The sequence below is a fragment of the SAR86 cluster bacterium genome (assembly GCA_023703615.1).
GTDB lineage: Bacteria > Pseudomonadota > Gammaproteobacteria > Magnimaribacterales > D2472 > MED-G85.
In genome coordinates, this window is sequence record CP097971.1 from 461,372 (window position 1) to 519,042 (window position 57,671).

52 protein-coding genes, 2 tRNA genes and 1 riboswitch (2 of these 55 running past the window's edge) are annotated in these 57,671 nt (G+C 30.8%); of the genes, 41 read left to right on the forward strand and 13 right to left on the reverse strand.

Annotated elements, in window-relative coordinates; genetic code table 11:
* The 14 genes from M9C80_02500 to M9C80_02565 form a co-directional block, all read left to right on the forward strand.
* Positions 1 to 1,293, forward strand: partial view of a M64 family metallo-endopeptidase gene (locus tag M9C80_02500; protein ID URQ70044.1) — the 3' portion only. It extends 918 nt beyond the left edge of the window; 1,293 of the gene's 2,211 nt are visible here — the last part of the coding sequence; its start codon lies beyond the left edge, outside the window; the stop codon is at positions 1,291 to 1,293.
* Positions 1,278 to 1,775 carry a hypothetical protein gene (locus M9C80_02505; GenBank protein URQ70045.1) on the forward strand — a complete coding sequence of 166 codons (498 nt, stop codon included), beginning with the start codon at positions 1,278 to 1,280 and terminating at the stop codon, positions 1,773 to 1,775. The genes M9C80_02500 and M9C80_02505 overlap by 16 nt, the downstream gene beginning before the upstream one ends.
* Before the next feature lie 68 nt (positions 1,776 to 1,843).
* Positions 1,844 to 1,919, forward strand: a tRNA-Gly gene (locus M9C80_02510).
* A gap of 26 nt (positions 1,920 to 1,945) precedes the next feature.
* Positions 1,946 to 3,286: an amidase family protein gene (locus M9C80_02515; protein ID URQ70046.1), complete on the forward strand. Its 1,341-nt coding sequence runs from the start codon at positions 1,946 to 1,948 to the stop codon at positions 3,284 to 3,286.
* Between the two features lie 3 nt (positions 3,287 to 3,289).
* A complete protein-coding gene (locus tag M9C80_02520) occupies positions 3,290 to 4,255 on the forward strand; it encodes a prolyl oligopeptidase family serine peptidase (protein URQ70047.1) in 966 nt (321 codons plus the stop codon).
* 7 nt (positions 4,256 to 4,262) lie between these two features.
* Positions 4,263 to 5,408, forward strand: a complete 1,146-nt coding sequence (locus M9C80_02525) for an FAD-dependent monooxygenase (protein ID URQ70048.1) — start codon at positions 4,263 to 4,265, stop codon at positions 5,406 to 5,408.
* Between the two features lie 43 nt (positions 5,409 to 5,451).
* A complete protein-coding gene (locus M9C80_02530) occupies positions 5,452 to 7,650 on the forward strand; it encodes a malate synthase G (protein URQ70049.1) in 2,199 nt (732 codons plus the stop codon).
* A gap of 1 nt (position 7,651) precedes the next feature.
* Positions 7,652 to 7,942, forward strand: a complete 291-nt coding sequence (locus M9C80_02535) for a DUF1330 domain-containing protein (GenBank protein ID URQ70050.1) — start codon at positions 7,652 to 7,654, stop codon at positions 7,940 to 7,942.
* Between the two features lie 38 nt (positions 7,943 to 7,980).
* Positions 7,981 to 8,184 carry a hypothetical protein gene (locus M9C80_02540; GenBank protein ID URQ70051.1) on the forward strand — a complete coding sequence of 68 codons (204 nt, stop codon included), beginning with the start codon at positions 7,981 to 7,983 and terminating at the stop codon, positions 8,182 to 8,184.
* A 97-nt stretch (positions 8,185 to 8,281) separates the two neighbouring features.
* Positions 8,282 to 9,694: a pyruvate kinase gene (gene pyk, locus M9C80_02545; protein URQ70052.1), complete on the forward strand. Its 1,413-nt coding sequence runs from the start codon at positions 8,282 to 8,284 to the stop codon at positions 9,692 to 9,694.
* 73 nt (positions 9,695 to 9,767) lie between these two features.
* Complete coding sequence (locus tag M9C80_02550; protein ID URQ70053.1) at positions 9,768 to 11,345, forward strand: sodium/solute symporter; 1,578 nt, start codon at positions 9,768 to 9,770, stop codon at positions 11,343 to 11,345.
* Between the two features lie 9 nt (positions 11,346 to 11,354).
* On the forward strand, positions 11,355 to 13,838 hold the full coding sequence (locus tag M9C80_02555; GenBank protein ID URQ70054.1) for an exo 1,3/1,4-beta-D-glucan glucohydrolase: 2,484 nt from the start codon (positions 11,355 to 11,357) through the stop codon (positions 13,836 to 13,838).
* Entirely contained in the window at positions 13,835 to 14,746 is a 912-nt protein-coding gene (locus tag M9C80_02560) for a glucokinase (GenBank protein ID URQ70055.1), read from the forward strand. The genes M9C80_02555 and M9C80_02560 overlap by 4 nt, the downstream gene beginning before the upstream one ends.
* Before the next feature lie 49 nt (positions 14,747 to 14,795).
* Positions 14,796 to 14,990 (forward strand): 50S ribosomal protein L33, encoded by a 195-nt coding sequence (locus M9C80_02565; protein URQ70056.1) that lies wholly within the window; start codon positions 14,796 to 14,798, stop codon positions 14,988 to 14,990.
* On the opposite strand, the gene M9C80_02570 is transcribed toward M9C80_02565, so the two are convergent.
* A complete protein-coding gene (locus M9C80_02570) occupies positions 14,987 to 16,093 on the reverse strand; it encodes a cytidylyltransferase (GenBank protein URQ70057.1) in 1,107 nt (368 codons plus the stop codon). The genes M9C80_02565 and M9C80_02570 overlap by 4 nt on opposite strands.
* 68 nt (positions 16,094 to 16,161) lie before the next feature.
* Between M9C80_02570 and M9C80_02575 the strand changes: the two genes are divergently transcribed.
* Positions 16,162 to 16,989, forward strand: coding sequence for a hypothetical protein (locus tag M9C80_02575; GenBank protein ID URQ70058.1), 828 nt, complete (start codon positions 16,162 to 16,164; stop codon positions 16,987 to 16,989).
* On the opposite strand, the gene M9C80_02580 is transcribed toward M9C80_02575, so the two are convergent.
* Together M9C80_02580 and M9C80_02585 are read right to left on the reverse strand one after the other, a co-directional pair.
* A complete protein-coding gene (locus M9C80_02580) occupies positions 16,986 to 18,482 on the reverse strand; it encodes a cryptochrome/photolyase family protein (protein URQ70059.1) in 1,497 nt (498 codons plus the stop codon). The two genes, M9C80_02575 and M9C80_02580, sit on opposite strands and share 4 nt — an antisense overlap.
* 44 nt (positions 18,483 to 18,526) lie before the next feature.
* Positions 18,527 to 19,501 carry an alkaline phosphatase family protein gene (locus M9C80_02585; GenBank protein URQ70060.1) on the reverse strand — a complete coding sequence of 325 codons (975 nt, stop codon included), beginning with the start codon at positions 19,499 to 19,501 and terminating at the stop codon, positions 18,527 to 18,529.
* A 29-nt stretch (positions 19,502 to 19,530) separates the two neighbouring features.
* On the opposite strand from M9C80_02585, the gene M9C80_02590 reads away from it, so the two are divergent.
* From M9C80_02590 to M9C80_02600, 3 genes are all read left to right on the forward strand, one after another.
* Positions 19,531 to 20,265 (forward strand): hypothetical protein, encoded by a 735-nt coding sequence (locus M9C80_02590; protein ID URQ70061.1) that lies wholly within the window; start codon positions 19,531 to 19,533, stop codon positions 20,263 to 20,265.
* Between the two features lie 106 nt (positions 20,266 to 20,371).
* Positions 20,372 to 21,124 carry a hypothetical protein gene (locus tag M9C80_02595; GenBank protein ID URQ70062.1) on the forward strand — a complete coding sequence of 251 codons (753 nt, stop codon included), beginning with the start codon at positions 20,372 to 20,374 and terminating at the stop codon, positions 21,122 to 21,124.
* A gap of 63 nt (positions 21,125 to 21,187) precedes the next feature.
* A tRNA-Gly gene (locus M9C80_02600) sits at positions 21,188 to 21,263 on the forward strand.
* A gap of 1 nt (position 21,264) precedes the next feature.
* On the opposite strand, the gene M9C80_02605 is transcribed toward M9C80_02600, so the two are convergent.
* From M9C80_02605 to ggt, 3 genes are all read right to left on the reverse strand, one after another.
* Positions 21,265 to 21,993: a hypothetical protein gene (locus M9C80_02605; protein URQ70063.1), complete on the reverse strand. Its 729-nt coding sequence runs from the start codon at positions 21,991 to 21,993 to the stop codon at positions 21,265 to 21,267.
* Positions 21,994 to 22,152: 159 nt separating this feature from the next.
* Positions 22,153 to 22,923 carry a prepilin peptidase gene (locus tag M9C80_02610; GenBank protein URQ70064.1) on the reverse strand — a complete coding sequence of 257 codons (771 nt, stop codon included), beginning with the start codon at positions 22,921 to 22,923 and terminating at the stop codon, positions 22,153 to 22,155.
* 81 nt (positions 22,924 to 23,004) lie between these two features.
* Positions 23,005 to 24,786, reverse strand: coding sequence for a gamma-glutamyltransferase (ggt, locus tag M9C80_02615; GenBank protein URQ70065.1), 1,782 nt, complete (start codon positions 24,784 to 24,786; stop codon positions 23,005 to 23,007).
* A 92-nt stretch (positions 24,787 to 24,878) separates the two neighbouring features.
* On the opposite strand from ggt, the gene M9C80_02620 reads away from it, so the two are divergent.
* The 12 genes from M9C80_02620 (at position 24,879) to gspM (ending at position 35,980) form a co-directional block, all read left to right on the forward strand.
* Positions 24,879 to 26,549, forward strand: a complete 1,671-nt coding sequence (locus M9C80_02620; GenBank protein URQ70066.1) for an acyl--CoA ligase — start codon at positions 24,879 to 24,881, stop codon at positions 26,547 to 26,549.
* A gap of 88 nt (positions 26,550 to 26,637) precedes the next feature.
* On the forward strand, positions 26,638 to 27,051 hold the full coding sequence (locus M9C80_02625; protein URQ70067.1) for a hypothetical protein: 414 nt from the start codon (positions 26,638 to 26,640) through the stop codon (positions 27,049 to 27,051).
* On the forward strand, positions 27,048 to 28,895 hold the full coding sequence (gene gspD / locus M9C80_02630; protein URQ70068.1) for a type II secretion system secretin GspD: 1,848 nt from the start codon (positions 27,048 to 27,050) through the stop codon (positions 28,893 to 28,895). The genes M9C80_02625 and gspD overlap by 4 nt, the downstream gene beginning before the upstream one ends.
* A gap of 6 nt (positions 28,896 to 28,901) precedes the next feature.
* Positions 28,902 to 30,401, forward strand: a complete 1,500-nt coding sequence (gene tadA / locus M9C80_02635) for a Flp pilus assembly complex ATPase component TadA (protein URQ70069.1) — start codon at positions 28,902 to 28,904, stop codon at positions 30,399 to 30,401.
* Entirely contained in the window at positions 30,388 to 31,584 is a 1,197-nt protein-coding gene (locus M9C80_02640; GenBank protein ID URQ70070.1) for a type II secretion system F family protein, read from the forward strand. The genes tadA and M9C80_02640 overlap by 14 nt, the downstream gene beginning before the upstream one ends.
* A gap of 2 nt (positions 31,585 to 31,586) precedes the next feature.
* A complete protein-coding gene (gspG, locus tag M9C80_02645) occupies positions 31,587 to 32,024 on the forward strand; it encodes a type II secretion system major pseudopilin GspG (protein URQ70071.1) in 438 nt (145 codons plus the stop codon).
* Positions 31,984 to 32,505 carry a type II secretion system GspH family protein gene (locus M9C80_02650; GenBank protein ID URQ70072.1) on the forward strand — a complete coding sequence of 174 codons (522 nt, stop codon included), beginning with the start codon at positions 31,984 to 31,986 and terminating at the stop codon, positions 32,503 to 32,505. The genes gspG and M9C80_02650 overlap by 41 nt, the downstream gene beginning before the upstream one ends.
* Positions 32,471 to 32,854, forward strand: a complete 384-nt coding sequence (gene gspI, locus M9C80_02655; protein ID URQ70073.1) for a type II secretion system minor pseudopilin GspI — start codon at positions 32,471 to 32,473, stop codon at positions 32,852 to 32,854. Before M9C80_02650 ends, gspI begins: the two co-directional genes overlap by 35 nt.
* Positions 32,847 to 33,440, forward strand: a complete 594-nt coding sequence (locus M9C80_02660) for a prepilin-type N-terminal cleavage/methylation domain-containing protein (GenBank protein URQ70074.1) — start codon at positions 32,847 to 32,849, stop codon at positions 33,438 to 33,440. Before gspI ends, M9C80_02660 begins: the two co-directional genes overlap by 8 nt.
* A 34-nt stretch (positions 33,441 to 33,474) precedes the next feature.
* The gene (locus tag M9C80_02665; GenBank protein URQ70075.1) at positions 33,475 to 34,386 is read left to right on the forward strand and encodes a type II secretion system protein GspK; all 912 of its coding nucleotides are present in this window, start codon (positions 33,475 to 33,477) and stop codon (positions 34,384 to 34,386) included.
* Positions 34,387 to 35,535: a hypothetical protein gene (locus M9C80_02670; GenBank protein URQ70076.1), complete on the forward strand. Its 1,149-nt coding sequence runs from the start codon at positions 34,387 to 34,389 to the stop codon at positions 35,533 to 35,535.
* The gene (gspM, locus tag M9C80_02675; protein ID URQ70077.1) at positions 35,528 to 35,980 is read left to right on the forward strand and encodes a type II secretion system protein GspM; all 453 of its coding nucleotides are present in this window, start codon (positions 35,528 to 35,530) and stop codon (positions 35,978 to 35,980) included. The genes M9C80_02670 and gspM overlap by 8 nt, the downstream gene beginning before the upstream one ends.
* On the opposite strand, the gene M9C80_02680 is transcribed toward gspM, so the two are convergent.
* Entirely contained in the window at positions 35,971 to 36,831 is an 861-nt protein-coding gene (locus M9C80_02680) for a phosphatase (protein ID URQ70078.1), read from the reverse strand. The genes gspM and M9C80_02680 overlap by 10 nt on opposite strands.
* The gene (locus tag M9C80_02685; protein ID URQ70079.1) at positions 36,828 to 37,667 is read right to left on the reverse strand and encodes a polyphosphate kinase; all 840 of its coding nucleotides are present in this window, start codon (positions 37,665 to 37,667) and stop codon (positions 36,828 to 36,830) included. The genes M9C80_02680 and M9C80_02685 overlap by 4 nt, the downstream gene beginning before the upstream one ends.
* 269 nt (positions 37,668 to 37,936) lie before the next feature.
* On the opposite strand from M9C80_02685, the gene M9C80_02690 reads away from it, so the two are divergent.
* From M9C80_02690 to M9C80_02705, 4 genes are all read left to right on the forward strand, one after another.
* Complete coding sequence (locus M9C80_02690; GenBank protein ID URQ70080.1) at positions 37,937 to 38,632, forward strand: response regulator transcription factor; 696 nt, start codon at positions 37,937 to 37,939, stop codon at positions 38,630 to 38,632.
* Between the two features lie 4 nt (positions 38,633 to 38,636).
* Positions 38,637 to 40,406: an ATP-binding protein gene (locus tag M9C80_02695; protein URQ70081.1), complete on the forward strand. Its 1,770-nt coding sequence runs from the start codon at positions 38,637 to 38,639 to the stop codon at positions 40,404 to 40,406.
* A gap of 95 nt (positions 40,407 to 40,501) precedes the next feature.
* Positions 40,502 to 43,516: a hypothetical protein gene (locus tag M9C80_02700; GenBank protein URQ70082.1), complete on the forward strand. Its 3,015-nt coding sequence runs from the start codon at positions 40,502 to 40,504 to the stop codon at positions 43,514 to 43,516.
* Positions 43,517 to 43,555: 39 nt separating this feature from the next.
* Positions 43,556 to 46,189: a TonB-dependent receptor gene (locus M9C80_02705; protein ID URQ70083.1), complete on the forward strand. Its 2,634-nt coding sequence runs from the start codon at positions 43,556 to 43,558 to the stop codon at positions 46,187 to 46,189.
* A gap of 221 nt (positions 46,190 to 46,410) precedes the next feature.
* Here M9C80_02705 and M9C80_02710 read toward each other — a convergent pair whose 3' ends face one another.
* Entirely contained in the window at positions 46,411 to 47,049 is a 639-nt protein-coding gene (locus tag M9C80_02710; GenBank protein ID URQ70084.1) for an aquaporin, read from the reverse strand.
* A gap of 55 nt (positions 47,050 to 47,104) precedes the next feature.
* A complete protein-coding gene (locus M9C80_02715; protein URQ70085.1) occupies positions 47,105 to 47,296 on the reverse strand; it encodes a hypothetical protein in 192 nt (63 codons plus the stop codon).
* Positions 47,297 to 47,382: 86 nt separating this feature from the next.
* On the opposite strand from M9C80_02715, the gene M9C80_02720 reads away from it, so the two are divergent.
* Positions 47,383 to 48,630 (forward strand): inorganic phosphate transporter, encoded by a 1,248-nt coding sequence (locus M9C80_02720; GenBank protein ID URQ70086.1) that lies wholly within the window; start codon positions 47,383 to 47,385, stop codon positions 48,628 to 48,630.
* A 56-nt stretch (positions 48,631 to 48,686) separates the two neighbouring features.
* On the opposite strand, the gene M9C80_02725 is transcribed toward M9C80_02720, so the two are convergent.
* Together M9C80_02725 and M9C80_02730 are read right to left on the reverse strand one after the other, a co-directional pair.
* Positions 48,687 to 49,115, reverse strand: a complete 429-nt coding sequence (locus M9C80_02725) for a hypothetical protein (protein ID URQ70087.1) — start codon at positions 49,113 to 49,115, stop codon at positions 48,687 to 48,689.
* A 205-nt stretch (positions 49,116 to 49,320) separates the two neighbouring features.
* Complete coding sequence (locus tag M9C80_02730) at positions 49,321 to 49,914, reverse strand: hypothetical protein (GenBank protein URQ70088.1); 594 nt, start codon at positions 49,912 to 49,914, stop codon at positions 49,321 to 49,323.
* Between the two features lie 131 nt (positions 49,915 to 50,045).
* Between M9C80_02730 and M9C80_02735 the strand changes: the two genes are divergently transcribed.
* Both M9C80_02735 and M9C80_02740 read left to right on the forward strand, forming a co-directional pair.
* Positions 50,046 to 52,571 (forward strand): TonB-dependent receptor, encoded by a 2,526-nt coding sequence (locus M9C80_02735; GenBank protein ID URQ70089.1) that lies wholly within the window; start codon positions 50,046 to 50,048, stop codon positions 52,569 to 52,571.
* 56 nt (positions 52,572 to 52,627) lie between these two features.
* Positions 52,628 to 53,713 carry a phytase gene (locus M9C80_02740; protein ID URQ70090.1) on the forward strand — a complete coding sequence of 362 codons (1,086 nt, stop codon included), beginning with the start codon at positions 52,628 to 52,630 and terminating at the stop codon, positions 53,711 to 53,713.
* On the opposite strand, the gene M9C80_02745 is transcribed toward M9C80_02740, so the two are convergent.
* On the reverse strand, positions 53,702 to 54,823 hold the full coding sequence (locus tag M9C80_02745) for an epoxide hydrolase (protein URQ70091.1): 1,122 nt from the start codon (positions 54,821 to 54,823) through the stop codon (positions 53,702 to 53,704). The genes M9C80_02740 and M9C80_02745 overlap by 12 nt on opposite strands.
* Before the next feature lie 74 nt (positions 54,824 to 54,897).
* On the opposite strand from M9C80_02745, the gene M9C80_02750 reads away from it, so the two are divergent.
* The 4 genes from M9C80_02750 (at position 54,898) to M9C80_02765 (ending at position 57,571) form a co-directional block, all read left to right on the forward strand.
* Complete coding sequence (locus tag M9C80_02750; GenBank protein ID URQ70092.1) at positions 54,898 to 55,401, forward strand: DedA family protein; 504 nt, start codon at positions 54,898 to 54,900, stop codon at positions 55,399 to 55,401.
* A 198-nt stretch (positions 55,402 to 55,599) separates the two neighbouring features.
* A complete protein-coding gene (locus M9C80_02755; GenBank protein ID URQ70093.1) occupies positions 55,600 to 55,941 on the forward strand; it encodes a histidine triad nucleotide-binding protein in 342 nt (113 codons plus the stop codon).
* 192 nt (positions 55,942 to 56,133) lie between these two features.
* Positions 56,134 to 57,396, forward strand: a complete 1,263-nt coding sequence (locus M9C80_02760) for an MFS transporter (protein URQ70094.1) — start codon at positions 56,134 to 56,136, stop codon at positions 57,394 to 57,396.
* On the forward strand, positions 57,383 to 57,571 hold the full coding sequence (locus tag M9C80_02765; protein ID URQ70095.1) for a hypothetical protein: 189 nt from the start codon (positions 57,383 to 57,385) through the stop codon (positions 57,569 to 57,571). Before M9C80_02760 ends, M9C80_02765 begins: the two co-directional genes overlap by 14 nt.
* Before the next feature lie 73 nt (positions 57,572 to 57,644).
* Positions 57,645 to 57,671, forward strand: a riboswitch (Glutamine riboswitch) (it continues 116 nt past the right edge of the window).

Consider the following 57,671-nt stretch of genomic DNA (forward strand, 5'->3'; position numbering starts at 1 on the left):
ATTCAATCAGAAATTCAATTATCATTATTTAAAAAGAAGTTACTAGATTCAATAAATGCAATATATGAATCAGATGCGCAACCTTTTTTTACTGATTATTTTAGTCTTGCCTTTGTTGTTCCTCAGAATATGGATGGATCCTCCTCCGCTGGAATAAGAACAGATTGTTATGACTGGTCTCCCACAGCGTATTGTATTGGAGATGGTGATATTAATATGTCGGTTTTTGACGACTTTTTACCTGACAATGATTTAGTCTCAGTCCTAACTGGAACGCCTGGAAGAGGAGTTGCTTTAGGAAAAACTAATATTCAACAGCTTAGAGAGGACGATGAAAATACCTGGGGAACAGAATTTACGCTTGTTCATGAGTTAGGTCATTCACATGCCTATGCAGGTGATGAATATTTAGAGGAACATGGAAGAGATGTTGCACGTTTTGCAGATTTAAATATTAATACCACAACTCAAAGTGACCCTAATCAAGTTAAATGGAAGCATTGGATTAGTGACATGAGCTATGTTCCTGGTCTCCAATCAAAAGTATGCGCGGTATGGGCTAGTAGTGGTGGTTATTATAATGATAGTGATGATCCTTATGATGATGACAATAATGCAGATTCATGTACTTGTACTTATTATATTTGGGACGACTTAGTAAATAAAACTTTGCCAGATTGCTTTAAAAGTGTTGGATTATTTCAAGGTACTTATTACTCTTATGATGAAAATGATAATTATGATCAATATCATTATAGACCCTATGACTGGTCAATTATGGAATGTTGTTATTTAGAATATGGCAAAGTTAATGCTGAAGGTTTTGCAATAGCCTCTATTGAAAATCAAGGATTTTTAGATGATACGGTTGAATTAGTTACTGGTGCAGATACCTCAGTTAATACCGGATTTAAAATTACCATTGCTGCTGTTTATGACGATACTAAACTTACACTTAAATGGTATGAAGATGGAATTGAAGTACCTGCCTTTGAAAATGACTTAGTTGTAACATTTCAACGTCCTACAGATGGAAGTATAAAAAAATATACATGGAGAGTTTATGATAATACAGGAATTGTAATTGCTCCTGATGATGTTACAAATATCAATGATTTCTATGAGGGCTTATTTAATACAAATTTTTGGTGGAACTCCTGTTCTGATACAGCAGGTGGAACTCCTCAAACAGGTGATTGGACAACTAATCCTGTATATGAAAATGAATGTAGTTATGGTTATGTAAATGGACCACTTGGCGGAACTTGGGGAATAAATTGGAACGTATATTAAAATTTAATTTTTTCTTTGTAATATTTGCTTTTTGTATAAATATGCATGCAGCAAATGTAGATAAAATTATTACTGAAGATTTAGATTTTGAAAAATTACATATTTCTACAAAAACTAAAGTTGCAAAAATATATAAGATTAAGATTAATAATTCAACAGCAGCTCTTCAAGATTTCGCATTAAACAAACCTTCTAAACATCATATTAAAAAACATCATTTAATCACAAAAAGAGATACCTACGCTATAAAAATATTAAATGACAAAGATAAAGAGGTATATATGATTGGAATAGGTAATCCTTTTTTTATTAGAGCTCAACATATTGGATATGAAAATGAACCGGTTTCTGGAGGCTATAGAGATAATGCAATATTTGATTTTGCTGTCCCTAGTCATATTACTCCCAAGACAATTATTGTTTCCAAAAGAGATTCCTATGAAGACTTTCAAGAGATTCACAGAATTGATTTAAAAGATTAATTTTTAAAATAGCTTGAAATTTAATATTCTTGAAAGCCTATCTCATTAAAGTTATATTACACAACCTAGCGGCACTAGCTCAGTTGGTAGAGCGTCTGCTTGCCAAGCAGAAGGCCGCCGGTTCGAGACCGGCGTGCCGCACCATTATTTTCATCTGATAAAATATTTAAATGAAATTAATTTTAATTACCATATTATTTTTAGTCTTAAGCATTGATTGTTATTCAGACAAATTCAATTCTTTTATAGCAATTAAGACTGATTTGGAAAATGTTGATAATAAGACTGAAATTGCTATTAAAGATAATATAGATGTTGTTGGATTTGCAACAACAGCTGGATCACTAGCTCTTAAAAATAATTTTCCAACCAAAGATGCTTTTATTATTCAAAAACTAAAAAAAAATAATTTTATCATTTATGGTAAAACAAATTTATCAGAATGGGCTAACTTCAGATCTACTAAGTCAATTAGTGGTTGGTCAAGCATTGGTGGACAAACTTTTAATACGCATGGAAAAAACAATAATCCATGTGGTTCAAGTTCTGGTTCAGCTGTTGCAGTTTCCTCTGGAATCTTGAATATATCTATTGGCACTGAAACTAACGGATCAATTAGCTGCCCTGCATCTGTTAACGGAATAGTAGGAATGAAACCAACAGTTGGACTCGTGAGCAGATCAGGAATAATTCCAATTTCTTATTCTCAAGATACTGCAGGGCCCATGGGAAAAGATGTTAAATCTGTTGCAGAAGTGCTTGAAATTATTTCTGGCAGAGACGAAAAAGATTTTTTGACACATAAAATACCCATTTCTTTTAATTTTAATTTCACTAAAGATTTAAATAAAAATTCACTACAAGGAAAAAGATTTGGCCTTTTAAAATCTGGATATGATGATATTGCGGGTAAAAGATTAATAGACGACCTTATCAAAATTATTGAAAAAGAAGGCGGAATCATTTTTGAAATAGACGATACAAGAAAATATCCAGGAGAGTATTCATATTTTCTGCTTCTATATGAATTCAAAACTGGTATTGAAAATTATTTAATCAATTCAAATAGTGAGTATTCTAAACTTAAGGATATTATTGATTTTAACGAAAAAAATAAGGAAAAAGTCATGACCTATTTTGATCAGGATATATTTTATGAGAGTAATAAAGCATCAAAAAATCCAAATAAATATATTCAATCTATCAAAGAAATTAATCAAATAAACAAACAAACATATAATCTGTTTAATAAATTTAAATTAGATGCAATGATAGGTCTTACAAGAAATCCTGCCTGGAAAATAGATTATAAAAATGGTGATGACGGAGCAATGAGTAAACAAAGAAGGTGGGGTAACGGACATTTTGCAGCAATTGCAGGTTTGCCTCATATAACAGTTCCTTTCAGAAAAATTGATGGCTTGCCTGTAGGCGTAAGTTTTATTGGTTCACTTTGGTCGGACAAAGAAATTATTGAAATGGCATATAGTTTTGAGCAGGTAATTAAATAATAAATGCTAAAAAATTTGTTTTTTATATTTTTATTATTTATTGTGTCATCATGTGGTGGAGGTGGTGGTGATTCGTCCCCCACTAATAATATAAATAACATATTGTCAAATGCCACCACTGAAAGTGGGACTAGCGCACCTATTTCTGGAGAATCCTGTTCTCTATATCAAACTAATATCCATAGATGTAACCTTATTCATGATGGTATAAATAGATATTATTTTTCTTATGTACCACCTAATTTAGATACTACCAAAAGCATACCTGTATTATTTGCTCTTCATGGATATGGATCGTATGCATCGAGGCATCTTGATTATACAAATTATATGCCGCTGGCTGATGAAAATAATTTTATTGTTATCTATCCTCAGGGTGCTACAACAAGTACCTTATCTACTCATTGGAATATTGGAGGTTGGACATCAAAGAGCACTATAAATGACTTAAATTACATAGAAACTATTATTAATTTAGTGAAAGACAAAATTCAAATAGATGAAACAAGGATATACTCTTCTGGAATGTCCAATGGTGGATACATGAGTTATCATTTAGCATGCAATCTTAGCGATAAATTTGCTGCTGTTGCTTCGGTAACTGGCTCAATGTCTTTTGATACGTTTAATGATTGTAACCCATCACATCCAACAGCTGTTCTACAAATTCACGGCTTGCTGGATTTTGTTGTTCCGTATAATGGAAATTCAGGATCAAAAAGCATACCTGATGTAGTTGATTATTGGGTAAACTATAATTCCTGCAATTTAGAGCCAAATAGAGTTATAAATGACAACTTTATTGTCTTTGATACGTATGAAAATTGTTTAAACAACTTAAATGTAAAGCTAATAGTTCATCCTGAAATGGGACATGATTGGCCATCGATATATTCTTATGGTGTTAGTGCTTCTATTGAAATATGGAATTTTTTATCAAAATACAATATTCATGGCCGAATAAATTAGAGAAAGCATGAAAAATACCAGGAATAATTTTTCAGATCACATAGCAATAATAGGAGCCGGTATTGCTGGCCTTTGTTTAGGTTGTTTTTTAAAAAAATCAGGTTTGCCTGTTGTTATTTTTGAAAAATCATCCTCTGTTAGTAATTATGGCGCTGGAATTACAATCTCACCTAATGGTATAAATATTCTCAAATATCTTGATATTGATAATCAATTTATAAGTAATTCCTTTTCACCTTCACAAACAATAATTAATGATACAAGTAAAGATATTCTAAAAATTTCTTCGAACGTAATAACATCCTCAAGAAAAACATTATATTCGTCCCTTAAAGATAAATATTTATCATTAGGCGGAGAAATTTCTTTTGATCATGAATTAACCAATGTAGATCTCAAACAAACTAAGTTAATTTTTAAAAATTTTAAAGAATATAAATTTGCACACATTGTTGGATGTGATGGTATAAAGTCTGTATGCAGAAAATATCTTCTAAATAAAAATTTTTACCCAACATATAGCGGATATTCAGCATGGAGATCTATCATTCCTGCAAAACAGGAAAATATTCAATTATTTATTGCACCTAATCAACATATAGTTACCTATCCAATTAATTCAAATGAAGTAAGCTTTGTTGGAATTGTAAAAACACCAAATACATTAGATTCATCATGGAAAAGGAAAGGAGCATATAGTGAAGTATTAAAAGAATTTTCACCTTTTAAAAATTTACCAAGTTCTATCATTAACAAAAAAAATGATTATTATAAATGGGGTATTTATATATCGCCTGATTCAAAGAATTTTTGTTCAAAAAATCTTACTTTACTTGGTGATGCAGCTCACCCAATATTGCCTTTCTTAGGTCAGGGCGCTTGCATGTCATTAGAAGATGCTCATATATTTGCACAATTGTTAATTAAAAATATTAAAAACATTAAAAAAGCTCAAAGAGAATACGAAAATATAAGAATTCCAAGAATAAAAAAAATCCAAGAATTTTCCAAGACACAAGGTTTTTTAAATCACATATCAAATCCAGTTTTTATAAGTATAAGAAACTTTATTATGCGAACTTTTCCTTCGCTAATTAACTATCGTCTCAGTGATATATGGAGTTACAAGTCTATTTTAGAATCAAAAAATTGATAATTTACTCTAGCGAACATTCTTTAGTTGTTATAATTTAAACATGTCAAGATTAATCTCATCAATTAAAGAATTATTTCTTAATATTTTTAAATCGCCAGCAATGCAAGTCGATGAGGATTTAAAAAACTTTGTCAATGATGAATTATTAAATGGTTTAGATATTACGTCTGATTTTTTTTGGCAAACGCTTGAGAATCTTATTTATGTTTATGGGCCACTAAATAAAAGTTTATTAGAAAAAAGAAAATTATTGCAAGACAAAATAGATGAATGGCACATAAATAATAAAGATAAAAACTTTAACTTTGATAATTATAAAAATTTTTTATATGAAATTGGTTATATCGTTCCTGAATCTGATGATTTTTCAATATCTACTAAAAATGTTGATCCTGAAATAAGCTCAATTGCTGGTCCTCAATTAGTTGTTCCTGTAATGAATGCTAGATTTGCTTTAAATGCAGCAAATGCAAGATGGGGAAGCTTGTATGACGCTTTATATGGAACTAATATTATTTCAGAGGAGGACGGAGCTTCCCGTGTGGGATCCTATAATCCAGCAAGAGGCGAGAAAGTCATTGCTTTTGCAAAAGAGTTTTTAGATAAAACCATCCCTTTAGAATTAGGCTCATTTAAAAATGTTACAAAATTTAACTTTAAAGATGGCTTCCTATCAATGATCTTGAATGATGGAAAAAATACAATGCTAAAAGATGCCAAGCAATATCTTGGTTATTCTAGATATGAAAATGATTCTTTTGGACTTCTATTCAGAAATAATAATTTGCATTTTGAGATTCAGATAGACAAAGCCCATCCTGTTGGTAGATCGGATGTGGGGGGCATTAAAGATATTTATATGGAATCAGCAGTAACTACTATTCAAGATTGTGAGGATTCGGTTGCAGCAGTTGATGGCAAAGATAAAGTTATAGTTTACCGAAATTGGCTTGGCTTAATGAAAGGAGACTTACAAGAAACATTTATTAAGGATGGGCAACAAATGATTAGAAGATTAAATAAGGATAGAAAGTATATTTCACCTAAAGGCGAAAAATTCTATCTTCCAGGAAGAAGTTTAATGCTTGTAAGAAATGTTGGTCATTTAATGACGAATCCAGCAGTTATTGATAAGAAAGGAGAGGAAGTACCAGAGGGGATTCTTGATGCATTATTTACTATTTGTATTGCAAAACATGACTTACTAAATAATGGTAAATTTAACAATTCCCGTAAGGGAAGTATTTATATTGTTAAACCCAAAATGCATGGTCCTGAAGAAGTAAAATTTTCTTGTGATCTTTTTGAAGCAATTGAAAAGGCATTGGATATAGAACCAAATACTGTAAAGATTGGGATTATGGATGAAGAAAGACGCACAACAGTAAATTTAAAAGAATGTATAAAAGTTGCAAAAAACAGAGTTATTTTTATTAATACAGGCTTCTTAGACAGAACTGGTGATGAGATACATACTAGTATGGAGGCAGGACCAATGGTAAGAAAACATGATATGAAAAAAGAGCCATGGATTAAAGCTTATGAAAACTGGAACGTTGATATTGGTCTAGAATCAGGTTTTAAAGGCAATGCTCAAATTGGAAAAGGGATGTGGCCTATGCCTGATGAAATGTTACAAATGTATGAAACAAAAACAATGCATCCAAAAGCTGGTGCAAACTGTGCATGGGTTCCATCACCAACAGCTGCTTCTATTCATGCAATGCATTATCATGAAATATTTGTAGAGAAAGAACAAAATAAAATTTTATCTAGAGACAGAGCTGAAATCGATGATATTTTAAACATTCCAATTATTCATGACTTTAATCTCTCTAAAGATGATATAAATGATGAAATTGAAAACAACTGTCAGGGCATATTGGGATATGTCGTAAGATGGATTGATCAAGGCATTGGTTGTTCAAAAGTTCCAGATATTAATAATATAGGTTTAATGGAAGATAGAGCAACCTGCAGAATTTCTAGTCAACACATTGCTAACTGGCTTCATCATGGTATTTGTAATAAGAATGATGTTATAAATGCAATGAAGAAGATGGCGCTTGTAGTTGATGAACAAAATTCAAATGATTCATCATATATCCCAATGTCTCCATCGTTTGATGGAATAGCATTTCAAGCTGCATGTGATTTAGCCATTAAAGGCAGATCGCAACCCAGTGGCTATACTGAACCAATACTTCATGAGATGAGATTGAATTTTAAAATAAAATAAAATGGCAAAAGGTTACTGGTTAGTAAGAGGCAATATATTAAATCTTGAAGAATATTCCAAATATATCGATCTTGCTGGGCCAATTATAAAAAAATATGATGGAATCTTTTTAGCAAGAGGTGGTCAACAAGAGGAATTTGAAATTACTGGTTACGAAAGGTCGGTTTTAATTGAGTTCAAGTCATATGATGCAGCATTAAAATGTTATAAATCTGAGGAATATCAAACCGCTCTACAGCATGTCAAAAACTCATCAAAACGGTTAGTTTCTATAGTTGAGGGCATAATTTAATTTTTTTGAAAAAAAAAGTGTTTTTTTAAAAAAAAGTATTGACCATAGAAAAAAAAAGAGTATTATTATTAGTACCGAACGAAACCGACCAGCAAGCAACTGCAGACGGGAGCTGGGGAGAATCAGGAGGAAGAGACCGAAGGGCGAAAGCATCACTAAGAGTCGACGATAAAAAAGAGCTTAGTGAACCACCAAGAGGAAAAGAGAGAATCCTCAAGGAGCTAAAGAGAATCTCACTTTAGACCCCTTCGAAACTCGTTTGAGAAACAGAGCCTAGCTCTGTTTTTTTTTGCCTATCTTTTCTATATAATCCTCGTTTAGTATTTAAACAGCAATTTAATGACATTTTCAAGAACAAAAATAATCTGCACGATAGGACCTGCAACAAAAGATTTAAAAACACTAAAAAATTTGTATAACAATGGCATGAATGTTGCGCGCATAAATATGTCACATGCTGATCATAGATCTGCCAAGTCAATTATAGACAGAATACACAAGATAAATGCTGACCCTAAATCAAGGTTTGGACCAATTGGTATTTTATTAGATACTCAGGGGCCAGAAATTAGAACTGGTGATACAAATATTACGCAAGATTTAAAAGTCGGAGATGAAGTAACTTTAACAGTGAGAGATCAAGTTGATGTTGAAACTTCGTCTATCAAAATAAATTATAAAGATCTAATTGAAAGTGTTAATCCAGGATCTAAAATTTCTGTAGACAATGGCTTGATAAATTTTAAAGTGCTTAAAAAAGAATCTGAAACTTTGTTATGTAAAGTTTTAGATGGAGGAAAATTAGGATCTAAAAGACACGTAAATCTTCCTGGAGTAAGAATTAATCTACCCTCAATCACATCTAAAGACATGGATGACATTAATTTTGGAATTAAAAATAAAGTAGATTTTATAGCGCTTTCATTTGTAAGGGATAAAGAGGATTTAAAAAAGCTCCAACAAATTTTAGATAAAAAGAAATCGTATGCAAAAATCATAGCTAAAATTGAAAATCAAGATGGACTTGATAATATTAATGATATATGTAAATTTTCCTGGGGTGTTATGGTTGCGCGAGGAGATTTAGGTATTGAAACTAGCTTAACGGATTTGCCAAATATACAAAGAAAAATTATGCATGCTTGTGCAAAATGGGGCAGAAGGTCAATAGTTGCAACCCATTTACTTGAATCTATGATTTCAAATCCTACACCAACCAGAGCAGAGGTTAGTGATATTGCAAACGCTATTTATGAAGGTGCAGATGCAATAATGCTCTCTGGTGAAACTAGTATTGGTAAATATCCTAAAGAATGCGTTCAATTTTTGAAATCTATTGCAATAAAAACTGAAAAGTTTCCAACTTTAGGCTATGAAAAAAACTTAATCTCAACTACTGATTGGGAACACATTGGTGTCGCGGCAAAAAATTTAGCAGAAGCAACTAATGCAGATGGAATTATAGCAATCACAAGAACTGGAAACACTGCAACATACGTCGCAAATGCAAAACCTAATGGAATTCCGATATATACATTTACAAATAACCAAGATACTTATAAGAAATTGTCTTTAGTAGGATCCTCTTATTCGTACATGATAGGAAGCTTAAAGGATCATGATAAGACGCTGAATAAAGTTATTAAAATTTTAAAAAATAAATACGATAAAAAAACTAAATTAAAATTTATTTTGGCATCGGGTATTTTTTCTGAGGAACATTCAGAAGCCATACAAATAATTAATATTTAAAAGTTTGTCTAAATAAATTTCTTAATTTTTTTTAGGTAATCGTTGATACAATAATCATATATAAAGGGGAAATATGTTTAATAATTTAGATTGGTTCATTGTGGCACTTTATGCCATTAGTTTAATTTCTCTTGCATATTATGTATCAAGAAAACCTTCTGGAGAATCTAGGAGTACTGAAGATTATTTCTTGGCTGGCCGTTCTTTACCTTGGTGGGCAATAGGAGCTTCTTTAATAGCAGCAAACATATCAGCTGAACAAATTATTGGAATGTCAGGACAAGGTTTTGTTGTTGGCATGGCAATAGCTGTATGGGAGTTAACGGCGGCAATTGCTCTAATAATTATGGCTAAATTCTTTCTTCCTATCTATCTAAATAAGCAAATTTACACAATGCCTCAATTTTTAGAACAGAGATTTGATAGCAGAGTAAGCTTAGTTTTATCTTTTTTTTGGTTAATTGTTTATATATTTATAAATCTTACAAGTGTTTTATGGTTGGGTTCAATGGCAATAAATACCCTTACGGGTCTTGATACTATATACGGTTTAATAGTCTTAGCTTTATTTTCATTAGCTTATTCATTATCTGGTGGTCTTAAAGCGGTAGCTATGACCGACATAGTTCAAGTTGTTTTGTTAATTTTTGGAGGTCTAGCTGTTTCATATATTGCATTAAATATTATTTCAGGACCAGAAGCGGGCATAATTAGTGGATTCTCAATTGTATTCAATGAGTTACCTGATAAATTTGATATGATTTTGTCACCTGATCATCCATCTTATTCAGATCTTCCTGGAATATGGATACTCTTAGGCTTAGGGGTATGGATTGGACACATCTCATATTGGGGATTTAGTCAATATATTACACAAAGAGCTTTAGGGGCAAAATCGATTAAAGAAGCACAAAAAGGAGTTATGTTTGCAGCATACTTAAAATTATTAATGCCGTTTGTAATTGTATTACCTGGAATATGTGCCGCTTTATTATTTCCAACGCTTTCTGTTCAGAACTCTGATACAGCATATCCGAAAATGATGCTTGAACTTCTTCCTAATGGTTTATTGGGACTAACATTTGCTGCTTTAATAGCAGCTATTGTTTCCTCATTAGCCTCTATGACAAATAGCATCAGTACTATTTTTACGATGGATATTTATAGGAAATTCTCAAAAAATTCATCTGACCAATTATTATTAGTTTCTGTTGGAAGATATGCCGTCGTAATTTCTTTATTAATTGCGGTTTCAATAGCAAAACCTTTATTAGGAAGTTTTGATTCTATATTTCAATTTATTCAAAATTTTACAGGTTTATTTACTCCTGGAATTGTAGTTATTTTTTTAGTGGCTTTGTTTTGGAAAAAAGCAACTGCATTGTCAGTTCTTGTTGCTGCTATTGGCTCTGTTAGCTTGTCAATTTTGATAAACGTAATTTATCCAGATTTACCATTTATACATAGAATGACTATTGTTTTTTGTGCATCAGCGCTTGCATGTTTTCTTACAGCCATTGCGCAAGGTAATAATGATCAAGAAAATGCCATTAATTTAAATGATATAAATTTTTCAACTTCAAAATCTTTTAACACTAATGTTTCTGTAATAGTAATAATTTTATTGACAACTTATATTGCTCTTGGTTAATAACTTAAGATGAAGCGATTTTTAATTTTTTTATTTGCACTCAATATAAGTGCTTCTGACAATTGGTCTCATAAAAATTCATGTTCCATAAATTCTTATGATAAAAAACTTATTAAATCATTAGTGAAAAATATGACTCTTGAGCAGAAAGTTGGTCAAATCATAATGCCAGACATTGATGAGGTTACACCAGCTGAAGCAAAAAAATATCAATTAGGAACTTTCTTAAATGGTGGTGGAAAATTTCCAAATAAGAACAAAAATAGTTCTATAGATGATTGGAAAAATATTAGTAAAGCTTTTTATGATGCATCCCCTGAAGTAAATGGAATTAAAATTCCAATTTTATGGGGTACTGATGCAGTTCATGGCCATAATAATGTTATTGGAGCAACTATTTTTCCCCATAATATAGGATTAGGAGCATCAATGAATCCTGGTCTAGTTAAAGAAATTGGGGAGGCTGTCGCAAAAGAATTACTTTCAACTGGCATATCTTGGACTTTTGCACCAACTATTGCTGTACCTAGAGATGATCGATGGGGAAGAACATATGAAGGGTACTCAGAAAATCCAAATCTTGTAGCAGAATTAGGACAAGCTATGATCCTTGGACTTCAGGGTATTGATGAAAATTATCTTGATAATAATCATGTACTTTCAACTGCTAAACATTTTATTGGTGATGGCGGTACTTCTGAGGGTATAGATCAAGGCAATACTCAAATTAGTGAAAAAGAGTTAAGGGATGTTCATGGACTTCCATATTATTTTGCAATCGATTCATGTATTCAAGTGATCATGGCAAGTTTTAATTCATGGAACGGAAAAAAACTACATGGATATGAATATTTACTAAAAGATGTTTTAAAGAATCAAATGAATTTTGATGGCCTAATTGTTGGAGACTGGAATGGCCACGGCCAATTACCAAATTGCACAAATTCCAATTGTGCTCAATCCTTTAATGCAGGTGTTGATATATTCATGGCTCCAGATGAATGGAAGGCTTTATATATAAATACATTAAAGCAAGTTAAAAACGGTGAGATATCAAGTGAAAGACTTGATGATGCTATTTATAGAATTTTGAGAGTAAAAGCAATTCTTGGTTTATTTGATGAAAAAAAACCACATATGTTTCCAAAAAATTTCGTTGGAAACGATGATCACAAAAAATTAGCAAGAAAAGCTGTTCGGCAATCAATCGTGCTATTAAAAAATAATGATTCTGTGTTACCTCTTAATCCTAAGAAACATTATTTAGTTGTCGGTAAAAGCGCTATAGATATAAAAAATCAAATGGGTGGGTGGACTATATCTTGGCAAGGAAGAGATAATTTAAATAATGAATTTCCTGGTACAAAAAATATATTTACTGCAATCAAAACTCATATTGAAAAAGATGGAGGTACTGTTGAGTACTCTTCAGATGGCTCTTACAAACAAAAACCAGATGCGGCTATTATGGTTTATGGAGAAGAGCCTTATGCCGAAGGTGATGGCGATTTAAAATCAATTATCTTTAATAATCCTGATACTAATTATTATTCAGTAATGAAAAAAATTTCAAATCAAAATATTGATATTATATCTTTATTCATATCTGGTAGACCATTGGTTGTTAACCGTGAACTTAATATTTCGAAAGCTTTTGTAGAGTTATGGTTGCCAGGAAGTGCAGTTGAGGGTATTAGTGACATTATTTTTAGTACTGAACAAGGAGAGGTAAAGTACGATTTTCATGGAAAATTACCATATTCATGGCCTCGTAATTCTGCGCAAACTAGCATAAATATGGATGATGAAGATTATGATCCTTTATTTGCCTATGGTTATGGTCTTTCATACAAGGATACCGTAAATCTACCCAATTATGCTGAAGAAAAGCCATTCATTCAATTAGATAAAATAATGTTTTTTGCTGGCTCTGCATTACCACCTAACAACGAATTTATAATCGAAGACAAAAAATATTCAAAAGTTAACGCAGATTTTTATAAGAGCCCTAATAGTAAAGTATTACTTCAAAAAATTGATTATCAAAAACAAGACGATGCAAAAAATATTAAATTTTATTCAACAAGCAACATAAACGAGTGGGGGATCGAAAATCAATATTTATATGATCTTTCATATACCTCAAATGCAATATTCGAATTAGTCTTTAGAAAGAATAAATTTGAATCAAAAGATAACAAAGTATTCATTTCTTTTAAATGTACTAAAAATGACTATGATATTCATGTAACTGGTAACGATAAGTGTTCTGCAACTTTTGATATTACTGATATTCTTAAAGAATCAAAAAATAAAGATTGGAAAACTCTTAAAATTCCATTTAAATGTCTTACAGAAAAAGACTTTGATCTTTCATCGATTAGCTCGGTCTTTTCTATAAAAACCAGTGCTAGTTTAGATATAGATATTCATTCTTTAAAAATGATAAATATGTACGAAAATGAAAAGAATATTAAATGTGATTCACTGTGAATAAAATTCTGTTAATTGACATTGGTGGAACAAATATAAGATATGCATATGCCAATCCTGGTGATAGTGTGATCGAGGATTCCCAGAAAACATCTTTAAAAAAAATGCTTGAATTTGATTTATTTTTTGAAGGATTATTAAAAAATAATACTATTAAAAATGTAGTTCTATCTGTTGCAGGGCCAAAAATAGATGAATCAATAACAATGACAAATAGAAATTTTAAAATTAGTGCAGCACATCTTAAAGAAACCTATTCATTAGATACCTGTTATCTTTTAAATGATTGGGAAGCAATTGGTTACAGTTTTGCGTCAATAAATCTAAATGAGATTGAATTCATAAAAGAAGGTATGCCATTTAATGGAAATTCTCTTTTTATTGGCCCTGGTACTGGTCTTGGAGCAGCTCTTGTTATTGATGAACAATATGTAATACCTTCTGAAATTGGCCATATTTCAGGATTTAATAAACAATTGTCTGAGAATTATAAGTTAGAAAATTTTGAGGAAGATCTTTGTCTTGAAGATTTTATCTCAGGCTCTGCCATTGGCGATATTTACTCTAAATTAATCAAAGCTAAAACAACTCCGGAAGAGGTTGTAAATCTATCTATTAAAAATGACAAAACTGCAAATCAGGTCATAGAAGGATTTACAATTTCCTTAGGTCAAATTTTGTCTGATCTAGCGTTAGGATATCTAACAGGTAAAGGTATTTATATAGCTGGAGGTCTTATGAGAGATTTACAAAATATTATAGATAAAGATTTGTTTATTCAAAGTTTTTATTCTAATAAAAAAAATATTCATAAAGATATGCTTAAAAGAATATCAATTGGAGTAATAAAAAAACACCACACACCACTTTTTGGTAACTTAAATTTTTTTAATTTGAAAGAAAGTTAAGAATAAATTGATATCTTTTTTATAAGAAATTTGTATAATTGCTTGCACAATGGCTGATAAAAAACAAACCAAGGTATATTTAATACCAGAAAACGAAACTAGGGATAGTCATACTTATCATTACACTGCTATCAAAACTAGAAAGTTTACGCTTGAAAACAAAAAGATGCGTTTAAAAAAGTTCAATCCTGTCAAGCGTATTCACGAATGGTTTGTTGAAGCAAAGCTCCCGCCTCATAACTAAGTTTCCTCCATTCTTATAATTGTCGATGAAATATCTTCTCTGAAGTTTTCTTCGTCTATTCCAGTGCATCTTGATTGAAGAATATCTGGAATATCTAATTCCTTTAAAGTAATGAATTTATCATTAATTTTTCTTCCAAATACTAAAAAATTTGCATCATAATCAACAAAATTTTGAAAATTCTTTTCCATATCTTTTTCAGAAGAGTAGTAGTTTAGATCAAAAATTCTAAGTAATGTATCAACACCAACTACAAAAATACAATTAGGGAAAATTTTAGCTTTTTCTGAAAATTTGCCTTTATTGGTAATAACTAAACTCTCATTTTCTTGAAATTGATTGATAGTATTTTTTAGCTCATAAAAACTAAGAGGTGGCTTATCTTCGTTATTAATACATATTTCATATGATAGATCTTTACCTAATCTTTTTTCAGCTAGCTCTTTAATCTTAATGTGACCTTCATGCAGAGGATTAAACGAACCTGAGAATATTATTTTAGGATCTTTATTACCTATAAAAACAGTTTTTATTTTTTCATTGTATAGTTTTATCCAAGCATCTTCTGCCTTGATAGTTACAATATCAACAACTTCATTATGCTCAGGAGTTTCATATTTAACGTTGCAAGCATAAGCAATTAGGTACAAAGCGTATTCAGAGATCAATTCTTCTTCTTCTTCTCGAGACCTCTTATTTTTTTCAAGAACACAGCTTATACATTTAGTATAACTATTTGTCTGAATAACTATAAAAAATTTATGCTCGCCTATTTTTTTGTAAGATGTTGCCAAACTCGCAACTATACTTAGACCAATTAAATGCTTATTTTTTGTTTCTTCTTTTAGTATAGATGACTTTCTATATGCTTTAGACGCAATATTAAGTGCTGTAGGTAAAGAACAATATTTTTCAGGAGAGGCTTTCAAAAAAATATCAATGGATTTTCTTGAATAAGGTACATACGATTCAAGAATTGTATTACTGGCACCAGAAATACTTAACAAGTCTGCTATAAAATTAGCCCCACCTCCAGTTGCAACAATAGAGGCTTTAAACTTTGATTCATGAATTTTACGAATTGTATTTTTTTTATTGCTCATTAAAACGTAAGAATTTTTTATATTTTAACCTAAGTATCATTGATCATTGGTAGAATTAACAAATGAAAATGAAATTCATTTTAACATTAGGTCTACTTTTTTCGCTTGAATCATTTTCATCGAATCATCAAGTTACTTTTGCATTTTGGAACAAACCAGATGTTAATCTTTATTATTCTCTTCCTGCAGAAATAGATAAGACGACTAAAGTGCTTTTTATTATTCATGGTGGAAGCAGAAATGCTGAAGAGTACCTAGAAGCTTGGAAGAAATATGCAATTGATAAAAACATAATTCTTGTTGCTCCAGAATTTACGAAAGAAGATTATAAATTTTATTATATTCTTGAAAGAGCATCTGATACTGGAAAAATAAATAAAAATACTGATGATTATTTAGATCAATCAATTGATATTTTTTTTAGTTTCATAAAATCAAAATATGATCTTAGTGTTGATAAATACAAAATTTATGGTCATTCAGGTGGAGGTATGTTTGTCCAAAGGATTCTATTATTTAATAACTCTGACAGAGTCTCAGAGGCAGTAATTGCTAATCCAACATGGTATACATCAATTACTAACAATAAATTTCCTTATGGAATTAAAAATTCTAATTTATCTAGTGAGCATATTAAAAGATATTTTTCAAAAAAGGTTTATCTTTTAATTGGCGAACAAGATCGTGGTTTTTCAAACACAAAAATTAAAGGCATTCTTAATCAAGGAGACAACAGATTCGAAAGGGCTAATAATTTTATGAACAACTTAATATCTATTTCTGATCAATTTGATATTCCATTAAGATGGACGTTTAAAGTTGTTCAAGGGGTAGGCCATCAAAATAAAAAAATGGTTATAGAAGCATCTAAAATATTATTAAGCGATGTTAATTAATGAGTATTGTTTTTAATAAAATTCTCTGCTTTTTCAAAAATCATTTTTTTTCTTTCTCTATCAATTTTTTCTAAAGCTCGAGTCATTAACGATAACCTTGGATTAGTTTCAAAAAATTTAATGTTATTGTTAATAAATCTCCAATATAAACCATCAACTATGTCACACCATTCTCCTCTAGAATAATTTGACATTCTTAAAAGATAACTTGAGCCACAAATATATGGTTTTGTAGAAAAGATTCCACCATCAGCAAAAGATCCCATACCATAAACATTTGGTACCATTACCCAGTCATAAGCATCAATATACATTTCCATGAACCATTTATACATATTATCTGGATGAACTCCCACTAAATTCATTATATTTGCTATAACCATTAATCTATTGATGTGATGAGTGTAGCCAAAATTTACTGATTCTTTAATTGCGTCGTCTAATGGTGGAATCCCTGTATTTCCTTCATACCAACTATCATTTAATTTTAGTTTATGTTCCCAAAAATTATAGTTTTTATATTGGGGCATATTATCCCAATAAACTCCCTTAATAAATTCTCTCCAACCTAATATTTGTCTGATAAAACCTTCTACGGAATTGATTGGTATTTTTCCTTTTGATTCATCATATTTTTTTATAGCAGATTCAATACATTGCATTGGATCTAATAATCCAGAATTTAAATAGGGAGACAGCAAGGAATGAAATAAAAAAGAATCATCTTTGCTAATTGCATCTTGAAATGATCCATAATTTTCTAAGAATCTATCTAAAAAATCTTCTAAGAGAGTTTCAGCTTCGTCATGGGTCGTTACCCAATGAAAGTTTTCAAGATCACCAATAGAAGAGGGGAAGCATTCTTGAACATCCACCATAACATCAATTGTTATTTTATTCGGCTTAAATTTTTTTCTTGAAGGAATAGCAACTTTAATTTTTTTTGCACCTTGTCTATTATCTTTATCATAATTCCAAATTCCACTTATTGGCTTATTAGATTCATCCATAAATACGTTATATTTCTTTCTCAGCCATCTATAATAAAATTCCTGAACTGTAGTTTTTTTATCTTTTGACCATTCAATAAAATCATCATCATTTGATATAAACTTTTTGTCTTCAAGCATTTCAATTTTTATATTGTTTGATTGTGAAAAAAACAGCAAATCTTTATAAGTTTTAAAATCTGTTGGTTTATTTACATACAAAGATGAAAAATTATTTTCTATTTGAATTTGTTTTAAACAAGATAAAAAGGTTGTGTTGTTTCCCCTAGAAATTTTTACGTGAATTAATTTTTTATGGTTTATCGATTTTATTAAGTTTCTAAAAGAAGAAATTAAAAATACAAGCTTATGCTTGTGTTGCGATATCTCATAAAAATTATCTAAAGGTTCGTAAAATAAAAGAGTATCACTAGCATCAAACTCTTGAAGTAGTGGATTTTCTTTAGATAATTGATCTGGAAATATTACTTTTAAAGCACTCATAGCGAAATAATATCATGATAAAAAGGCAACTTATCTTCGTTTTTTTATAAACTTATTTTTTTTTCTATTTGTTTTTGACCATTAATATCTTTGATACTCAAATTAACTTCTCTTGTTAATGAGTTAATTTCAATTAATCCATAGTTTTCTTTGTTATATGTACTACCTAGCAAAAGTGGATCAGTTTCAAAACTATATTTACTTAAAGGTATTGGCTTATTTAATGACGATGAAGTTATTTCAAATATATTATCCTTCTGATAAATTCCAGCTTTATGTCTATCTCCGGATAACACAATTATTTGATCTTTTTTTTGTGTAAGCATATTTATTAATTTAGTTTTTTCTTTTGGAAATAAGCTCCATTTTTCAAATCTATGATTTTCGGCAAGAACCTGTATAGAAGATAAAATTATAGTTAAATCTGCTTCCTTCTCTAATTCATTTGCTAACCAATTCCATTGATCATTACCTAAAATTGAAGATGTATCATCATCACTCGTCCTATAAAAAAACTTTGAGCCCTTTAAGTCTGATCTAAAAAATCTTGTATCTAATCCAATGATATTAATAGTTAAACCACTAATTTTAATATTATCTTGAAAATATATTCCATCTCTCTGCCATCTTTCATCATATTTAGGTATTTTCCAAAATTCTAAAAAAAATTCTTGTGAAGTTTGTTTAAATTGAAAGCTTTCACCACCATCATTATCTCCATAATCGTGATCATCCCAGATAGCATAAATATTCTTACTATAAATCCAGCTTGGAATTTTTTCAGATTGTTTTTTATAGGCTTTTTTTAAGTTCGAGATAATATTTTTATCTTCAACAGGATATATATTATCTCCTAAAAAAATAAATGAATCTATTTCATCTTTCTCAATTGATCTAAAAATATCTTGATCTGCATCTTGATCAAGACATGATCCAAAAGCTATTACGTAATCATTTGAATACAACGGTGATATAGAGATGGCAATAAAAAAAATAATTTTAAAGGTATATAATTTCATAATTCATTGTATCTTCAGAAATATTAGAAATGATAAAAAGTATAAAATATTTAATCTTAATCTCAATAATTGTCTCTTGTGATAGAAATAACAATGAACCAGAATCTTTAACGTCATTGTTGAGACCTAATTTTGAATTTTCACAAGATTTATTTGATTGTAATTTAAATGAGAATATCTCATCGTTAAGACTAGAAACGTTTTTTTCCAATTTTTTGACTAATACTGATTTTAATTCTCAAAGTATAGATTTAAAGATATTATTTCCTATAAATTCTGACGAGATTAATAATTTTATTTTAATGTTTTCATCTGATAAAAAAGCTGTGGATGTAGCTAATTTTATTAGTTCACTTCAATCTTCAAATTTTAATAATCTTGCATATTGCAAATATGCTATTAATCAAAACGATGGAATAAATGCAGTCAGTAATTTGGATTTTGATGATTATGATTCATTAATTGTTGAGATTTTGAAATGTTCATATGCAGAAGGATATAATTTTGGATCATTTAAGATTTCTCTGGAGAGATTTTTTTCAGAAATCAGGAATCTAAAAATAAAATACTCAGCTCAATTGGTAGAGGATACATTCAATAAATCAAATTTTATATGGATTAATTATTTTGCAGATGAAAATTATAAAGACAATATAAGTCAAGTTTGGACAGAGTCGATGTTGTCTTTAGATATTCAAAAAGAATTTCAAGCCAATGCTTTATGTTTTGAATCAAGATCTTATAAAGCATTTACATTGATATAAAAATTATTTTTTCTAGCAATAGCTATTTTTTATAATTAACTTATATACTTTTAATTAAATTTTAATATGTTATGTTAATTTTTTTACAAATCTAATAGGAGATAATATGTCAAAATTAAAAATAAGCTTTTTGCTGCTTATGGTTGTAGGAATTCAAGCTCAAGATGAGGTTGAATACAAATATGAACCTGAGGGCAATTCAGCTGAATACTATATTGGTACTTATAACAAAGGTAAAGACTTCAGTGATATGGTTGATTGGTATAGTAAATTTGATTCATGGACAAAAACACAAGCTAGTACCTATGATGAAATGAGTGTAGGCTTGCTCACACCATATTTTCATAGTGATATGAATAGCGTTGATGTTATATGGGTTAATAATTGGTCTACACCTACAAAACAGTTTGAAGGACTTGATGCTTGGATGAAAGGCGGTGGAAAACTTTTAGAAACTCTTCCGGCTACAAATTCACAACAAATAAATGCTTATCAGTGGGTTATTTCTGAAAATAGCGCTTCAAAAGTTGGAGATATGTTTACAGCAACATACTCAGATTGCATGTTGGATGAAGGATATAACTTAAGACAGGTTTATGACTTATATATGGATTTTGCAAAATACGCTCAATCTCAAGGTGATACTATTGGGAGAAAATTTATTGTTCCTTCGTCAGGCTACACTGGAGATGCAGATTTTGTAAGATTATTATCATCATCTCCAATATCTGCAGCAGGTGTTAATCAAGAAATATACCTGGATAAAATTAATGGCTCAGAAGCTGATGTAAATTTGACTGGCTTTTCATGTTCAGATCCTCGAACTTACATGGGGGTTATAATGAGAATGCCTAAGTAGTTCTTATAATTATAAAAAAAGGGAGCTTATTGCTCCCTTTTTTATTATAATCCTACAACTTTAGCGGGTGTGGTGTTAACGGCTAGCACAATAGCCTTCCAAGCTATTGGTACGGGTTCGAATCCCGTCACCCGCTCCAATTAACTTCTTATAACAGTTCCGGCAAAATCTACATACTGACAGGAAAACATTTCTTCAGACATGGAAGTTAATGATTCATTTTGAAGATATATGTTATATGCTTTATCTTTATCTTCTAGGCTTGCCCATAAATCTAACCATACAAAATCTGGTTTTGCTTCAGGTTCAAATTGAGGTTCTAAAAGAACATTCCAATAGCTATCAGTAAAATATACAGACCTGATAGAGTCACTAAATTCTTCAAGAGAAGATTCAGAATGACCTTCATTATAATTACAAAAATTAAATCTATTCGTAAAACTACCAGAGGTATTTTGAACTTTTGGCATGTAGTTAGGTTTTATTTGAAATAAGTATGCATTTTCACCATCAAAATCCATTATTCCAGAGATATTTTTTCTCCAGTCAGCATCATAATTTGCCATCCAATCTGACCAACATGCATCTCTTGAATCTTTTGAAGGCCAGAGCAAAACCCAAATAAAATCATAATCAGGACTTGCTTCTAGTGGAGTAAGGATATTTGCACCATCCATGTCACATCCTGAGGAAGTGATAATTGAATTCCAGTCACTAATTAGCTTAGCAAGATTATCAGAAGAAAAATCTGGACCAGCTGTATGCCAAACGTATTCAACAAAAGAACTTGTAGATGATTCGGATTCAGAGTTTTGTGAGCATCCTTGGATTATAAATATAGTAAGTAAAGATAATAGTATTTTTTTCATTTTTTAAAAAAGTTATTTAATACTGATAATTTATATCATTTTCTATAGGCTTCCAAGCATTTAATAAAAAAAAGCAGAACAAGTCTGCTTTTTTATTGACCTGGGGATTAACTTAAGAGGGATTAGTTGCAGGTCCTTACTATATATGACAGTAGAATTTTAAAAAAGTTCAATAATATTAAAAAATGTATAAGTTAAAAATCCAAAAATTAAACATGAGCCAAGTGGCATTTGTTTTGAAAACATTTTTGGCTTAGAAACATATAAAAACAAACTTGAAATTGTTCCAATTAACAAAATAGGTGCTAAAGAAAGAATACCTGATATAGACCCAATACCAGCAAAAAGTACAAAGTCACCTCCACCAATTCCATCTTTACCTTTTATTTTTTTAAAGCAAAAATTTATTATCCATAGTGATAAATAACCTAATACTGCTCCATAAAAATATGAGTGAGATATAAATTGTAATTCAATAAATACCTCTTCAAATGTATTAAAAATACCATTGGAGGTCAAACCTAGAATTAACAATAAAATATTGATATTAAAAGGTAGATAAAAGAACTTAAAATCTAATATAAAAAGTATATAAAAACAAAAAAAAATTAAATATGAAAATAAAAAAATTAAAGATAAGCCAAAATAAAAATAGAGAGCTAATCCAATTAATAAGTGAATTAATTCGTTTATTAGATAGAAAGAACTAATTTTATTATTACAAAATTTACATTTACCTTTTTGAAGCATAAACCCGAATATTGGTATAAGGAAATAAAAAGGAATAGTTTTCTTGCAAAAAACGCAATGAGATCTTGGTGTAAATAAATTAATTTTTTTATTTGATTCCATCAAAGGCAATCTATGAATTAATACAGACGAAAAACTACCAATAGATAAAAAAATTAAAGATATAAAAAAAACGGTCACACTTATTTTTTTTTTGTTATCCAGAAACAAAAAAACAATAGAGATAAAGCAGGTATAGCATAGGCTAAAATAATCATAAGTTTATCTATCATATATGTTTCCTGATGCTAATGAATCTGGTCTTCGATAATCTCCATAACCATAAAAAATATTATTTTCATACATTATAGTCTGGATATTTGTCACCGGAGGCATAGATTTTATTCTATATTTATAACTCAATAATTCATTTATTGTTCCACTCTTAAGTTTATGAGATTCATCTATATCATCTAACTTAAATGCATGCTCAATTTCTAAAATATCAGGTTGCCACTGATGATGAACTCTCGTAGCAGATGTTGCCTCTTCAAGGTTCATTCCAAAATCAACAATATTTAAAATAGACTGCAGAACTGCTGAAATAATTCTCGATCCACCTGGAGAACCTGTAGTAAAAAAAAGAGAATCGTTTTTTAGTACTATTGTTGGCGTCATTGAACTTAACGGTCTTTTATTTGGTGCTATTTCATTAGCTTCAGATCCTAATAAGCCATATATATTTGGAACACCAGGTGCAGAAGAGAAATCATCCATTTCATTATTCATTAAAATACCTGTTCCTTTTATAACAACACCAGATCCAAAACTTGAATTTAAAGTTGTGGTTGAAGAAACTACATTAAGATTTTTATCAACGACTGAAAAATGTGTTGTTTCAAAACTTTCATTTTTAGCAAACATACCAGGAAAAATATCCTCTGATTTTAAGGACGAACCTAAAGATATTTTTTGATTTATTCGTTTCGCATAACTATCACTCGTTAGCATTTCAATTGGAACATCATAAAAATCCGAGTCACCAAGATATTTTGATCTATCTGCGTATGCAAACTTCATAACTTCAGCAAGAAGATTTATATATTTTGAAGAATTATGGCCTAGTTCATTAAGATTACTCTGTTTCAAAACATTTAGCATTTGAATAACATGAACACCCCCGGAGGATGGTGGGCCCATGGTAAAAATCTCTACGTCTCTGTACTTTTGCTTTAGTGGTTCTCTCCATATAGGAGAATAATTTTTTAAATCATCCATAGAAATTATTCCACCATTAGCTTTCATATCCATTGATATCTTTTTAGCTATGGAACCTCTATAAAAGGCATCCTTGCCTTCATTTGCAATTAGTTTTAAAGTTTGTGCTAGATCTTTTTGAATTAATAAATTATTTTCAAATTTTGGATAAAATGATTGAAAGATGACTTTAGATGACTCAAACTCAGAAAGCTTTTTGTTATTTCGAAGTAACATTTCTGCCATGTAAGGAGAAATTCTAAATCCATTTTCAGCGAGTTTAATAGCAGGCTGGATTAAGTCATTCCATGGCATCGAACCAAATTTTTTATGGACTTCCCATAAACCTGCAACAGTTCCAGGAACACCACTTGCTAGGTATCCTCTTGTTGCTTTTTTTCTATCATATAAACCATCTTTTTGAAGATACATATCTCTTGATGCTTTTGATGGTGCTTTTTCTCTATAATCAAGTGAATAACTTTTGCTATTCTGAGAATCATACAACACCATAAATCCACCTCCGCCAATATTACCAGCTCGAGGCAAAACAACAGCTAAGGCAAAGCTAACAGCAACAGATGCGTCATAAGCATTACCACCAAGATTTAATATTTCCTCACCTACTTCAGTTGCTAAGTAATGCTGAGTAGAAACCATTCCATTTTTACCTTTAGCGATTTGCTTTTGTGCCGGCTCATAGCTTTTACCAATTTCAATTGTCGTAATGGGTTGTATATCTTGTGATATTAGTACAGTAGAATTAAGTAGAAATACTAAAAGTGCTATATTTTTTTTAAATGCCATTTTGTAATTAATTTTAAGGCCATTAACTTAATGCAATAGACTATAATAAGTATTCTAATAGAAAATTTTCCAAAAAAAATATTTAACTAACTATGAATGATTTATATAAAAAAATACTCAGTGAAAAAACTGCCAAGGGAGAAATGTTTGAGACAAAAAAAATGGTCAATTCAAAGGGTATTGAATATACCGAATATGTAAATTTTCCTGACAGTTTAAAAGGGTACTTTGAGTTTGGTCTTATGCATGCAGATAAAGATTGGCTTGTATACGAAAACGAAAGATACACATTTAAAGAGGTATTTAATAAGGCAGCCCAAGTAGCCAATGCATTATCTGCAACAGGTATTAAAAAAGGCGACAAAGTTGCAATATGCATGCAAAACAATCCTGAATATATTTTTGCTTATATGGGAATTGTTGGCATGGGTGCAGTTTGTGTTCCACTAAATTCATGGTGGGTCCCAACAGAGGTCATTTATGGTTTAGAACATTCGGACGCTAAATTGGTTTTTGGTGATTCAAAACGATTACAGGGACTTCAATCAGTCAAAAGCGTAAAAAAAATAATAACTAGTTACACACCAGATAAAAACTTTCAGTCATTTAAAGAATTTATTGACAATCACTCATCTTCTTGGCCAGATGTAAGCATTGATAGAAATGATGATGCAACAATTTACTACACATCTGGATCAACAGGAAAACCAAAAGGCGTATTGAGTTCTCATAAAGCAGTAATTGCAACTATGTTCAGCTGGGCGTGTTATTCATCAATTTTTAGTGAAATATCAAGTATGAGCGAAACCAATACTAGTCCTTTACTGAGTGAGGATCTAGCAATTTTACTTTGTATCCCACTTTTTCATGTTACTGGAAGCCATGCAGGTCTATTTATGTCAATTTTGGTTGGAAGAAAAATCGTTATGATGAAAAAATGGGATGCTGAAGATGCTCTGCAATTAATAGATCAAGAAAAAATAAGTGATGTAACTGGGGTTCCTACTCAAACATGGGAATTATTAAATCATCCTAATAGAAACAAATACAACTTATCGTCATTAAAAACTCTAGGTGCTGGTGGGGCGCCAAGACCACCAGAACATGTAAAACTATTAGATGAAGGCTTTGAAGCCAAACCTGGCATTGGTTATGGATTATCGGAAACAAATGCTTTAGGCACTTTATGCAATGGAGAAGAGTATATTAACAATCCTTCCTCAGCAGGACGAGTTGTTCCTCCTTTAACTGAAATTAAAATAATTGATGAAAAATGGAATACCTTACCAGAAGGTAATATTGGAGAAGTAGCTATTAAGTCACTTGGCAATATGACTTGTTATTGGAAAAATCCTGAAGCTACATCTGAATGTATGAATGATGATGGGTGGATTAAAACCGGAGACCTTGGCAAATTTGATGGTCCTTTATTGTATATTGTTGACAGAGTTAAAGACATGGTTATAAGGGGTGGCGAAAATATTGCTTGTCCTGAAGTTGAAGCTGCAATTTATGAACATCCAGATGTCCTTGAAAATTGTGTATTTGGTATCCCTGATGAAAGACTAGGTGAAATACCATACGCTGTGGTCGTTTTAAGAGATGATTCTAGCTTAACTAAAGATGGCATTATTAGTTTTCTTCAAACAAGATTAGCTGCTTTTAAAATTCCAAATGAAATTACTTTAACTAAAGAAAAATTACCTAAGCTAGCATCAGGTAAATTTGACAAAGTTTCACTGAGAAAGAATTATCAACGGTAATCATTTTCTAAATGTTGAAAAAGTATTAAGCCAACATATAATTCATGAAAAATATTTAAAATAAGCTAAACTATTAGCTCAATTTTTTATGATAAATTTTAATTATATAAAATACACACTGTTAGGGCTTTTAATAGTTCCAGCTATACTTTTAAGTGTTTTACTTTTTTTTACATCAATAAATTCTCCTAAAATTGAAGTTTTCGATTTTCCTGAAGCAGGAGAGGTAATAAATAACACAAATATAGTTACCGAAACTCCAAGAAATGTTGAAAATGTGTTGGAAGCCTCTAATTTCGAGTATAAATTAATTGGTTATAGGATTGGTGAAACTGATTCATCTGTTATAGTAAAAAAAGGTAATAAAGAGTTTGTTGTTTTTATTGGAGAGGATTTAGAAGGTCTTTATACATTAATTGATGTAAATCAAAAGGAAATTGTGTTTCGAAATGAGGATAAATTATATAAAATTACCAACCTTGTTGGAAAAAGTAAAAAATGAATAAATATCTAATAACTTTAATTTTTGGGTTGTTGCTCGTAATACCAAATATTCAATCCCAAGAAAGCTTTATACTTAATTACGAAGATGTTGATATTAAGAAAGTTACCCAGGACATAGCGCAGTTTGCAAAAAAAACCATAATTTTAGATCCCAGAGTTAAAGGGAAGATCACTATTTACTCTAATGCACAATTAAATAGAAATCAGGTATGGGATGTATATCTTAGAACAATACAAGTTAATGGCTTTAGTGCCATTACAGATAGTGGTTTTGTTAGAATTGTTCCTGAAAATGAAGCCACTAGAGATAATAATAAGTCAGCTTTAAGTGGTGATTACGAAACGGCTGTAATTCCTTTAAAAAATAGATCAACCGAAGAAATACTACCTATGATAAAACCAATTACTGGGAGACAGTCTCATTTATCGAGCATACCTTCTATAAATTCAATTTTATTGGTTGATAAGGTGAGTAATGTTTCAAGAATTAAAGATTTACTGGTAGATCTTGATAAAAATAATACTGCAAAAATTTCTATCTTTAAATTAGAAAATTTGTCTTCAATTGAGGCGGTTAGGATATTAGATAAACTCAAGGCTCAAAATAATCCAACTATAAATAAATTTGTTGCAATTCCATTTACTCCATCGAATTCTGTAATTATTTCTGCTAATGAATTGATTACAAATAATATATCTTCAACATTAAAATCGCTAGACGCAGATATAACATTGAATGATTCTCTTGACGTTATCTACTTAAAATATGCCCAAGCTGAGGATATTTCATCAATATTGAACTCAGTATCAGGAACTTTTGTATCAGATACCGAAGGTAAAAAAACAGTTATAACTCATCATGAAAAAACTAACTCTATAATAATTTCGTCTGCTGAAGAAAATATTAACTCTATAAGAAATATTGTAAATAAATTAGATATAAGAAGAGCTCAAGTACTCGTAGAGGCAATTGTTGTAGATCTTTCCGAGACAGCTGCAAAACGGTTAGGTGTTGAGTCTGTTTATACTGGTGATGATACCGAGAGTATACCAATTGGAATAACAAGATTTTCTGGTTCTGGACCTGATTTGCTTGCAATTACTGGTGCTGCAGCAGACGAGCAAGATGTAACTCTAACTACAACTGCAATTTCATCTCTTTTGAATACTCAAGGTCTAGTTGCTGGTTTTGGAGATTTAACAAATGGTAAAGATAATTTTGTTGGTATTCTAAATGCAATAGCAGACGATACAAATTCAAATATTTTATCTACACCATCTATTCTTGCAATGGACAATGAACCTGCAAGACTTTTTATAGGACAAGAAATACCAATTACGACTGGCGAAAGTTTGGGTACAAATAATTCAAACCCCTTTAGAACAACATCACGTCAAGAAGTGGGAATTGAACTTGAAATTACTCCTCAAATTAATGAAGGAAGTTCAGTGATATTAAATATAAAACAAGGCGTTTCAGGTGTTGCAGGGGTGGCTGCAAGTGGACTAGACCTTGTAACAAACAAAAGAGAAATAGAAACAACTGTTCTTGTTGATAATAATCAAATAATTGTTCTTGGTGGTTTAATAGATGAAGATAGTCAGGAAGTAATTTCAAAGGTCCCAATTTTGGGTTCAATACCATTATTAGGTAGATTATTCCAATCTTCCTCCACGACTAATCAAAAAAAGAATTTAATGGTTTTTTTAAAACCAACTATATTGATTGATTCGGAATCATCTCAAGATATTTCGACTGAAAAATATAATTATATTAAAGCCCAGCGATTAATTAATGATAGCTCTCGCGAAATAATTGATTTATCAAATCCAGATAATTAACTTACCATGGAAGAAGTTTCTGAATTAAATAATACATTAAAGTCACTACCCTATGATTTTGTAAGAGAAAACGAAATTATCATTGTGAATGAAGATGGTAATTATAAAGTTATAACTCCAAAAAACATAAGTCTGCCTCTGTATCATGAAATAAAAAGGTATTTAATTAATCCATTTAATATTGAGATATGCTCACCTGACGAATTTAATGAACTATTAACATCTACTTTTAGTAATGATAGTTCAAATTCTGACATCTCAGAAGAATTATCAGATGAATTTGATCTTGAATCCTTTGCTGGCAGCATATCTGCAACTGAAGATCTCTTGAGTGGAAATAATGACACCCCAATCATTAAATTAATTAATGGAATAATAAGTCAGGCAATAAAAAAAAGAGCATCTGACATTCACTTCGAGCCATATGAATCAGAAATTGTAGTTAGGTTTCGTATAGATGGAATACTTAAAGAAGTGCTTAAACAAGATAGTAAGATAGCTTCAGTATTAATTTCTAGAATAAAAATAATATCAGGACTTGATATATCTGAAAGAAGATTACCTCAAGATGGAAGAGTTTCATTATCTTTAGGAGACAAAAATGTAGATGTTAGAGTATCTACCTTACCATCATCATATGGAGAGAGAATTGTTTTAAGGTTATTAGATAAGCAATCTGCGCAGATAAATATCCAAGATCTTGGATTGCCTGATGTTATTTTAAAAAACTATAAATCATCGCTTAAAAATTCTGAAGGAATAATATTGTTTACAGGACCTACGGGCTCTGGAAAGACCACAACTTTATATGCTGGATTAAGATACTTAAGCGATTCCTCACAAAACATTCTTACAGTAGAGGATCCGATTGAATATACTTTAAATGGAATTGGTCAAACTCAAGTAAATTCAAAGACAGGCTATACTTTTGCAAAAGGATTAAGAGCAATTTTGAGACAAGATCCTGACGTGGTAATGGTTGGAGAGATGAGAGATGTTGAGACTGCTCAAATTGGTATTCAAGCAAGCTTAACTGGACATCTTGTTTTATCAACAGTTCATACAAATAGCGCTATCGCTGCAATAACAAGACTGCGTGATATGGGCATTGAATCTTTTCTTTTGGCATCATCTTTAAGAACAATAATTTCTCAAAGGCTAGTTAGAAGAATTTGTACAAACTGTAGGACAGAAGTTACGCCATCTTCTGAGGCTATTAAACTGTTAAATTTAGATCCTAAACAAAAAACATATACTTCACTTGGATGTGAGTCCTGTTCTCATACAGGATATCAAGGAAGAATAGCAATCGCAGAGTGTATTCAAATAGATAAAAAAATAAAAGATATGATCCATGAAAATGCATCAGAAAATGAAATATCTGATTATGTTTTTAAAGACAATCCATCAATTGATGATGCTTCAAAAAATCTTGTTGTAAATGGAATTACATCATGCGAGGAACTTATAAGAATAAATAATTTAAAAGAAGATGCCGACATATAACTATACAGCGCTTGATAACGATGGAAAAAAAAAGAAAGGGATATTAAGCGCAACATCAGAAAGAGAGGCCAGAAAGCTAGTCAAGGGTTTAAATTTAACACCTCTTAATATCTTTGAACCTACAAATTTTTTTAATAAATCAACTAAAATAAAATCAAAAGATATCGTTATAATGACGCGTCAATTGGCAACATTATTAGAAGCAAGTACGCCCATTATTGATGCGATTAAAATTACTGCAGATCAGATAAATAATAAAAAACTTGCTACTATTATGTATTCACTTCGTGAAGATATAATTCAGGGAAAAAGACTAGGGCAATGTATGTCAAAATATCCATTAGTTTTTTCAGATACATATATTTCCCTTGTCTCAGCTGGCGATGCATCTGGCAACTTAGATATTATCTTTAATAATCTTGCAGATTATCTAGAAGAGTCTGCAAAAATTAAACAAAAAGTTTTCTCTGCATTAACATATCCAATTGTATTAATCGGATTTTCTATTGTTGTGATTATTTCTTTATTAGTCTTTGTTTTGCCACAGGTTGTAGGTCAATTTGTTAAAGCTGGCGCTGAACTACCTTTAATAACAAAAATATTACTATCTCTATCAAATAACATTTTTTTTATAGTAATTGGATTACTAATAATAATATTTGTAGCTACTTTTGCTTACAAAAAATATGTATCAAATATGAAAAACCTATTGAAAGTGCATAAGTTTTTAGTAGAAATCCCAGTTGCTGGTAAGTTTTTTTTAATATCTGAACTTGAGAGATTTTCTAGCACAATGTCTTTATTATTAGAATCTGGAACAAATTTAGATAAAGCTCTAGGCGAGGCATCAAAAATATTTTCTAATAAATATTTATCTTCATTAATCATAAATGCAAAAAATGATGTTGTAGAAGGTAAAGATTTTATTTTTTCGTTAAAGAGCACAAATATATTTCCTGATATTTTTATACAACTTGTATCGAGTGGTTATAAATCAGGTAATCTAATAAAAATGTTTGATAAAGTATCTAATTTTTTTAAAAATGAAATCGATTCAAAAAGGTCGATATTCCTGTCATTATTAGAACCAGTTGTTATTATTTTTATGGGTGGATTTATTATGTTAATAGTTCTAGCTATACTAATACCAATAATGCAAATGAATACTTTAGCCTTAGGATAAAAATGAATAGAACTAAAAATAAAGGTTTTACGTTAATTGAACTCATGGCTGTTTTAGTTATATTGGGAATTTTAGCCACCATTGTTGTTGTAAATGTATCACCAGTTTTTCAAAGAGCTAATCTTGAAAAAATTAAAGCTGATATGGCTCAGACATCTAAAGCTCTAGAATTGTATAAATTTAACGAATTAACATATCCTTCCACCTCCCAAGGCTTAGATGCTCTTGTTATGCCTCATAATGAATTAAATAATCCTTTTTTATACCCTGAGGGTGGTTACATATCATCCATTCCAAGTGATCCGTGGGGTAGAGAATATATTTATGAATATCCTCCAAGGCGTTCATTAAAGTTTGATTTATATACACTAGGAGCAGATGGTCAAGAAGGAGGTACTGGTGAGAATTCAGACATTGGCAATTGGATGCAAGAAAACTAAAAATGGCTTTACTTTATTAGAGCTACTTGTAGTTTTAATGATAATAGGAATATCAACAACTCTAATAGTAATAAATTCAGACCTATCAAGTACTTTCATAAAAAAAAATTCGACCTACGAAAGAACATTTAATTATCTTAGTGAAGAAAGCATATTGACCGGTAAGATTATTGGTTGGTATATAAATGAAAATGATGAGTGGTCAAATTATATTAACTTTGATGGCACAAGTGACAATAAAAGCAGAATCACAAAAATGCCAAGTACCAATACAATTAGCACAAACTATAAAAAAACATTTAAATATTTTGATGGTATAGAAATCGATATTAGCAAAGATTCAGGACAAATACCTTTGATAATTTTTTATCCTTCAGGAGAGAATTCTGGTGGCATTTTAAAAATATTTAAAAGTGAATTAATTGAAGAAATAATAATTAAAAAAAATGGAACAATTGAAACAAGAATCTCAGAATACTAAAGGTTTTAGTCTAATAGAAATTGTTGTAGCTCTAGTAATATTGAGTACTTCAATTATTGTTATATACCAAGTAATTTTATCCACTAGTATTTCTGTATACAGTATAGAAGATAAATATCTTGCTAAAGAAGTTACCAACAATAGGGTGGCCCTTATGAATACCTTAGAGAAACCACTAAGACCTCAAACAAGGGATGGAAAAATGATTATGGGTGGGAAGGAATGGATATGGGAAGAAGAATATATTCTTAGCGCTTCTAAAGAATTTTTAGAATTTACGATTATGGTAAAAAGAGAAGATTCAGAAAGTTACGCTTACAAGTTTTCAGGATATATAGTGAATGAATAAAGGTTTTACAATTATTGAAGTTTTAGTGTCATTGGTAATTTTGGCAGCTATCGCTGTCATATCATCAAATATTTTACAATCAGCAATTGATACAGAACAAAAATCTACGAGCCAACTTAATAGCATAAAAGAGTTAAATTTAGCATCCTCAATTTTAAGAAGAGATATTAGACAAATTATAAATGTTCCCTCAAGAGATTTTTTTGGAGAATCTGAAAACGGAACATTTATATCCAATAATAATTCCAATAAATTTAGTTTTAATACTAGGATCAGTTCTTTATCTAATGAAATATCTCCGATTAAAAAAGTAGATTATGTTTATGAAGACAATATGCTCATAAGAAGACAATTTTATTCATCAAATCCTTATAATGCTGATGATTTCAATGAGTATGTTTTGCTTAAAGATATTTCTGAGATGGAAATGAGTTTTTTGTATGGCAATAGATGGTACCGATTGTGGCCAATTGATGTAATTTCTAGTAGAAAAATTCCAAAATTAATAAGATTAGAATTTAAAATAAGTGGTAAAGAATATTCTTGGTTAATTGAACCAAACATAACATATGCATTTCAAGGATAAAGGTATAATCTTAATATCATGTTTGCTAATAGTAATGCTATTATCATCAGTTGCAGCCTTAATGGGCAACAACTTGCTGATCTCATTAAAAAGAGCGGCATATCTAGAATTTCAAACTAGTTCATTAAATTTATTTAGAAATATAGAATCAATAGCTTTAAAAAGAATTAAAACCGAACTCAATTTCAATAAAGTTTTATTGAGTAAGCAAAACACATTATTTAGAGAAAAAATATTCTTTGAAAATGATCTTGGATTAGTTGATGCAGAAATTAAAGATTTTTCTAATTGTTTTAATATAAATTCCCTAGTAACCAAAACAACTAAAGACTTTGTTCCAAACAAGAATTCTGTAAATGCTCTAAAAAGATATCTTTTTTTGATGGAAGTCGACAACAATGTAATCGAAGAGATTATAGATCAAGTAATTGATTGGATTGATACTAATTCAAATCCACGTGCGTTTGGTCGGGAGGACTATTATTATACAGGGCCGTTAAATAATCCAAAAGAATATACGTCCAGACGAATTTTTTACTCAATCGATGAAATAAAAATGCTACCCGCATTAAAAAATGTAGATTGGAGTATTTTTAGTAATTTTTGTGCACTCCCATATTATAAAAGTTTAAAAATTAATATTAATACTCTTGAGCCAGAAGACACCTTTCTTTTGAGCTCAATCATGCCAAACATTGCATTAAGCGAAGCTGAATATATTATTTCGTCAATTCCCGACGAGGGTATTAGGAGTCTTGAGGAGTTAAGTCAATTATTTCCAGATAAGAATTTTTCAGATCCGCTAGGTGAGATTTCTTTTTTCTCCAATATATTTAATTTAGAAACTAAAGTTACTTATAAAGATTACACATCTTTATCGAATAGTATAATTTTTTATAATAAAAATAATGGGTATATAATCTCACGAATCTATGATGGTATTTAAATGAAAACTATATTAATAAACCAATTGAGTGATTCTTTTGATAAATTTTTAATAGTTACTCAAAATAATGGTGATATTAAAAAAAATACAGTCTCAGATGTATCAAGCTTATATGAACAGAAAGATATTGAAAAAATTTTTTATTCAATACCGTCCAATTATATTACTGCCTATCCTTTTAACTTTAATGAAAAAATTTCAAAACAAATAAATATTGCTAATTTTGTTACCGAAATCGATTCTTTTGTTATAGAAGACATTTCTAATTGTGAATTTTTATTCTTCAACTCTATTGGCTTTGTTATTGATAAATCTATTTTAAATAAAATTAATAATCTTTTATCTAAGTTTTCATCAGATATTCAGTTATTACCTGAATTTTTCTTATCTCCTTATCAAGGAAAAGATGCAATCATTGAATTTGAAGAAAAATATATCTTCACTTTTGCAGATGGAACGGGGTCGGCTGCTGATGAAAAGTCCTTAGATCAATATTTAGATATAATACTAAACAATAATCCAGGTTTTAATCCTCTTATATGTTCTGATAAGAAACTTTTGAAAAATAGATTTGAATCTGAGAACTTAAAATCTTTATATAACATAGAAAATTTTTTTAAGTTCAACTCATCTTCCTTGCCTAATTTTTTTAAATTACAACTATCATTTGAACTTGTAAAAGAGAAGTTAAACTTTACCAAAAATCAACTAATAGTTGCCACTTTATCTCTTCTTATTACACTATCAATACCTAGCGCTATTATTGCTATTAGTAATAACTATGCCAAAACTTATAATGAAGAAACTTTCAATATTTTTAAATCTTTGGACAAAAATGTTAAACGCGTAGTTAATCCTAAAGGACAAATTGATGAGCTCATCGGCAATATAAATACAAAACCTGTTGGTGAATATGAAATTCCTAATTTGAATATTATTGACAGATTGGGATCTCAATTTATAGATGAAATTGAAATAAACATAATAGAATCAAATGCAAAAATACAAATTAACGCTATGGCATATCTACAATTTGAAGCATTAAAAAATACATCTCCAAGATTGGGTATTTTTATTTTAGAAGATAATACAACGATTCAAAATAATAAAGTTTCTGGTTCTATTAAAGTGAGTTTTTCAAATGATTGATTTTATAAATAATCTTAATAGTAGAGAAAAAAAATTATTACTTGCAGTTTCAGCATTAATATTTTTTATTATATTTTGGATGATTATTAGTAACTTGTTTGGTGAATTTAAAATTTCAAAACAGAATCTTAATAAATCTAAAAGCGACTATGAGTATGTTTATAAAAAAGCAAATATGTTGAAAAAAACTTATCTAAGCAATAACCTTGAACTAGATCTATTTTTACAAAGTTTAAATAAGGATGCTGAAATATTTGATATTAAAAACCTTGCAATAAAAGAAATAGAGAATGGGTTAAGTTTGCAGTTTCAGGCCGAAAATAGAAATAGGGCAATTGAGTATGTAGTCTTTGTTACAAATAATAATTACCTCCAACCTTCAAAATTAAATATTAAAAAGGGCAATGATATTTATAATGTCGTTTTTGAAATAATTCAGTCCTGATAAATAGTTATTTTCTTCGAGTAAAGTTCATGAAAAGTTTTTACTGCAATTGAATCAGACACTCCCCATTTTGTTGCTCTAATTTTCTTAATACCTAATTTATTTACAATTAATTTATAGATTTCAAGAGCATAATCTATTACATCTGCTCTATCCATTGCAAAATTATATAAATCTATCTTTTCTTGAAAATCTTTTAACTTTAACTGATTAAGGTTTTCGATAAATTGTTTAGATGACATCTTTTTTGTGTTATTAATATTTAAAAATGTTCTTATATTTCCACCTAAGCCCATTAAAGTTGTTATATTTTTTTGATTCACTAGCCATTTTGATAATCGATCCCATTCTTCTTTTGTATCACTTCTGGTCATATTTCTTACTGCACCAAGTTGGAAAGATTGGATAATATGTTTTTTGTTTTGGAAAATATATAACTCAGTGCTCCCACCTCCAACATCAACGTAAATTCTATTTTTACTATCTTGCGCCCTTGGATGAAAGCGTATTAATTTTGCTTCTTCAAGGCCAGATATAATTCTTATTGGATGATTAATTTTATTCTCAACATACCTTCTTGCTTTTTCTGAATTTTCAGAATCTCTAAATGCACTCGTTGCAACAATTTCATACATTTTTATATCATTTTTTTCAAATTCTTTCTGATAGTTCAAAAGAGCATTAACTAGTTCTTCAAGAATAGTCTCTGAGAGATGCCCATCTTTGAATACATCTGATCCTAATCTAATCGGGGTTCTAACTCCGTCAATAAATTCTATGGAAGTTGGACTTGTATTAAAAATTTTAGATTTAATCGCATTGGTGCCTATATCAATTGAAGCAATTTTCATGAATCATCACTATATTTACTTATAACCATGAATTGGTCATATGAAAGATTATCAAATCTTATACCTTCTAAATTTGTAGAATAATTATTGAGCGATTTTGACCATTTTGTTGGTTTAAGTATTTTTTTGCCTTCATAATCTGTTTTAATCAACAGATATCTGAGTGATGTTAATCTAGCTATCATTTTGTTATTTGAGTTGATAGAGACCCAAGGATTATTTTCAGTACCCGTCTTATCAAACATTTGTTCTTTGTAAAGCGTGAATGCATTCCATTTAGTAATAATCTTTTCATCATTTTTTGAGAGTTTCCAGTATTTTAGTTCCGAGTTCTTTCTTGCCTTCATTCTTATTTCTTGTTGATTTTTTGATAAAGAAAAATAAAATTTTGTTAATTCAACACCATTCTTCAATTGTTTCTCTTCCCAATTATTAACCTTTTTCATAAATGATCTATATTGATGTTCATTACAATAACCCATTATTGGTTCTGTAATTGCGCGTGTATACCAAGAACGATCCAGGAATGAAATTTCACCTTTTTCAGGCAACGCTTTTTCCCATCTTTGGAACCAATGAGAAGATTCCCATTTGGTTGGAATACCAAGCTGAACATAGTTAAAATGCTGTGGTCTTAAATATTCAGAAAAAAATCTAATTGCAGTGCTCTTACCAGCTGTATCTCTCCCTTCAAAAATAATACATATCTTCCTATTATTTTTAATAACATCTTCTTGTAGCTTCAACAATTCAATTCTTAATCTTCTTTTTTCACGATCATAGGCTTTAGCATCTAACCTTTTGTATTCACTTTGGTCCAAAGAGATAAGAGTCATAATTTAATATTTAATAATTGGTAAAGCATATATTTTACTACTCTATAACAAAATATTACTATAAAGTCTCAATTAAATATGAAAGGGTACTGGAGAAATGAATCTGCAACTAAAGATATAATAAATGATTAGAGTAGATTCAATTCTGGTGATCTAAAAAATCTGATAAACCAACACTTAGAAAAATATTTACTTATAATAAATATTTACTTTCAAAAAGATAAAAAAAGAGTGAAAATATATATATATTTTAATTTTAATTTTTTTATATGAGCAATCACATTCTTGTTATAGAAGATGAGCCAGACATTCTTAAAAACCTTGAATATAATTTAAGCCGTGAGGGATTTAAAGTATCTTCTGCGTCTTCTTTGTCTGATGCCGAAAAAAAATTACAGAATAATAATGATTTCTCTTTATTACTTTTAGATTTAATGTTGCCTGATGGATCTGGTTTAGATTTATGTAAAAAAATAAAAGGAAATCCTAAAACAGAATCAATCCCAATTATCATATTAACTGCAAAAGATGATGAGGTTGATAGGGTTGTTGGCTTTGAACTAGGTGCTGATGATTATGTAACTAAGCCTTTTAGTGTAAGAGAATTAATTCTAAGAGTTAAAGCAGTTCTAAAACGTGGCAGTAAAAAAAGTGACGTGGTTGAAGTGGAAAGACAATTCGGCGAATTAAAAATTGATGTTGAATCTCACGAAGTTGAAGTTAATAATGATCAAATAGATTTAACAGCTTTAGAGTTTAGATTGTTGAGACAACTTGTTGATAGAAGAGGAAGAGTTCAATCTAGAGATCAGTTGCTTAGTGACGTTTGGGGTTACAGCTCTGAAGTTACAACAAGGACTGTTGATACTCACATAAAAAGATTAAGAGAGAAGCTTGGCTCAATGGGTAAATATGTTCAAACAATTAGAGGCGTCGGCTATAAATTTTCAAGATCACCGGACTAGATAAATGGGAATAGGATCCCGATTATTTTTAATTATCTTTATATCCCTAGGATTAGGTATTTTTGTTTCATATATTATTGCCGAAAGAGATATCACTGATACATTCCAAAAGCACATTATTAATGAGTTACAAAATCAGGCCTCGCTTCTTGTAGAAGTTGTTGATGAAGTTGATTCTATTGGGGATCTTAATGAAGCTGACTCTTTAGCTGACAGATTGGGAAGTGCATCAAATTCTAGAGTAACACTGATATTATCTGATGGAAATGTAATTGGTGACTCAGACGTTGACACTCAAAATATTAATGACATGGATAATCATGCTAATAGACCTGAGGTTCAAGACGCTTTTTTAAAAGGAAGAGGCTGGTCAATTCGTTATAGCGATACCGTAAAACAACAGCAGATGTATTACGCTATTTTGGATAATAATAACGTGAGTCCAAATGTTATTAGAATAGCAGTTCCCTATGTGAATGTTAATTCTGTAATAGGAAGTTTAAATCTTTCTATAATTTTAATTGCTTTAGTTGCTTTTATTGTTACATCAATAGCATCTGGTATAGCCGCAAACTATGCCTATAGAAGTATTGCAGATTTAGCTTATGCAACTTCAAAAATTGCAGATGGTGATGGAAAGGCAAAAAAGAAAGATTTAAAAGCACTTCCTACTGAGAGGACTGATGAATTTGGCAACGTTGCCCAAAGTGTTTCACAAATCTCAGAAGAGCTTAAATCTAAAATAAATTTAATCGCCAAACAAAGAGACCAGTTTGGCTCAGTCTTAGATGATTTAGGAGAGGGTATTATAGTTGCTGATATAGATGGCAAAATCACATATGAAAATGAACAAGTGTCATTGATATTAAATAAAAATGAATCAGTTGGAAAAAAAATTACTGACCTTAATATCAAATCACTTAATTATTTATTTAAAAGGGCAAAAAAGAAAAAAAGAGCCGATATTGAATTTGAAATCGAGCTAAAGGATAGGAGTACTAGGTGGGTCCTTGCAACAATAAATCAATCTAAAACTACAAAAGAATTTATTTTGGTTGTTCACGATATTACTCAACTTAGAAGATTTAGCTCTATGAGAAGAGATTTTATATCAAATGTGTCTCATGAATTAAGAACGCCTGTAAGTGTTATCATGGCAAATTCTGAAACTCTCGTCGATGGAGCTCTTGAAGACAAAAAACAGGCAAAAGTCTTTGCAAAAGCTATTTTGCATAACTCTGAAAGACTTAGCGATATGGTATCTTCTTTACTTGATTTATCTAGAATTGATTATGGAGAGCTAAAATTTAATATTGAAGAACTTCTCATAAACGAACATATTGATAAAGCTATAAATTCTCTTAAAAATCTTGGTAAAAGAAAAAATATATCTATCAAGTGCTCTTGTTCTAAAGGAAAAATAGTTTTAGCAGATAAAAATGCTCTTGAAAGAATCTTAAACAACTTAATTGAAAATGCGTTTAAGTATTCTGAATCTGAATCAACAATTCATGTCTCTACAAAAAAAATTAAAGATCATTTAGAAATAAGTGTAAAAGATAGCGGAAGAGGTATTCCTGAACAAGAGCATGATTTTATATTTGATAGGTTTTATAGAACAGCTGAAGCCAGAGCAATTGAGGAAAAAGGAAGTGGTCTCGGTCTTGCTATTGTAAAAAATCTTGTAAATAATTTAAATGGTGAGGTTGGTATAAGAAATGTAAAACCTCAGGGGTCAAACTTTTGGTTTACCTTACCTTTGACAACTTCATAACTTTGTAACAAACTTGAAATATTTTGTAACAAACTTGTTTGTTTAATTTACATTAAGTTCAATCTACAGTAACCCAAATAGATTTAAATATAAACATGAAATCCTGGGAGGGACTTATTATGTTTTTTAATTCTTTCAAAAAAACTACTTTAATTTTATCAACATTTATACTCGTATCTTGTGGAGGTGGCGGAGATACGTCTATTGCTTCACCTGGAGAGTTAGGTTCATTAAGTGATCCAACAGGTGGAACTTCTGGAACAGGAGGTGTAGGTAGCACTGTGCTTACAGGCTCATGTCCCGAATCATCTTTTATTTCAAATGGTACACCTGTAGCAGGTAATACCGTTTGTGCAATTACAGGTCCTATAACAGGAGAGCTAACACTAACAAATGATGTAATGTACAGAATGCTCAATAAAGTTGATGTTGGTATAGATATGGGTGGTGATGGCACTAAATCTGGTGGTGCATCTGGAACATTAACTATTCCAGCTGGCGTTGTAATAATGGGTAGAACATCAAACGATTATTTAGTTGTTAATAGAGGATCAAAAATTATTGCTAACGGTACACGTTCAAATCCGATTAGATTTACCCACAATTCTGCTATAGAAGGAACAGTTGGTCAAAATGAAAGAGGTTTATGGGGTGGTATTGTAATTCTTGGAAAAGCTCCAATTAACAAGTGTTCAAATGTTCTTAGAGGAACAGCTGGTTGCGAAAGAGTTGTAGAAGGCTCAAATGCGCTAATGGGTGGAGCAACTTCTGATGACAATTCTGGGAAGTTAAATTTTGTTAGAGTTGAATATGCTGGATATGAGATTTTTCCAGGTAATGAGCTTAATGGTATAACTTTTGGTGGTGTAGGTTCAGGAACTGAAGTTGATTATATTCAAGTACATAACAATCAAGATGATTGTGTTGAGTTCTTTGGCGGTACAGTTAATGCTAAGCATTTAATCTGTACAGGTGCTGGTGATGATAACCTAGATATTGACTGGGGTTACCAAGGTAAAATGCAATTTGTTGTTGTCAAGCAATCAAGTAATGTAGGTGATCATATTGTTGAATCAGATAATACTAATTCAGATTCTTCTGTTGGTTATTTAACAGAACCAAGGTCAAGACCAATGGTAGCTAACTTTACGTTTATTTCTCAAGGAATTGATGAGCCATTAAAATATAAAGAAGGTGTTTCTGGTGTATATATTAACGGTATTGTAGTTAATCTGAATTCGGCAAACTTAGTCGAGGCAACAAATCAAGAAACTATTCAAGATGGCGCTCTGACTCCTAAACTACAGCATCATAGTGTCTTTATGGATTCTGCTGGTGACACATCTCCATTTAAATATTCAGAACCTCCACTTAAAGATGGAACCGAAGTTGCCGCTACAGCTACAGCTGCAGAAGTAGAAGCATCTTTAACATCTAGAGCTACTGATCTTGTGCTAGGTACAAATACTTTAGTATCTGGAATGTTTTTAGGTGATGCAGAGTCAGCTGTTGTTTCTGCTTTTAATGGGTCAAAAACTCCTGGAATGTGTGAGGTAGGTGTTCACACAAAAGGTACAGCTACAACATTGTGTCCAAGTGTAGATGGTCCTGATGATAAGGGTAACTATGCTTATGCAGTCGATACATGGTTTTCTGCTACAGATTATATAGGTGCATTTTCACCAGGTTCTGATACTGAGAACAGCTGGGCATCTGGCTGGACTATAGGTGTATTTGAAGCGCCTGAATGTCCTGAAGGTACCCTTGAATCAGAAGTAATGTTAGGTAAAAAAGTATGTAGTTTATCTGGAGCAGTTACATCAAACTTAACTCTTGTAGCTGGAAACTACTATAAATTAGATGGAAAAGTTGCAGTTGGAAAAGATATGGGTGCAGACGGAACAGCATCTGGTGGTGTTAGTGCTACATTAACGATAGAGCCAGGTGTAACAGTTTTTGGTGAGTCAGGAAACGACTATTTAGTTGTTATGAGAGGCTCAGATATCCACGCTGTTGGAACTTCTTCAGCTCCAATTATTATGACTGGTCGTCAAGATATTCTTGGCGAAGCAGATATAATTAATACAAGAGGTTTATGGGGCGGATTGGTAATTTTAGGCCAATCACCTATAAACAAATGTTCTTTCTCAACCGCAGGTTCAGCAACTTCAGCTGGTACAAGAGTTAGTCCTTGTGAAAAAGAAGTTGAAGGTTCAGCTGGTGATATTATGGGTGGTGAAAGTCCAAATGACAGCAGTGGATCACTAAAATATGTCAGGGTTCAATATGCTGGATATGAAGTATTTCCAGGAAATGAGCTTAATGGAATTACCTTTGGTGGAGTTGGTAACGGCACACTAGTTGATTACATCCAAGTCCATAATAACCAAGATGACTGTGTTGAGTTCTTTGGTGGCACAGTTGACGTGAAACGTTTAATTTGTACAGGTGCCGGAGACGATAATCTAGATATTGACTGGGGTTATCAAGGCAGATTACAGTACGTTTTAGTTCAACAAACTGACGGAGTTGGTGATCACATAGTTGAATCTGATAACACTAATGCTGATAAAGCAGTCGGATACTTAACAGAACCTAGATCTAACCCTATTGTTTCAAACTTCACATTCTTAAGTAGTGGTAAAGATGATGTCTTCAAATTAAAAGAAGGTGTTTCTGGTCAATACTATAATGGTGTGGCTGTTGTAAAAGACGGATCTACAAATTGTATTGAAACCACTTATGCTGAAACTGCTGACGACGGTGCAGTTACTCCGCATTTTTCCATGAACTCTGTTGCAATGCAGTGTAATGGTTTTGTTAAAACTGATGCATCTGAAGGTGGAGCTACTGTAGCTGAAATTGAAGCTATTGTGAGAGAAGGCACTAACAACTTATACGGTGCAAATTCTGGAGGTGGTTCTTATACAAATACACTCAGTGGTCCGGTAAATGGCTCAGCAGAAACTGCTGCCACTGTTACTGCGATTCCTGATATTTACAATGCAGATACTTTCTTTGACACTACTGATTATATTGGTGCTGTCAAAAATTCTACAGATAATTGGTATAAAAACTGGACAATTTCTGGAACTATAGACGTCCAATAAATAAGAGTGATAACAATTAAATTTTTATTGGAGAAACAAATGATAGTAACAATAGAGCAACTTAATAAAGCAAAATATAAAGTTGCTATTAGTTTATTACTAATAGCACCTTTTATGATTGGTCAAGAAATTGAGGAAGTTGTAGTAAGTGGTTCTTTTATTCCTGATGAAAAAAGAGATACATCTGAAATATCAGCAATCTTAGATTCATCTGAAATAGAAAGAACTGGTGATGACAACATAGCGGTTGCTTTAACACGACTTACAGGTTTAAGTTTGGTTAGAGGCAAGTACGTATATGTTAGAGGTCTTGGTGAGAGATATTCTGCTGCAACTTTAAATGGTTCAGGTCTTCCAAGCCCAGAACCCCTTAAAAGAGTAGTTCCCTTAGATTTGTTTCCAACCCAGATTATTGAATCATCAATTGTTCAAAAGACCTACTCGGCAGATATGCCAGGAGAATTTGGAGGCGGTATCATAGAGATTAATACTAAAGCTGTTCCTTCAGAGAGAATTTTAGATTTTTCATTTTCTTCAGGATACAATTCTGAAACATCTTTATCGGATGGTCTTTTATACGATGGTGGTAGTGATGATGATCTTGGATATGATGATGGTACAAGAGATTTTCCGTCATTTATTCAAAGAGCAATTAATGCTAATCAAAAGCTCGATAGGTCGAATTTCCAAACTTATGAACTTGCAAATGCAGGTCGAGAGTTTGTTAATTCAGAACTTTGGGTTATTCAAGAAGGTGATGTGCCATTAGATAACTCAATAAGCTTCACCTATGGAGATGAGCTAGATATAGGCATTGATGAAATTCTCGATAATGATTCTGCAACTATCGGTGTTCTTCTTACAGCTGGCATAAAAAGCTCTTGGGAAACTCAAGAGGGAATCAGACAAACTGGTGATATTCAAGGTCAAGGAGATGGTACTTCCATAGTTATACGAGCTAATGATAAGACATTTAAATCAACCTCAAATAATGTAACTTCATATCTTATGGCTGTTGCAGGCATTGAAACAGATACAGCAGAACTTAAGTATACGGGCATGTATATTCATAAAGGTACAAAAGAGGCAAGAACTCTTCAAGGCTATGATAGCTCTGATGCAGGGAATGTAAGAGAAGATTTCACTGAGTTTTTTGAAAGAGAGCTTACAAATCACCAACTTAACTATAATTATCTTTTTCAAAATAATATGGAGCTTGACATAAGACTTGCTGATGGCGAAGCCTCAAGATATGCACCATATGAAAGAGTTGTCTTCTACGAAGATACTGATGATAGAGGTTACTACCAATATGATGTAAATACTGGCAGAAATCAAACACAGTTTAGTTACGTAGATGATACCAATGAGAATTTTGGTATGGATTTAACATTCCCACTTCAATTTGGTGAGCAGGAAGTGACTGTAAAGACAGGATTTGATCAAACAAATAATTATCGTGATGCACAGGTCAGAAGTTATAGATTTTTAGCTGAGGGTGGACCAATACCAACCGATGGATTAGACAACAGAATTGATTATATATTTGAAGATAATAATTTTGATCCATCTAGATTAATTGTAATTGAAAATACTGCAGCTTCATCGCCAGCAGGCTACCAGGGTGATTTAGAAATATCCTCTATGTATATCACCTTAGATGCTTATTTAAATGAAAACTTTAGATTGGCAGCTGGTATAAGAAATGAAGATGGTGAGCAAATGGTAAATACTTATGATGTATTCCAAATGGTTGACAACAATATAGAGAAAGTCATTGATGAAGATTACACTTTACCTTCGTTCACATTAACTTACTTACCTGACTTTGATGAAAACCTTCAAATTAGACTTGGTCTTTCCCAAACTATTGCGAGGCCAACATTTAGAGAGCTATCTCCAACATTATTTATAGATGTTGATACTGATAGGGTTATATCAGGTTCCCTATATTTAGAAAACTCTGAAATTGATAATATTGATTTAAGAGTTGAGTATTATTGGGGATTTAATCAGTTCTTAACAGCAGGCTTATTCTTTAAAGATATTTCAAAACCAATTGAAGAAGTTGTAAATGAATCTGGTGACTTAATTATTACTTCTTATCAAAACGTACCTTCAGCTGAAGTGACTGGTTTTGAAATTGAGTATGAAAGAATTTATGAAGATCTACTCCCTGATTCAAAATGGGGCAGCACAAAGGAATTTATTTTCAAAATGAATTTTACTGCTACTGATTCTGAAGTAATTTACAGTGATACAGATACTTATATAAATACACAAGGAAGTGAAATTAATGCTGCCAGCTTGTTTGCAAATGGAAGAGATACAAGACTTCAGGGTCAATCTGAAGAAATTGCGAACCTTCAACTTGGGTGGGACGATTTACAAAATGCCACTCAAGGAACACTTATAGTTAATTATGTAAGCGATAGAGTTAGAGCAAGAGGTATTGATGTTCTTCCAGATATATATGAGGAGCCTCCACTTTTGGTTGATTTTGTTTATTCCAAAACAATATCATATGCGAGCAATGATTCTGATCTTAAGATATCACTTGAGTTAAGAAATATTCTTGATGAAGAATATTATGCTGCTATGGCAGATACTGTAATATATGATCAATACAATCTTGGCACTTCAGTATCACTGGGCTTTAAATATAGTTTTTAATTTATTTTTTTTTACAAAATGAGCTACACTAGGTAGCTCATTTGTATGTTACGGATTTTATAAAAAGTAATTGTTGAAGAAGAGAATTCTCTGATAGTTTTTTTGGAACAAATAATTTAAAAGAATCAATTTCAATTTCAGACGAAATAGCTTTTAGATTGGGAAGGGAGCTGAGCAAAATATCTTATTCAAATAACGAAAACTCTATAACGAAACTTTTTTTAATAAGTCTTGAAGAAATATCTATAAATTAAGAAAGCCAAAATGCCTCCAAATATTTGTGCAATACAAAAATAAAGTACGTTTTCTGGATTTATGCCAGCAAAGCTATTTGAAAACATTCTTCCAATCGTTCCTGCAGGATTTGCAAAAGAAGTTGAGGATGTGAACCAATATGCAGCTCCTATATAAGATGCAACGACTAATGCTATTTTTGCTTTGTTCGATATCAGTATAAAAAATACCAATCCAAAACTAGCAATAATTTCAGATAGAAAAATATTTGATCCAAATCTATTTTTTTCAGAAAATTCAATAATATTCATGTCAAACATAATATTAGCAATCATAACTCCAGTAATTGCTCCAAATGTTTGAAGCAAAGAAAAAATACAGAATATTTTCAAAGAAATCTCTTTATTTAAAAAAAGAACAAATGAAACAACAGGATTAAATTGATTACTAAAGGACTCAAACGCAGTAATTAAAAAATATAGTGCAAAAAAAGTGACAATCGCATTTATGAGTAAAATAATAGAATTATCATTACTTAAGTTTTCTGCCATTATTCCAGATCCAACTACGGCGCAGAATAAAAATGCAGTACCTAAAAATTCTGATATGTATTTACTTATCTTCATAAATTGATATCTTTGCTGAGTAAATTTCATGAAAAGTTTTTACAGCAATAGAATCTTAAACCCCCCATTTAGTTTGTTGAATAGTCTTAATATCTAGTTGCTTAATTATTTTTTCATAAATTCGCATAGCAAACCCAATAACATCTGTACGATCTGTCGCAAATCTATACTTTTCAATCTTTTCTAGATCAAAAGATTTAGGAGCAAGTTTTTTATACTCAGTTTGATCTAAATTTATAATTTTCATTTTTTTTGAAACTAGATGTTGCCTAATAGTTTTATATTGTTAACACAAATGATAACATTTGAAGCGTAAAATAGTCATTCATAAATATGGAAACTTTGTTCTTAAGTCCTCTAACTATAATAATTATAGCATCTATAGTTGGCTTCTTTATGGCATATGGTATAGGTGCAAATGATGTTGCAAATGCCATGGGAACTTCAGTAGGAAGCAAGGCAATTACATTAAGACAGGCAATTATTATTGCTGCAATATTTGAATTTCTTGGTGCATATTTCGGAGGTGGTGAAGTTACCTCAACAATAAGAAAAGGAATTGTTGATCCAACAATTTATGAGGATGCAAATAAATTTATTATTGGAATGTTGTCGGCATTATTAGCAGCAGGAACATGGTTAATTGTAGCCTCAAGAAGAGGTTGGCCTGTTTCCACAACTCATTCAATTGTTGGTGCAATAATTGGTTTTGTTTCAATTTCAAAAGGAATAAGTTATGTATCTTGGGGAACAGTAGGTGGGATAGCTTCAAGTTGGGTAACATCACCTATAATTGCAGCATTACTGGCCTTTTTAATTTATTTAAGTGCGAAAAAGTCTATCTTAGATAATTCTAATCCAGGTAAAAGAGCTATAAATATAATTCCTGTATATAGTTTTTATGTTGCTTTTATTATTTCATTAGTTATCGCAAGAAAAGGACTGAAGAATACAGGACTTGAATTAGTTGAGTCAGATATATATATATTTAGTTCAATTTTTGGAATTCTTGCAGCTGCTGTTACTTCAATTACTTTAAGACGAAATTTTACAAAAATTAAAAAAGATGGGGTTGAATCTGCGTTTGCAATTTTAATGGTTGTCTCTGCATGTGCAATGGCTTTTGCACATGGTTCAAATGATGTTGCTAATGCAATTGGACCTCTTGCTGCAATCGTATCCACTGTAAATTCAAATGGTATTATAGATACTTCGTCACCAGTTCAAGCTTGGATTCTTTTTTTAGGGGCAATAGGAATTGTTTTTGGTTTAAGCATTCTCGGAAAAAATGTTATAAAAACTGTAGGCGAAAAAATTACTACATTAAAGCCTAGTCTTGGTTTTTCAGCTGAACTTGCCACAGCTACTACAGTAGTTGTTGCTTCATATGTTGGATTCCCAATTTCAACAACTCACACATTAGTTGGAGGGGTTATTGGAGTTGGATTGGCAAGAGGAGCACAACATTTAAATACTAAGGCAATAATAAGAATTATTACTTCCTGGTTAGTTACAATTCCAATTGGAGCTTTTTTAACAATCTTATATTGGGTCATTCTTAGAATAATATTTGGCGTTTGATATTTAAATAAAAAACCCAGAAATTATTTCTGGGTTTAGAAATTATTTGTTTAATTTTAATTCATTACCAATACTTTATTTCTAAATAAAGAATCGCATTGTCCTGCATATAGCCTTGCAAGCTTAAGTTTATTATTATTATTTAGATAGTTCACTTTTAAATCACAAGTTAATACTTTGTTAATTAATCCTGAATTATGGTGTTGAAGATAATCACTATAAAGTCCATATAAAACTACATCATGATGGTTTGATGGTACGTCGTCGCTAATTACAATGTATCCTCCATCTTTCGATGTGTAGCATCCAATAGAATCTCTAGGGCATATCTCAGAAACTTGATCTTTATTATAAATAACATCTATATAAGACGATTCTAATTGAAGATCATTCTTAACATCATTAAATATATTTTCATCAGACTGAATATAATTAAAACTAAATATAATCATCGAAAATAATGATAATTTGATTATTTTTTTCATAAATTCTCCCATATGTGTCAATTATGTGACATATATGAACTTATTGTTACATAAATGTGACATTAATGTCAAATTTGATCTATGGTAGAATTTAATAAAACTAATGTTGAATAGCCCCACAATTCTTAATGCAGGCCTGAATTAGTTATCAGAGCTTATTAAAAATAGTGATCTGGGCTTTTATAATTATATTGATAGTTGAATATTACTTAGCAGTCCAGCTAGTCATATATGCAATGACAGCTCTAGATGCTTCAATTTTACCAATATCATTTAATTTACCATTTTCTTTAGTGTTTAATGAAAATATTGAAAGAATAATTTGAGCTACAACTCTGCAAACACCTTGTTTATTAAAGACATTCTCAAGGCTTATAGATTGTTCATAAGTTTCTTGAATCACATTACCTAATTTATGAATAGAATTTGAGTCTATTGGAGGGTTTACAGTATTACCTAGAATTATTTTTTGTGCGATTAAGGAAGAATTAAAATATTCATACATATTATAAACAATATAATTACTAACTTTCACAAGATTTAAGGCATTAGAGTTATTTAAGGCATTCTTAGAAAAGCTTTCTAAACATTCATCAATACATTTTGAAATTATTAACTTTTTAAGGAAATCTACAGTTGGTATAAATTTATAAGTTGAAGTTCTTTTTAAACCGGATATTTGTGCAACTTTTGCTAGAGTTAAATCATCAATTTCGCCTTCTTCAATAATGTTGATTGCAGCATCAAGAATTTTACTAATTCTCTCTTTACTTCTGTTTTGCTTTGCTAGGGTATCCACTATATTATTATGGACAAATGTCTATAAATGTAAATATAAAATAACTTAAAAAGTTCACATAATTTTCACAAATTAATGTTATTTCTGTTGCACTTTAAATTTAAAATGTGCACATTCACCTAGGAGATCTTATGAAAAAATACATATTCCCATTGTTTCTATCACTATCTTTATTTTCTCAAGAGTCAGAAAATGAACCACTTGAAGAGGTTGTAGTAATTGGTACAAAGGCCAGTATTATTTCTGCAATTGAAAAACAAAGACAATCAAATTTAATTGTTTCAGTTGTTGATTCTGATGCTTTAGGTGACTTTCCTGATACAACTGCAGCAGAAGCTATTAGAAGACTATCTGGTATTTCAGTTGAAAACGATCAAGGTGAAGGCAGGTATGTAAATATAAGAGGTATATCCGGAGATCTTAATGCAATTGCAGTTAACGGTGCTCTTGTACCAGCACCTGAAGGAGGAAGAACTGTAATGCTCGACGGTCTGCCAACTGAATTGTTAGATTCAATAGATGTATATAAGACTTTAACAGCAGATAAAGATGCTGACTCAATTGGTGGAAGAATTGAGTTTAATACCAAAAGAGCTACTTCAATTGACGGAACACTTCTAAAATTTAAAGCAGATACCTCTTACAATGAGCAAACTAAAAATTCTGATAACCCAAAAATGGCTTTTACCTACGGTTCAATGATTAATGAAAATGTTGGACATGTTCTTGGTGTTACATACGCTAGTAAGCAGATTGTTACCTACAACAACGAAACCGGTTTTCCAGCATGGGATACTGACGACGGCAATATCTTTCTTGATGATGATTGGGAGATGAGATTTTATGATTTAACAAGAGAAAGAACAGGTATTACATATGATATCGACATGATTATAGATGACGATACATCAATTTATGCAAATTTTTTATATAACAAATATGATGATGATGAATTAAGGAATAAAGAAGAATTTGGCTCTCTTAGAACTGGTAACGTATATGCAGGCTCAAGCGAGATTAATAGAGTTAGAAGAGATGCTGAAGTTAGAAAAAGAATAGAAACACGTGAGATTAAAACCGCTATATTGGGCGGTGAGACATTGATTAATGGTTGGTTAGCAGAGGTGCAATTTAGCCACTCTTATGCTGAAGAAAATGATACAGATAATGTTGATGTAACTTTTAGAAGTGATAGGATTGATACCGATGATTGCGGAGGTCCCTGTGGCTCATTCTTTTATCAAGACCCTCAAAAAGTTGGTCTGTCTCTCTCATCATATGCTCAAGGTGTGCTTTATGCTGATTTAAATGTTGACGCATGGGAAGAAGATTGGAGTCTAATAAAAGATACTGAAACAGCATTTAGTATAGATATGACAAAAGATGGATTTACATTTATGGATGTTCCAACAACAGTAAAGTATGGTTTTAAATATAGATCTAGAGAGAAAAAAGGTGATAGCAATGCAATAGAAGTTGATGATGATGATGTGCAAGCTTTACTTCAATCTGAATTTGGACCCTACACACGATCTTGGCCATTCGCTGGACAACAGTACGGCCCCCATGCTGATGAAAATCTTTTATATGCAAGAAAGGGTCAATACACTGGCGGTCCTGATTATGATAACTTTGAAGAAGACTTTACAACAAATGAAGATATCACTGCATTATATTTAATGGGTACAATGGAATTTGATAAGGCACTTGTTATAGCAGGTATTAGAGTTGAAGATACCGATTTCGATACTCTTGGATATAATGATGGTGATGTAAATGATGTGTTAACAGCATCAAAGAGTTACACATTTGTCTCGCCAAGTTTAAATGTTAAATATTTCTTAGATGATCAAACTATCATTAGAGGCGCAATATGGAGAGGATTATCCAGACCAGGCTTTGGTAAAGCAAATTTAATAGCAGATATAACTGAAAGAGATGATGGTAATTATCGAGGTGAGATGGGTAATCCAGATCTTGACCCGTATGAAGCAACTAATTTTGATTTATCAATTGAATATTACGGTGATGACTCATTTGCATCAGTTGGATATTTTAAGAAAGATATTGAAAATGCAATCTATCCACTTGCAGTCGCTAATACAACTGTAAATGGCTTGTTTTTTGATGAATTATTAACTTTTGTAAATTCAGATGACTCTGAAGTTGATGGTTTTGAATTAAATATATTTCAAGAGCTAAATATGCTGCCTGATCCTTTTGATGGTTTGTTTATTTCGATGAACTTTACTATTACTGATGGAACGTCATCATTAGATGTAGATAATGGTACTGTAACATTTCCATTTAGGAAATTATCAGAAGATGTTTCAAATATCTCTATAGGTTATGATAAAAGTAAATTTGATGTAAGGTTATCATATGTTTCAAGATCGCCATATTTAGATTACCTTGCAGATGATGATAGCGAAACTATCCAAGAGGATTTAGATAATAATAATATTAGGTATACCGATGATCACACTCAAATTGATTTTAATCTTAAATACAAGATTAATGACAATGTAAGTGTTAAATTTGATATCAATAACATAACTGATGAACCAGAGTTCTATTATTGGGGAACTCAAAACAGATTATCTCAATATGATGAGTATGGAACTACCTATTCAATTGGCATAAGATATAACCTATAATTCACCTGAATTTAAATAATAAGGCAAGTTAAATACTTGCCTTATTTTTTCAAGAAATGAAATACTTATTAACAACATTATTTATATATTCGTTATCTGCAATATCTGATCCTATAGATAAGATTATTCATATAGTACCTGCGATAGATGAGACTCCTCAAGTAATCTCAAAAGGTGATGCTGCAGATGATCCTGCTATATGGCTAAATAAATTAAATCCAAATAGATCTCTAGTATTTGGAACAGATAAGAGAAGCGGTATATATACATATAACTTAAAGGCCGAAAAAATAGGCTACACAGAAATTGGAGATATCAATAATATTGATGTTAGAACAATGAATGTTACTGATGATGATAATAAAGACATAGGTAGTTATTCATTTATCTTTGCATCAAATAGAACTACAAACACACTTGATATTTGGGTATATAAAGACACTAATATTGATAAGGCCATAAAGGATAATAATTTTAAAATTTCAAAAGAGCCTTATATAAATGCTAAAGCAAACATGGTAGTTTATGGAGTTTGTGCAGGTATTGATTCGAGATTTGGATTGATAGCATTTCTAACAGAAGATGAGGGATCAAAGGTACAGATGTGGAATTACGGTCCTTTTGGAATGACTCTTTTAACAACATTTGATAACGAAAATGCAACTCAATCTGAGGGATGTGTTTACGATGATGAAAACAGAACTCTTTTCATATCTGAAGAACAAGATAGGGGTGTTTTAAGAGCCTATAAAATAAATAACGAATTAGATTTTTCAAATCCAGTTATTATTGATAATAGATCTGGAAATATAGATGGTGATCCTGAAGGAGTAACGGTTTATAAGTCGTCTGAAAAAGATGGATATCTTATTCTTTCATCTCAAGGTGATAGTTCTTTTAATATTTATAATCGACAAGAGCCATACAACTATTTAGGCAGTTTCAAAGTTGGGAGTAATAAAGATATTGATAATGTTAATGATACTGATGGTATTGACGTTATTAATTTTAATTTTGGTAGTAAATATCCTATGGGTTTATTTGTTGTCCAAGACGGAACAAATGATGGTAAAAATAAGGTTAAGAGACAGAATTTTAAATACGTTTCTTTTGCTGATGTTCTAGAAAAATTAGATCTTTAGTTTCTTTATAAATTCTATAATATCCTTAGAAAGTGATTCAGGTTGCTCTAAGGCTGCAAAATGTCCGCCTTTGTGAGAATTCCATTGAACTACATTATAGATTTTTTCAGCCCATGCTCTTGGAGGTGCAATAAAGTCTCTTTCAAAAACTGCACCTGCCATAGGTTGCTTTATGTTCTCAAAAGAAAAACCTAAGTCTCCATTTTCTTTATACAATCTTGTTGATGAAGTTATTGATTCACTAAACCAATATAAAGATACTATTCCTAGAACTTCATCGTTTGAAACAACTAATTTGTTCTCTTCACCATCAAACCAACCATAAAACTTCTCTACAATCCAAGCAGCCAGTCCAACTGGAGAGTCATTTAAACCATAACCAAGTGTTTGTGGCTTTGTTTTTTGTATCTCATAGTATCCAACTCCTTGTTCTTTATATTTTTCATAATTTGCCATTAATTTTTGTTCTTCTTGTGAGGTATTTTCTAATGGGTCTTTATCAGCAGGTGGCCAAGCAATAATCATATTAAGATGAATGCCAATACAATGATCTGGATAAAGTTCAGCCATCCATTTACTTACAGTAGCTCCCCAGTCACCACCTTGAACAATATATTTTTTATATCCTAGAGCCATAATTAGCTCATGTTGCAAAATAGCAATCTGTTTGGAATCCATACCAACTTCTTTTGGTTTGTCAGAAAATCCAAATCCTGGAAGAGCAGGGCAAATAATATCAATTGGTACCTCTGAGTTTTTTTGCAAAACTGGTATTATTTTTAAAAATTCCTGAACGCTTCCTGGCCATCCATGAGTCATGACTAATGGAATCGCGTTATGTTTGTCTGATTTAGAATGCAGGAAATGAAGCTTAAGGCCGGAGTGTGTTGTATATCTATAGCTACCAATGTCATTAATCTTCTTTTCATGCTCTCGCCAATTAAATTCATTTCGCCAATACTTTGTTAATTCTTTTAAGAAATTTAGATCTGTGCCATGAGACCATTTATTATTAATCTCATCAGGCCATCTGGTTAGATCAATTTTCTTATGCAAAAGATCAATTTCCTTTTCTGGAATATTGACGATAAATTTTTCGATGTTTTCCATAGTATTTTATTTAGTTTAATTTATATCATTAGTTAAATATTTTGAAGTAAAATATCTTTTTTTTAAAAAATTTTATGATTGAAAATATAGAATCATTTTTAAGTACAAATTCTGAACTTGCATGGATTGCAATTTTTGTATTTGCTTTCTTAGAGTCATTTATTCTTTCTGGGGTGGTTGTTTCAAGTGCAATACTTTTTTCTGTTTGCATAATTACCTACAACACCGAACTCTTGTCTTTGTTCACAATTGTTCCAGTTGCCATTCTTGGTGCACATTCAGGAGACTTATGCGGTTTCTTCTTTGGAAAAACTGTTGGACCAAGTCTTTTAGCAACTAAGTTTTTTGTAAAAAGAAAGAAAATAATAGCTAAGGCGCAAAACTTTTTAGATAAAATGGGTCCATACACAGTTATTTTTGGCAGATTTGTACCAGCAGTTAGACCGATAGTGCCTTTTTTACTTGGTATTTCAGATTTAAAAGCTGTAAGATTCTATATTGCTGATCTCATAGCCTGCATAGCTTGGGGAATAGCACTAGCTTTTTTAGTTACTGGTGTAGGATCACTTTTTGGATAAAAGATTATGTTAACAATATTTATATTAGTAGTAAGTTCAATAGCAGTACTCTATTTGTTATTTCAATTAATAAAGGCTAAACGTCAAGGAAAGCTACTACAAACCTTAAGAGACTTAATGATTATAATATTAGCAATTTTAATGACTGCAGCTATTTTTTATATTGGGTTTCGATTCTTTAGAGCATTTTTATAAAGAATGTCTAAAACTCTTTTTGAAAAAATTATAGATAAAGAAATTCCCGCTGATATTTTGTTTGAAGATGAAGTTTCTATTGTAATAAAAGATATTCAACCCCAGGCTCCAACACATTTATTAATAATTCCAAAAAAACCAATTCCTAAATTATCTGACGGTACTGACGAAGATAAAGAAATATTTGGACATTTAATGCTTTTAGCAGGAAAAATTGCAAAAGACTTAGATCTTGATGATACCTTTAGACTAGTAGTTAATAATGGTGCTAAGGCAGGACAGAGTGTTTTCCATTTACATTTACATCTTCTTTCTGGAAGACCACTTAGTTGGCCACCAGGCTAAAAGTATAAATAAGCAGCTAGGCCTAAAATAAATACTGTAACTCCAATAATTATTACAAATATAAAACCTTGCTTTAATGCTGTTGAATCATCCATATAAAAATTCTCCCTGTTAAAAATATATCAAAAAATAATTCCTTTACAAGTAAATATTTAATATAAAATAAAACTATCTAACTTTATAAACAAACAATTGGAAATTACTGAAACTAAAACTTTTACAAAAAAAGTTAAATCTTGGATTTGTTATGATATGGGAAATTCTGCATATGCAACTACTGTCATTGCTGCATTTTTTCCAATATTTTATATAGAATACTGGGCATCAAGTATTAGCAAGGTAGATGCTTCGATTTACTTAAATTGGACATTGGTCATAACTAACATAGCAATTCTTATTACGGCTCCAATTCTAGGTGCAGTCTCTGACATTAATAAATCAACAAAAAATATACTAGTATTTTTTACTTTAACTTCTATTTTTTTTACTTCATTATTATTTTTTTTAGATTCAGGTCTTTGGATCTTCGCTCTTATTTTTTATGGATTAGCTAATTATTCATTTTCTGCTAGCCAAATCCCTTATGACAAAATGCTTACTCAAGTCACAACACCTAATAAATACTCAATAGTTTCTAATCAAGGCTATGCTTGGGGCTATCTTGGAGGAGGGACTCTATTTTTAATTAATGCACTAATGAGTTTATACCCAAACTTTTTTGGCCTTGAGAGCCAAGCTCAAGCTATAAAAGTTTCCTTCTTAATGGTCGGAGTCTGGTGGTTTGTTTTTTTACTGCCTTTAATTTTTAACTATAACGAAAAAAAAATAGTAACTAAACAGACAACGCTAGTAGCTAATACTTTTAAAAATTTAGTCAAAACATTTAAATCTATTTATCAGTATAAGAACGCTTTTATTTTTTTAATTGCATTTTTTCTTTTTATTGATGGTGCTCATACAGTTATATATCTAGCATCAACATTTGCTTTAAATCTTGGACTAGAATCTAGTGCGATTATACAAGGATTAATTCTTGTTCAGTTCGTGGCATTTCCTGCCACCTTGCTATGGGGTTACGTAGCAGATAAGTATGGAGATAAATTAGTCTTAGGTTTAACTATTATTGTTTATATATTAATTCTTTTTTATAGCTCTTTATTAACAAAGTCTTACGAATTTTATATTATTGCTGCATCAGTTGGATGTGTTCAAGGCGGCATTCAAGGAAGTTCAAGAGGCCTATTTGGAAAACTTATACCCAAAGAAAAATCAGGTGAATTTTTTGGACTATTTAATGTGTTTGGTAAGGCTGGCGCAATAATAGGGCCATTGTTAGTTGGGTCAATGCTTGTATTAACAAGCAATATAAGAATTGCGTTGCTGCCTATAATTTTATTATTCATATTAGGCGGAATTATGTTATTTTTTGTAAAGGAAACAAATGAAGATTTTTAGCAAAGAGTCTATTATTTTTTATAGTATTCTTGGAGCAATAACAGCCTTTGTAATCGCTCCTTTGATAAGAAGTTATTTAGATTATTCAACAACAACAGAATTAATAATTACTACTGCAATCATTATTCCTATGTATATTATTGCTAAACGTTTATTACAAAGATTTATAAAATAGAGTACGAAAATATACCTATTTTCTATATTTATATTTTTTGACTTTTACTACATTTTTTGGATAATAGTAATCAAACGTTCATCTTATTTTTATAATAAGA

Excerpts from the sequence above, each read along its gene's own strand:
- M9C80_02590 (URQ70061.1), top strand. The coding sequence starts at position 19,531 with ATGATAAAAAGTATAAAATATTTAATCTTAATCTCAATAATTGTCTCT.
- M9C80_02570 (URQ70057.1), bottom strand. The coding sequence starts at position 16,093 with ATGAGCAATAAAAAAAATACAATTCGTAAAATTCATGAATCAAAGTTT.
- gspM (URQ70077.1), top strand. The coding sequence starts at position 35,528 with ATGATTGATTTTATAAATAATCTTAATAGTAGAGAAAAAAAATTATTA.
- M9C80_02685 (URQ70079.1), bottom strand. The coding sequence starts at position 37,667 with ATGACTCTTATCTCTTTGGACCAAAGTGAATACAAAAGGTTAGATGCT.
- M9C80_02525 (URQ70048.1), top strand. The coding sequence starts at position 4,263 with ATGAAAAATACCAGGAATAATTTTTCAGATCACATAGCAATAATAGGA.
- M9C80_02625 (URQ70067.1), top strand. The coding sequence starts at position 26,638 with ATGATAAATTTTAATTATATAAAATACACACTGTTAGGGCTTTTAATA.
- M9C80_02755 (URQ70093.1), top strand. The coding sequence starts at position 55,600 with ATGTCTAAAACTCTTTTTGAAAAAATTATAGATAAAGAAATTCCCGCT.
- M9C80_02680 (URQ70078.1), bottom strand. The coding sequence starts at position 36,831 with ATGAAAATTGCTTCAATTGATATAGGCACCAATGCGATTAAATCTAAA.
- M9C80_02595 (URQ70062.1), top strand. The coding sequence starts at position 20,372 with ATGTCAAAATTAAAAATAAGCTTTTTGCTGCTTATGGTTGTAGGAATT.
- M9C80_02550 (URQ70053.1), top strand. The coding sequence starts at position 9,768 with ATGTTTAATAATTTAGATTGGTTCATTGTGGCACTTTATGCCATTAGT.
- M9C80_02640 (URQ70070.1), top strand. The coding sequence starts at position 30,388 with ATGCCGACATATAACTATACAGCGCTTGATAACGATGGAAAAAAAAAG.
- M9C80_02750 (URQ70092.1), top strand. The coding sequence starts at position 54,898 with ATGATTGAAAATATAGAATCATTTTTAAGTACAAATTCTGAACTTGCA.
- M9C80_02580 (URQ70059.1), bottom strand. The coding sequence starts at position 18,482 with ATGAGTGCTTTAAAAGTAATATTTCCAGATCAATTATCTAAAGAAAAT.
- ggt (URQ70065.1), bottom strand. The coding sequence starts at position 24,786 with ATGGCATTTAAAAAAAATATAGCACTTTTAGTATTTCTACTTAATTCT.
- M9C80_02605 (URQ70063.1), bottom strand. The coding sequence starts at position 21,993 with ATGAAAAAAATACTATTATCTTTACTTACTATATTTATAATCCAAGGA.
- M9C80_02705 (URQ70083.1), top strand. The coding sequence starts at position 43,556 with ATGATAGTAACAATAGAGCAACTTAATAAAGCAAAATATAAAGTTGCT.
- M9C80_02735 (URQ70089.1), top strand. The coding sequence starts at position 50,046 with ATGAAAAAATACATATTCCCATTGTTTCTATCACTATCTTTATTTTCT.
- M9C80_02520 (URQ70047.1), top strand. The coding sequence starts at position 3,290 with ATGCTAAAAAATTTGTTTTTTATATTTTTATTATTTATTGTGTCATCA.
- M9C80_02670 (URQ70076.1), top strand. The coding sequence starts at position 34,387 with ATGAAAACTATATTAATAAACCAATTGAGTGATTCTTTTGATAAATTT.
- pyk (URQ70052.1), top strand. The coding sequence starts at position 8,282 with ATGACATTTTCAAGAACAAAAATAATCTGCACGATAGGACCTGCAACA.
- M9C80_02720 (URQ70086.1), top strand. The coding sequence starts at position 47,383 with ATGGAAACTTTGTTCTTAAGTCCTCTAACTATAATAATTATAGCATCT.
- M9C80_02740 (URQ70090.1), top strand. The coding sequence starts at position 52,628 with ATGAAATACTTATTAACAACATTATTTATATATTCGTTATCTGCAATA.
- M9C80_02515 (URQ70046.1), top strand. The coding sequence starts at position 1,946 with ATGAAATTAATTTTAATTACCATATTATTTTTAGTCTTAAGCATTGAT.
- M9C80_02725 (URQ70087.1), bottom strand. The coding sequence starts at position 49,115 with ATGAAAAAAATAATCAAATTATCATTATTTTCGATGATTATATTTAGT.
- tadA (URQ70069.1), top strand. The coding sequence starts at position 28,902 with ATGGAAGAAGTTTCTGAATTAAATAATACATTAAAGTCACTACCCTAT.
- M9C80_02765 (URQ70095.1), top strand. The coding sequence starts at position 57,383 with ATGAAGATTTTTAGCAAAGAGTCTATTATTTTTTATAGTATTCTTGGA.
- M9C80_02710 (URQ70084.1), bottom strand. The coding sequence starts at position 47,049 with ATGAAGATAAGTAAATACATATCAGAATTTTTAGGTACTGCATTTTTA.
- M9C80_02555 (URQ70054.1), top strand. The coding sequence starts at position 11,355 with ATGAAGCGATTTTTAATTTTTTTATTTGCACTCAATATAAGTGCTTCT.
- M9C80_02565 (URQ70056.1), top strand. The coding sequence starts at position 14,796 with ATGGCTGATAAAAAACAAACCAAGGTATATTTAATACCAGAAAACGAA.
- gspG (URQ70071.1), top strand. The coding sequence starts at position 31,587 with ATGAATAGAACTAAAAATAAAGGTTTTACGTTAATTGAACTCATGGCT.
- M9C80_02575 (URQ70058.1), top strand. The coding sequence starts at position 16,162 with ATGAAATTCATTTTAACATTAGGTCTACTTTTTTCGCTTGAATCATTT.
- M9C80_02585 (URQ70060.1), bottom strand. The coding sequence starts at position 19,501 with ATGAAATTATATACCTTTAAAATTATTTTTTTTATTGCCATCTCTATA.
- M9C80_02530 (URQ70049.1), top strand. The coding sequence starts at position 5,452 with ATGTCAAGATTAATCTCATCAATTAAAGAATTATTTCTTAATATTTTT.
- M9C80_02665 (URQ70075.1), top strand. The coding sequence starts at position 33,475 with ATGCTATTATCATCAGTTGCAGCCTTAATGGGCAACAACTTGCTGATC.
- gspD (URQ70068.1), top strand. The coding sequence starts at position 27,048 with ATGAATAAATATCTAATAACTTTAATTTTTGGGTTGTTGCTCGTAATA.
- M9C80_02620 (URQ70066.1), top strand. The coding sequence starts at position 24,879 with ATGAATGATTTATATAAAAAAATACTCAGTGAAAAAACTGCCAAGGGA.
- gspI (URQ70073.1), top strand. The coding sequence starts at position 32,471 with ATGGAACAATTGAAACAAGAATCTCAGAATACTAAAGGTTTTAGTCTA.
- M9C80_02700 (URQ70082.1), top strand. The coding sequence starts at position 40,502 with ATGAAATCCTGGGAGGGACTTATTATGTTTTTTAATTCTTTCAAAAAA.
- M9C80_02745 (URQ70091.1), bottom strand. The coding sequence starts at position 54,823 with ATGGAAAACATCGAAAAATTTATCGTCAATATTCCAGAAAAGGAAATT.
- M9C80_02660 (URQ70074.1), top strand. The coding sequence starts at position 32,847 with ATGAATAAAGGTTTTACAATTATTGAAGTTTTAGTGTCATTGGTAATT.
- M9C80_02715 (URQ70085.1), bottom strand. The coding sequence starts at position 47,296 with ATGAAAATTATAAATTTAGATCAAACTGAGTATAAAAAACTTGCTCCT.
- M9C80_02535 (URQ70050.1), top strand. The coding sequence starts at position 7,652 with ATGGCAAAAGGTTACTGGTTAGTAAGAGGCAATATATTAAATCTTGAA.
- M9C80_02695 (URQ70081.1), top strand. The coding sequence starts at position 38,637 with ATGGGAATAGGATCCCGATTATTTTTAATTATCTTTATATCCCTAGGA.
- M9C80_02690 (URQ70080.1), top strand. The coding sequence starts at position 37,937 with ATGAGCAATCACATTCTTGTTATAGAAGATGAGCCAGACATTCTTAAA.